The organism is Clostridium psychrophilum, from assembly GCF_018861705.1.
GTDB classification, from domain to species: Bacteria; Bacillota; Clostridia; order Clostridiales; family Clostridiaceae; genus Clostridium_AD; species Clostridium_AD psychrophilum.
Genome location: NZ_JAHLEC010000018.1, coordinates 1 through 54595, shown reverse-complemented (window position 1 = coordinate 54595; position 54595 = coordinate 1). Strand labels below are relative to the sequence as shown.

Annotated in this window: 40 protein-coding genes and 1 riboswitch; of the genes, 31 read left to right on the top strand and 9 right to left on the bottom strand. The window is 29.2% G+C overall.

Features of this window, described 5'->3' with window-relative positions:
* Positions 1 to 189: 189 nt before the first annotated feature.
* The 4 genes from KPL38_RS06295 to KPL38_RS06280 all read left to right on the top strand — a co-directional run bounded on the left by KPL38_RS06295 (position 190) and on the right by KPL38_RS06280 (position 13505).
* Positions 190 to 1122, top strand: coding sequence for a VgrG-related protein (locus KPL38_RS06295; protein WP_216288297.1), 933 nt, complete (start codon positions 190 to 192; stop codon positions 1120 to 1122).
* 240 nt (positions 1123 to 1362) lie between these two features.
* Positions 1363 to 4479: an insulinase family protein gene (locus KPL38_RS06290; RefSeq protein WP_216288296.1), complete on the top strand. Its 3117-nt coding sequence runs from the start codon at positions 1363 to 1365 to the stop codon at positions 4477 to 4479.
* A gap of 213 nt (positions 4480 to 4692) precedes the next feature.
* Entirely contained in the window at positions 4693 to 10158 is a 5466-nt protein-coding gene (locus KPL38_RS06285; protein WP_216288295.1) for a diguanylate cyclase, read from the top strand.
* 98 nt (positions 10159 to 10256) lie between these two features.
* Positions 10257 to 13505, top strand: coding sequence for a DEAD/DEAH box helicase (locus KPL38_RS06280; RefSeq protein ID WP_216288294.1), 3249 nt, complete (start codon positions 10257 to 10259; stop codon positions 13503 to 13505).
* Positions 13506 to 13572: 67 nt separating this feature from the next.
* Here the strand turns inward: KPL38_RS06280 and KPL38_RS06275 are convergent, their stop codons facing one another.
* Positions 13573 to 14277 (bottom strand): tetratricopeptide repeat protein, encoded by a 705-nt coding sequence (locus tag KPL38_RS06275; RefSeq protein ID WP_216288293.1) that lies wholly within the window; start codon positions 14275 to 14277, stop codon positions 13573 to 13575.
* 316 nt (positions 14278 to 14593) lie between these two features.
* Between KPL38_RS06275 and KPL38_RS06270 the strand changes: the two genes are divergently transcribed.
* Both KPL38_RS06270 and KPL38_RS06265 read left to right on the top strand, forming a co-directional pair.
* A complete protein-coding gene (locus tag KPL38_RS06270) occupies positions 14594 to 15805 on the top strand; it encodes an O-antigen ligase family protein (RefSeq protein WP_216288292.1) in 1212 nt (403 codons plus the stop codon).
* Positions 15806 to 15908: 103 nt separating this feature from the next.
* Positions 15909 to 17018 (top strand): DEAD/DEAH box helicase, encoded by a 1110-nt coding sequence (locus KPL38_RS06265; RefSeq protein WP_216288299.1) that lies wholly within the window; start codon positions 15909 to 15911, stop codon positions 17016 to 17018.
* Between the two features lie 102 nt (positions 17019 to 17120).
* Here the strand turns inward: KPL38_RS06265 and KPL38_RS06260 are convergent, their stop codons facing one another.
* Positions 17121 to 18365, bottom strand: a complete 1245-nt coding sequence (locus tag KPL38_RS06260) for an HlyC/CorC family transporter (protein ID WP_216288291.1) — start codon at positions 18363 to 18365, stop codon at positions 17121 to 17123.
* Positions 18366 to 18793: 428 nt separating this feature from the next.
* On the opposite strand from KPL38_RS06260, the gene KPL38_RS06255 reads away from it, so the two are divergent.
* The 4 genes from KPL38_RS06255 (at position 18794) to KPL38_RS06240 (ending at position 23922) form a co-directional block, all read left to right on the top strand.
* The gene (locus KPL38_RS06255) at positions 18794 to 19699 is read left to right on the top strand and encodes a DUF2156 domain-containing protein (RefSeq protein ID WP_216288298.1); all 906 of its coding nucleotides are present in this window, start codon (positions 18794 to 18796) and stop codon (positions 19697 to 19699) included.
* A 113-nt stretch (positions 19700 to 19812) separates the two neighbouring features.
* Positions 19813 to 20367 (top strand): GNAT family N-acetyltransferase, encoded by a 555-nt coding sequence (locus KPL38_RS06250; protein ID WP_216288290.1) that lies wholly within the window; start codon positions 19813 to 19815, stop codon positions 20365 to 20367.
* 476 nt (positions 20368 to 20843) lie between these two features.
* The gene (locus KPL38_RS06245) at positions 20844 to 22235 is read left to right on the top strand and encodes an amino acid permease (protein ID WP_216288289.1); all 1392 of its coding nucleotides are present in this window, start codon (positions 20844 to 20846) and stop codon (positions 22233 to 22235) included.
* A 244-nt stretch (positions 22236 to 22479) separates the two neighbouring features.
* Entirely contained in the window at positions 22480 to 23922 is a 1443-nt protein-coding gene (locus KPL38_RS06240) for an MDR family MFS transporter (RefSeq protein ID WP_216288288.1), read from the top strand.
* 58 nt (positions 23923 to 23980) lie between these two features.
* On the opposite strand, the gene KPL38_RS06235 is transcribed toward KPL38_RS06240, so the two are convergent.
* On the bottom strand, positions 23981 to 25084 hold the full coding sequence (locus KPL38_RS06235) for an AI-2E family transporter (RefSeq protein WP_216288287.1): 1104 nt from the start codon (positions 25082 to 25084) through the stop codon (positions 23981 to 23983).
* Positions 25085 to 25970: 886 nt separating this feature from the next.
* Between KPL38_RS06235 and KPL38_RS06230 the strand changes: the two genes are divergently transcribed.
* Positions 25971 to 26588, top strand: a complete 618-nt coding sequence (locus KPL38_RS06230; protein ID WP_216288286.1) for a 50S ribosomal protein L25 — start codon at positions 25971 to 25973, stop codon at positions 26586 to 26588.
* A 146-nt stretch (positions 26589 to 26734) separates the two neighbouring features.
* On the top strand, positions 26735 to 27022 hold the full coding sequence (locus tag KPL38_RS06225) for a hypothetical protein (RefSeq protein WP_216288285.1): 288 nt from the start codon (positions 26735 to 26737) through the stop codon (positions 27020 to 27022).
* Positions 27023 to 27182: 160 nt separating this feature from the next.
* Here KPL38_RS06225 and KPL38_RS06220 read toward each other — a convergent pair whose 3' ends face one another.
* The 4 genes from KPL38_RS06220 to KPL38_RS19975 form a co-directional block, all read right to left on the bottom strand.
* Entirely contained in the window at positions 27183 to 27611 is a 429-nt protein-coding gene (locus KPL38_RS06220) for a hypothetical protein (protein ID WP_216288284.1), read from the bottom strand.
* A gap of 237 nt (positions 27612 to 27848) precedes the next feature.
* Entirely contained in the window at positions 27849 to 28160 is a 312-nt protein-coding gene (locus tag KPL38_RS20500) for an alpha/beta hydrolase fold domain-containing protein (protein WP_512699144.1), read from the bottom strand.
* Positions 28161 to 28219: 59 nt separating this feature from the next.
* Complete coding sequence (locus KPL38_RS19560; RefSeq protein WP_246577837.1) at positions 28220 to 28534, bottom strand: alpha/beta hydrolase fold domain-containing protein; 315 nt, start codon at positions 28532 to 28534, stop codon at positions 28220 to 28222.
* Positions 28535 to 28786: 252 nt separating this feature from the next.
* Positions 28787 to 28909 carry a hypothetical protein gene (locus KPL38_RS19975; protein WP_281419328.1) on the bottom strand — a complete coding sequence of 41 codons (123 nt, stop codon included), beginning with the start codon at positions 28907 to 28909 and terminating at the stop codon, positions 28787 to 28789.
* Between the two features lie 466 nt (positions 28910 to 29375).
* On the opposite strand from KPL38_RS19975, the gene glpK reads away from it, so the two are divergent.
* From glpK to KPL38_RS06175, 8 genes are all read left to right on the top strand, one after another.
* Positions 29376 to 30866 carry a glycerol kinase GlpK gene (gene glpK / locus KPL38_RS06210; RefSeq protein WP_216288283.1) on the top strand — a complete coding sequence of 497 codons (1491 nt, stop codon included), beginning with the start codon at positions 29376 to 29378 and terminating at the stop codon, positions 30864 to 30866.
* A 67-nt stretch (positions 30867 to 30933) separates the two neighbouring features.
* A riboswitch (TPP riboswitch) is annotated at positions 30934 to 31043 on the top strand.
* A gap of 141 nt (positions 31044 to 31184) precedes the next feature.
* Positions 31185 to 31679, top strand: coding sequence for an energy coupling factor transporter S component ThiW (gene thiW, locus KPL38_RS06205; protein ID WP_216288282.1), 495 nt, complete (start codon positions 31185 to 31187; stop codon positions 31677 to 31679).
* A gap of 23 nt (positions 31680 to 31702) precedes the next feature.
* The gene (gene thiD, locus KPL38_RS06200) at positions 31703 to 32527 is read left to right on the top strand and encodes a bifunctional hydroxymethylpyrimidine kinase/phosphomethylpyrimidine kinase (RefSeq protein ID WP_216288281.1); all 825 of its coding nucleotides are present in this window, start codon (positions 31703 to 31705) and stop codon (positions 32525 to 32527) included.
* On the top strand, positions 32520 to 33734 hold the full coding sequence (gene cytX, locus KPL38_RS06195) for a putative hydroxymethylpyrimidine transporter CytX (RefSeq protein ID WP_216288280.1): 1215 nt from the start codon (positions 32520 to 32522) through the stop codon (positions 33732 to 33734). The genes thiD and cytX overlap by 8 nt, the downstream gene beginning before the upstream one ends.
* Entirely contained in the window at positions 33713 to 34549 is an 837-nt protein-coding gene (gene thiM, locus KPL38_RS06190) for a hydroxyethylthiazole kinase (protein ID WP_216288279.1), read from the top strand. Before cytX ends, thiM begins: the two co-directional genes overlap by 22 nt.
* Positions 34539 to 35162, top strand: a complete 624-nt coding sequence (gene thiE, locus KPL38_RS06185) for a thiamine phosphate synthase (RefSeq protein ID WP_216288277.1) — start codon at positions 34539 to 34541, stop codon at positions 35160 to 35162. Before thiM ends, thiE begins: the two co-directional genes overlap by 11 nt.
* Positions 35163 to 35391: 229 nt before the next feature.
* Positions 35392 to 36615 carry a 6-phosphofructokinase gene (locus KPL38_RS06180; protein ID WP_216288276.1) on the top strand — a complete coding sequence of 408 codons (1224 nt, stop codon included), beginning with the start codon at positions 35392 to 35394 and terminating at the stop codon, positions 36613 to 36615.
* Entirely contained in the window at positions 36608 to 37942 is a 1335-nt protein-coding gene (locus KPL38_RS06175) for an SH3 domain-containing protein (RefSeq protein ID WP_216288273.1), read from the top strand. The genes KPL38_RS06180 and KPL38_RS06175 overlap by 8 nt, the downstream gene beginning before the upstream one ends.
* A 34-nt stretch (positions 37943 to 37976) precedes the next feature.
* On the opposite strand, the gene KPL38_RS06170 is transcribed toward KPL38_RS06175, so the two are convergent.
* Positions 37977 to 39194, bottom strand: coding sequence for an alanyl-tRNA editing protein (locus KPL38_RS06170; protein ID WP_216288271.1), 1218 nt, complete (start codon positions 39192 to 39194; stop codon positions 37977 to 37979).
* Between the two features lie 289 nt (positions 39195 to 39483).
* Here KPL38_RS06170 and KPL38_RS06165 point away from each other — a divergent pair, with 289 nt between their 5' ends.
* The 11 genes from KPL38_RS06165 to KPL38_RS06115 all read left to right on the top strand — a co-directional run bounded on the left by KPL38_RS06165 (position 39484) and on the right by KPL38_RS06115 (position 53493).
* Positions 39484 to 40701 (top strand): NAD(P)/FAD-dependent oxidoreductase, encoded by a 1218-nt coding sequence (locus tag KPL38_RS06165; RefSeq protein ID WP_216288269.1) that lies wholly within the window; start codon positions 39484 to 39486, stop codon positions 40699 to 40701.
* 219 nt (positions 40702 to 40920) lie between these two features.
* Complete coding sequence (locus KPL38_RS06160) at positions 40921 to 41334, top strand: bis(5'-nucleosyl)-tetraphosphatase (RefSeq protein WP_216288267.1); 414 nt, start codon at positions 40921 to 40923, stop codon at positions 41332 to 41334.
* A gap of 195 nt (positions 41335 to 41529) precedes the next feature.
* Positions 41530 to 43452, top strand: a complete 1923-nt coding sequence (locus tag KPL38_RS06155; RefSeq protein WP_216288264.1) for a PrkA family serine protein kinase — start codon at positions 41530 to 41532, stop codon at positions 43450 to 43452.
* Positions 43453 to 43456: 4 nt separating this feature from the next.
* Positions 43457 to 44647 (top strand): sporulation protein YhbH, encoded by a 1191-nt coding sequence (gene yhbH, locus KPL38_RS06150; RefSeq protein ID WP_216288262.1) that lies wholly within the window; start codon positions 43457 to 43459, stop codon positions 44645 to 44647.
* Between the two features lie 7 nt (positions 44648 to 44654).
* Complete coding sequence (locus tag KPL38_RS06145) at positions 44655 to 46025, top strand: SpoVR family protein (protein WP_216288260.1); 1371 nt, start codon at positions 44655 to 44657, stop codon at positions 46023 to 46025.
* 250 nt (positions 46026 to 46275) lie between these two features.
* Positions 46276 to 47253: a CPBP family intramembrane glutamic endopeptidase gene (locus KPL38_RS06140; RefSeq protein WP_216288258.1), complete on the top strand. Its 978-nt coding sequence runs from the start codon at positions 46276 to 46278 to the stop codon at positions 47251 to 47253.
* A gap of 80 nt (positions 47254 to 47333) precedes the next feature.
* Positions 47334 to 48326: an adenosine deaminase gene (gene add / locus KPL38_RS06135; RefSeq protein WP_216288256.1), complete on the top strand. Its 993-nt coding sequence runs from the start codon at positions 47334 to 47336 to the stop codon at positions 48324 to 48326.
* A 91-nt stretch (positions 48327 to 48417) separates the two neighbouring features.
* Entirely contained in the window at positions 48418 to 49410 is a 993-nt protein-coding gene (locus tag KPL38_RS06130) for an NADH:flavin oxidoreductase (RefSeq protein WP_216288254.1), read from the top strand.
* Positions 49411 to 49555: 145 nt separating this feature from the next.
* Positions 49556 to 49930 carry a hypothetical protein gene (locus KPL38_RS06125; protein ID WP_216288248.1) on the top strand — a complete coding sequence of 125 codons (375 nt, stop codon included), beginning with the start codon at positions 49556 to 49558 and terminating at the stop codon, positions 49928 to 49930.
* A gap of 157 nt (positions 49931 to 50087) precedes the next feature.
* Positions 50088 to 52685, top strand: a complete 2598-nt coding sequence (gene clpB, locus KPL38_RS06120; RefSeq protein WP_216288246.1) for an ATP-dependent chaperone ClpB — start codon at positions 50088 to 50090, stop codon at positions 52683 to 52685.
* A 79-nt stretch (positions 52686 to 52764) separates the two neighbouring features.
* Positions 52765 to 53493, top strand: a complete 729-nt coding sequence (locus KPL38_RS06115) for a flavodoxin family protein (RefSeq protein ID WP_216288244.1) — start codon at positions 52765 to 52767, stop codon at positions 53491 to 53493.
* 46 nt (positions 53494 to 53539) lie between these two features.
* Here the strand turns inward: KPL38_RS06115 and KPL38_RS06110 are convergent, their stop codons facing one another.
* A complete protein-coding gene (locus KPL38_RS06110; RefSeq protein ID WP_216288242.1) occupies positions 53540 to 54064 on the bottom strand; it encodes a hypothetical protein in 525 nt (174 codons plus the stop codon).
* Positions 54065 to 54595: the final 531 nt, after the last annotated feature.

Here is a 54595-nt window from a genome sequence, read left to right as displayed (position 1 = left end):
TATTTTTGCAAAACATAGTAATCCTCCTCTACGTACTGATTTTGATATTATTATATCATAATTACTACGTTTGGAAGTAATTACAAGCTTTTTGTGGGATAATCATATAATAAGATTTTTTTTATAGTATATGATAATATAATATTAAATAATAAAAATACAAAAATTTATATAAAACGGGTGATAGTAATGGCATTATCTACAGATATAACTAATAATGCATTGTTAAAACAATATGCATTATTAATAAAAAATAATAATAGCATTTCTGACAAAAACACAATTGATGCTGATAATGAAAAATCAATGCAGGAATCGGCATTTCAAACAATGCTTATTCAAATGATAGATAGTTCAAGTAATACAATGATGTCAGAGTTTATGTCTAATGCTATATCAAATCAGGATACTTCGAGTTTAAATGATTCATTGGGAACCATAAATAATTTTAATACAAATGTGCGAGGAGTCGCTAAGTCATTAGTAAGTGAATCTAGTAATGATAGCAGCGCATTAGGTTATGCATCTGCTAAATATGAATCAAGTTCTAATCCAGGGGCAATAAGTAATACAACAGGGGATATAGGCGGAAAGTCATATGGGGCGTGGCAGTTTTCTTCTAAAACAGGTTCTTTAGATTCCTTTATAAGTTCTCTTAAAACAAAAGACAAGAATATTTATTCAAAACTTGTAGGGGCCAAAGCTAAAGATGGTAACAAATTCGGTGAAAATTTTGATAAAGCATGGACTAGTATTGCTGTTTCTAGTAAAGATAAATTTTTAACACTGCAACAAAATTCTATAAAGAATAATTATTACGATACTGCAGCATTAGCATTAAAATCAAAATATGGGTTTGATATAAACAAAAAAAGTGAAGCCTTAAAAGAAAGTTTGTTATCTACTGTAGTTCAACATGGTGTGGGAGGTACTCTATCTGTATTTTCTAAAGTTAATTTGAAAAATACAGATGACAATATAATTAATGATTTGTATAATGAACGTCAAAAGGTTAATATTTATTTTAAAGATAGTTCAGCGCAGGTAAAGCAAAGTGTTTATAATAGATTTACGAGAGAAAAGCAAGATATGCTTAACATATACAAGAAAGAGTTTGCTTAAATAGTAAAAAATAAATAAACAAAGAAATCCGATGGAACGTTTGTTCTGTTGTTTTTTTTTGTTTTATAAAAGATAAAATTAAATTTTCAAACAAATTAATCAGAGTTAAGAATTGCATTATCTATAAAATAGTATATATGCTAATTAATGCCTTGAATATAAAAAATAGAAACAAAACATACTATTTATAACATAAAAAACAATAGCAACATGAAAAATTTTATATTGAGGTGGAATAAAATGAAGAAGATCACAAAAATGACATCTATATTATTATTAGTTGGAGTATTATATGCTTTTAGTAGTAGTGCATTTTGTGTACAGATTGCATCTGGTGCACAGGTCTCAACAATTAGTAATCAAATTACATCATATCCAAAAGTAAAGCAGGTATTATCGAGTAAGAGTTTCTCTAAAAATGGTGTAGAAGCTTTAAAAATAGGTAATAGTATATCAGGATTTAAATTGGAATCAAAGGAATGGATTGATGATATACATTCAACTGCGATGATATTTAAACATGTTAAAAGTGGAGCAAGATTAATATATCTACAAAATCAGGATCCAAACAAAGTTTTTTCAATTAGTTTTCGTACTCCGGTAAATGATAACACTGGTGTAAACCACATTATTGAACATTCAGTGCTATGTGGTTCGAAAAAATATCCTGTTAAAGACCCATTTTTAATTATGACAAAGCAATCTTTAAGTACTTTTATAAATGCTTTTACAGGTTCAGATTTTACAATGTATCCTGTTGCAAGCAAAAATCAGAAAGATTTTAATAATTTAATGAGCGTATATTTGGATGCAGTGTTTTATCCCAATATATCTAAAAATTCTAAAATACTTAAACAAGAAGGTTGGCATTATGAAGTCAATAGTAAAACAGGTGAATTAAATTATAATGGAATAGTATACAATGAAATGAAGGGAAATAATTCTTCGCCACAATCAATATTAGCGAATACTATTAATGGATCACTTTTTAGTGACAATTCATATAACTATGAATCTGGTGGTAACCCAGATAATATACCAGACTTAACATATGATAAATTTATTAGTACTTATAAGAAGTATTATGTCCCATCAAATAGCTCCATATATCTATATGGTAAATTGGATATTAAGCAAACACTAAAATTTATTAATGATAAATATTTAAGTAATATTAAAAAAACAAGTGTGGACAGCGAGATTAAATTTCAAAAAACATATAAAAAGGATGTTGTAAAAACAGCATTGTATCCAGTTTCTCTTAAGGCAGACACTGTAAATAAGACATATCTATCATCGAATTATGTAATAGATAAAGCAACTGATATTGAAAATGTCTTAGGTTTTCAAATTTTGCAGGAGATTCTTTTGAATACAAAATCCTCACCTTTGAGAAAATCGTTATTAGATAAAGGGATTGGAACGAATATTTATGCAAGCTTTGATCAGTCGACAAGGCAACCAATTTTTAGTATAATTGCAACAAATGCAAATGAATCAGAAAAGTTAGAATTTAAAAAGCTTGTGGATAATTCTATGAAGCAAGTAGTAAAAAAAGGTTTTGATAAGGAATTAGTAAATTCAGTAGTAACTGCTGTAGAATTAAATTTGCGAACTCAAAATTCCGATTCTAATAGAGGCATGAACTATATGTCTTCAGCTTTAAATTGTTGGAATTATGATATAAGTCCCACAGAGTATTTAAAAGTTACTCCTGCATTAAATAAAATAAAATCTCAATTATCTAACAAATATTTTGAAAAATTAGTACAAAAATTTTTAGTTCAAAATCAACATAATTCATTAGTAGTACTAAAGCCATCTAGTGGTTTAAATGAAGTCAAAGAAAAAAAGTTAAAAGAAAAACTTGCAACTTATAAAAACACACTATCACAATATGAATTAGATAAAATTAAAATAGATGATATTGAACTGAAAAAGTGGCAAGAAACAAAGGATTCAAAAGAATCTTTATCAAAGATACCAACATTGTCAAGAAAAGACTTAAATATAAAAGCAGAAAATATCACAACAATAGTAAAGCAGGATGGAAATACAAAAATATTAATTCATCCTATATTTACGAATGGAATTACTTATTCTAATTTGTATTTTGACAGTTCAAAGGTTCCTCAAAATAAGTTGTTGTATTTAAAATTACTTGATAACGTTTTAGGAAATGTAAATACAAAGAAATACGATGTTTCACAATTATCCAATATAATCATGAGAAATACTGGAGGAATTAATTTTAATTCAACAATATTTAAAAATAATAATAATAGCAATGAATATATTCCCAAAATGAGTGTTTCAATAAATTCTTTAAATGGTTCATTAGCTAAGTCATTTGAAATATTAAACGAAGTAACAAATAATAGTAGGTTTGATGATAAAAAACGTATTAAAAGTTTAGTAAAAGGAATAAGAGCCAATTGTGAATCGATGTTTGTGAATAAAGGTAATACTCTTGCAATAAATCGCACACTATCTTATTTATCCAATAGTGGCAAGTATACGGATTTGGAGTATTTGCCATACTATAATTTTATATGTGATTTAGATGATAACTTTGATGTAAAGTTTAATGAAATGGTAAAAAATTTAAACGATGTTCGTGAAATAGTATTTAATAAAAATGGATTAGTTGTAAGTTACACTGGTGATGAAAAGGAATATGAAAAATTTAAAGTTATTTTTAATAATTTTGAAAAGCAAATTAAAAATAAAAGATTCCCTAATCAAAAATATAAGTTTGATTTTTCAAATAAAAATGAAGCTTTTATAATTCCATCATTGGTGCAATATGTGGTTAAGGCCGGTAATTTCAAAAATGCAGGATATAATTATAATGGTCATATGAAGGTTCTTGAAAATATTTTAAACAGTGATTATCTTTGGCAGGAACTTAGAGTAAAAGGTGGAGCATATGGCGGTGGTGTAACTTTTACAAGAAATGAGGTTTTATTTTATTCATATCGTGATCCCAATTTAAAAGAAACCTTAAATACATTTAATGAAGTTGTTAATTATTTAAAAAAATTTAAAGCAAGTGATAAAGAAATGACTAACTATATAATTGGGACAATAGGAAATATGGATCATTTAACTGATCCATATGATATTGGCGTATTAGGAGACGATATGTATTTTTCAGGAACTACTCAAAAAGACATTCAAAAGTTACGTAATGAGGTATTGTCTACTACTGATGTAGATATAAAGAATTTTGCTGATTTACTAGAAAATGTAATAAAGCAGAATTTACATTGTGTTGTTGGTGGTGAGACTAAAATAAATGAAAATAAAACTTCATTTGATAAAATTATAGTGCCAATTAAAAAGAATAAACAATAATCTGTAAAACTTGGTAAAAAATTTGCAACTATTTTTTATAAAAATATAAAAAAACCAGTGAATTCTCACTGGTTTTTTATGGTTATATACTAAAAATATTATATTCATACAAATGCAACAAGAAATCATTAATAAATAAATTTTGACATCATTATATAAAAAAATGATATAATGTAAATAATAGTATATTTGTATTTAAGGAAGTGTTCAAAGATGAATTTAATTAACAACAGATATAGAGTTATAACCGAATTGAATAAAGATATGATTAAGTCTTCATATCTTGTTTCTGATGTGATAAAAAACAATGAGAAAATACAGTTAAATATTATTAATTCAGAATTTGTATCAAAAAAATTAATAAATTATTATATATCTGAATTCATAACACTTGGAACTATAAATCATAAAAATATAAGTAGGGTTTATGACTTTGGTTTGGTTAGTATTATTGATAATAAAAAAGCTAATAAAAGTGAATACTTTTATACAAATAAATATGTAGAAACATCATTTAAAATACAAAAAATTATAATTAATATAAATGAAAGTCAAATATTAGATATATTTATAAAACTATGTATGGTGATGAATTATTTACATATGAGAGGCTTTATTTATGGCGAACTAAGCACTAAAAATATAATGGCTTATTATGAAAACAATAAATATAATATAATGCTTAAGGACTTGCCAACTATAGAGATTGAAAAACAAAGTGGTAGGTATAACAAGGGGGAAGCAGTTGATTTTAAGCGCCTTGAACAGAGCAAAGATAAAAAAACAACTATAGCAATGGATATATATTCATTGGGCATTGTAATTTTTGATTTATGTAAAAGTCACGTTAATAACAGTTTAGATATTAATGACAAGTTAAATATTATTGAATCTATTGTAGAACTTGAGAAGAAAATTAAAAGTAAATACAGCCAGGATATTTTGACTTTATCTTTTTATAATAATTTAATAAAAATCATTAAAAGAATGATTCAGCAAAAAATAAGTGAGCGGTATAACAATATAAATGAAATAATTGAAGATGTTAATAGATTATTCAATAAAAAATATAAGTCTTATATAATTGAGGAAATTGAGAAACTTAATTTTAGTACAAAGATTGTAGGAAGGAATGAAGAAATTACTAAAATAATGAGTGCTTACGAGAGTTTAGATAAAAATAATTCATCAAATAAAATTATTTTTGTTAATGGCGAGCAAGGAATAGGAAAAACAAGATTATTAAAAGAAATACAGCATTTGCTTTATATGAATAAGGCTAATGTATATGCTGATTTCACTGTAAAGAATTATAATAGCAAAGCTAAAAGCAAGAAAGTGCTTTTAGGTATATTAAAGCAAATAATATCTACATGTGATGATGAGATAGTAAAAAGATATAAGAGTGAATTAATAAAAATCATACCTAAAATTAATGCAGAAAATAGTAATAAAACTTCAGAAAGGATAGAAGGAAGTAAAGAAAAATATAGGTTAATTAGTAAAATATATAGTTTTATTCAAGAATGTTTTAATAATAAACCAGTTATATTTATTATTGATAATGCTAATTGGTTAGACGAATTTTCAATAGAACTCTTAGAGTATATTAATGTACAAAATTATAATAAGCAAAATATAATGATCATTTTATCGTATGGTACAGTAGATTATTCCACAAATCATAAATTTAAGCAGTTGTTAAATGAAAATTCCTATAATATGAATTTCCATTTAAAAAACTTAAATAATGAAGAAACTATTATTATGATTCAAGAAATTCTTAGTATGCCAGAAGCACCAACAGAACTTGGACAAAAAGTTTATCAGAAAACATATGGCAATCCTCTATTTGTTGAGGAAACCTTAAAAGAGTTTGTAGCTAAAAAAATTATCTATGTAAATGAGAATAATGGTAAGTGGTATACTCCTTATGAAACCATTGATGAGATGCCAATTGCTTCAACAATGCAGCAGGCATTACTTAATCAAATAAAGGAAATTAACAAAATTAGTTATGAAATCTTAAGTATAATATCAATTTTTAATACAGCCATCCCAATTTATGTTATCAACAAATTTTTCAATGATCCTGAAATATCGTTAGTGGGTCATATTAATGAATTATGTTCTAAAGGAATATTAATAAAAAAAATTGAGGATATGGGTTTTGTGTTTGATTTTTATAATAATGTTTTGAAAAATTTAATATACAATAGACTAAGTGATAAAGAACGAAAGGCTAAACATGAGCTTGCAGCTTCTGTTCTAGAGCAACTATTTGAAAAAAATGGTAGAGAGAATAAAGAAGAACTTATTTATCATTTAGAAAAAGCTAAAGATAAATATAGAATTGTAAAATATTGTATAGAAATTGCAGAAAAAATGAAATCTTTTAGGATAATGGATGAAGCTATCGTTAAATACAAAAAGGCTTTTTCTATGTTATCTGATGAAGAGGACCAAAATAAAAAGGTTGAACTTCTTCTTGAAATAGGAGATGTTTATTTAAGTTTAGGAAATTTGCAAAGTGCATTGGAAAGTTACAAAAAAACAAAAATATATTCAGCTAGTGCAGTTGAAGAAAAATTGCAAGTAGATACAGCAAATAAAATATCATATATACACCTACGGAGAAATGAAGTGGAAAAATCACTTAAGTATATAAAAAAATGCGAGTTAATATTGTTAAACATTAATTATATAGATGGTTATCTTGAAAATAAAACAAATCTTGCATATGCATATACTGCGAAACAGGAATATAAGAAGGTTTTTGATTTATGCGTTAGATGTATAAAAAAATGTGGAAATAATTATCTGTCTCACAAAGGATTTATGTACAATATCCTTGGTATTTTATACTCTGAGACTTCTAGAATAATTGAAGCATTAGAGTGTTATAAAAAAGGTCTCATTTATTTTGAAAAAACAAATAATTCAGAAGGTATGTGTCGTTGTTTAAATAATATAGGGGTAATTTATGCAGACTATTATCAGGATGAAATAACAGCTATTAGTTATTATAATAGGACTTTATCAATTTGTGAGGAAAATAATATAATAGATTTAGAGTTAACTGCTTTGGTAAATATAGCAACTTGTTATGCAGATAAGTTTGATTATAATAATGCATTGAAATACTTTAAAGATGTACTTAAAAAGTCAGTAGATATAGGATTTGAAAGTAATATATTCTATATATACAATTATATTTCTTATGTTGAATTAAAAATGGGAAATAATAGGGATGCATATAAATATTATGTATTAGCACAAAAGGAGGTAGAAAAATATCCTATTCAAGGCAAAGATATTTCTATTTATTATCAAATGCGAGCAGAATTTAATTATGGAATGGGAAATATAGATGCTGCTAGTCTTTTAATTAATAATTCTTTAAAAATATATAATAATAATGGTACAATTCAAGATAATAATAGTAAATTGTTGTTACTCTTTGTAAATTTACAACGCTTAGATAAAGTTGATAATATTCATAAATATATTAAACAAATAGAAACAGTAATCAATGGTTATAAAAATAATATAAATAAAACAAATGCATTATATGAAATATGCATAGTGTTATATGAAAAAGGATTTGTAAGTGAGGTTTTAAATTTATTTAAAAATCACCTTATTACTAAAGCAAATAACCATATTGATATGGTTAATATTAAGAGAATGTATCTAGAAGGACTTTTAAAAAGTGGCAAAGAAAAGATAGAAATTTTAATGCAAGTATTAGAATTATCTAAAAGAGAAAAAAACAAGTATTTCCAATGGAGAATATGTAGTGCTATTGGGGAGTATTATTTTATGCAAGAAAATTATTTTTATGCTGTAAACTATTATTTTGAAGCTTGTGAGATAATTAAAGAAGGTACTATGCAATTACCGGAATTTTTAAGAGTTAATTATATTAATGCATACAATATGATGAAACCATTTAACATGATTAAAGGAATGAGCAAACCCTACGCATATAGAAATATATGTGAGTCAAGAGAAGGTGACATAAATATTTCTAGCAATCATGATTTAACAATTTTGTTTGACTACAAAATGTTTAGTGAAATTTTAAATAACAAAAATTTTGTTGAATTAGCTAAAAAAATATACAGCTCTATTTTGCCTAAAGGGATTCATAACATTAATGATATAATCAAAAACATGGGTGATGATTCACTACAGATTTTGAATGTAATTACAAAACTTATTTCAAGTATTGTGTTATCTACTAGGAGTTTAATCATTTCTGAAGGAATTGATGGTGAATTGACAATTATTGCTTCAAGTGATGGAAATTTTGATATCACAGACTTAAAAAAGATTTTGCTAAGAACGAAAGAATCTAAAAACTCTATATTAGTAAGCGAACCATTTAATAGTCCGAAGAATGCAGATTTTAAATATATGCCTAAAAATATGAAGTCTATAATGTGTATACCAATTATAAGAAAGAAGCATATTTATATAGAAAAAAAACCAGGAGAAGCAAGAAAATCTAATGAACAACTAAAGCTCGATAATATAAAAGGCTATGTATATATGGAATCTGAGAGAGTATTAAACAATTTTAATGAAGATAGTTTAGCTGAATGTTTAGATTTAACTTCATTTATAAGTTTTGTTATGGAAAATTATTTACTTAAAATTAGTTCATCTGTTGATAAATTAACAGGGACTCTCACGAGGCGCTTTTTAGAGGATGAGCTATCTCAAAATATAGAAAAAGCGAATGCATCGAGTGGAGTATTCTCAATAATAATGTTCGATTTGGATGATTTCAAAGGTGTCAACGATAAATTTGGGCATATAACTGGAGACAAGGTACTCAGAGAGGTAAGCAAAATTGTTATGCATTCAATTAGAAAAATTGATTTATGTGGACGTTATGGTGGCGAGGAGTTTATTGTAATTTTACCTGAAACTGATACCAGAGTGGCGAGTGACATAGCAGAAAGAATAAGGGGAAATATAGATAATAAGAGAATATTAAAATCTAAAAGAGATCTAACCGTTAGCATGGGTATTGCTACTTATCCAAAACATGGAAAGTGGAGACAGGAATTAGTAGAGAGTGCTGACAAGGCTTTGTATGTGGCTAAGGCTAATGGTAAAAACAGGTGTCAAATTTTCGAAAATGAGTTTTTTGGTAAGTTGCAAGGTACTAATAAATTGTCAGGAATAGTGTCAGGAAATATGGTTCAGGATTCAAGAAATGTACTGGCTATGGTAGAATTAATTGAAACTGTTAAGTCAGATTGTGATTTAGAAACTAAAATATATAATGCACTTGGAAGAATAATTGAAACCACCGAAGCAAAAAATGGTATGTTGTTTATAATCAATGAAAACAAGATTACGCAAAAATTTGGGAGAAGAAACTTAAAGGAGGATTGGGCTAAAGTTGTAGGATTTAGTGAAGGTATAATAGAAAATGTAATTACAGATAAGCAAGGTATTTGTACAATAGATTGGGATAGTATAATAGATTATGATTTAGTAACAGGAATGCCAAATTGGAACTCTGCTTTAGTAGTTCCTATAATTAAATCTGGAGTTGTTAAAGGGGTACTTTATCTAACGGTTCCAATTAAAGTTAAAGAATTTAAATTTGAAGATTTAAATTTTGTTAAGACTTTAGGTCAATTATTAGTAGGCATAATTTAATACACCTTAAGAAAAGAACATAAGCCTTAAGCTTTATGTTCTTTTTGAGTTTATGTTATAATTAGAGGATTATAAAACTTAAAGACTAGGGAGAAAATATGTTTAAAGAAGATATGTTGTTACAAATATTAAATGAAGGAACAAGTGGTAAAAATCATGTGAGAGGACAAAGGGTTCTTAATAATGATTTGGTTTCTTCCATAGATATTACAAATGAAGATAAATTAATCTGTATAGATGGTAATGTTATTTCTGAGAAGCTTTTTAATGAATATCATACGAAAATTGAGATGGATGCGGAACAAAAGAGTATCTTTTCTACATTCTGTAGTTGTCCTGATTTTGAAAATAATGAATTTAAAAAAGAAAATTATTGCTGTAAGCATTTAGTTGCAACATTTTATAAAGCATTAGGAGATTTAGCCAAGAACCCTCTTTTAAATGAAGATAATGATGAAATAGGGGTAGTTCAAAATAATAGCAATATATTATCTCTGCTTTTAGGCGATGAAAAAGATAAGAATGAAACTAAAATAGATGTTTATATAAATAAAAATCAATGGACTAATAACCTTACAGCTGAGTTTAAAATAGGTCTGAGTTCCATGACTTCAAGTAATCTTTACATTTTAAAGGATATAAACCATTTTTTATTAGCATATTATAATAAATTTCCTATAAATTATAGCAAAAACTTTACTTTTAATTCTGAAAATCAAAGATTAGATATAAAGGATAAAAGACTTATTGATTTTATTGAAATGTTAAAGACAATGGAGGGAAATCAAGGAAACTTTAATAAAAGTAAGGACCGTTATGTTGATGGCAAGTATGTTAATATTCCTAAATATTTGACTAGAGAATTTTTTGATATCATAACTAAGCATAGGGTATTTTTGAATGAAGGTTTTTTTTACAGACCTGTGGATACAGAAATTTTATATGAGGCTCCAGTAATAGATTTTGATTTGAAAATTATAAAGGATAATTATATTCTCAAAGCGATTAACGGAATGCCGATTTCTTTAGGTGAGAAGAATGATGTTTTATTATATGGAAGCACTATTTATCTTCCAAATTATGAGTTTTGTTATAAAATAAGCCCATATCTTCAAATTTTTAATGAAGCAAAGGTAGTAACTATGGCAAGTCTTGATGAGGAGACTATATTGAGAAGGCTTATCCCAGAGCTTAACATCCTATCGCCTAGTGTTGTTTTGTCTAAGGCTATAAAAGGTAAAGTTATAATGGTTAAAAGCCAATTCAATTTTTACTTTAATCAACAAGGTAAAATTATAGATTTAACATTAAAGGTAAAATATGGTACTTATGAATTTAATATATTTGAGGATTGTACTGAAAAAATTATATATAGAGATTCTAAAAAAGAAGATTCTGTTATTACAAGCCTAAAGACTTTAGGATTTCAGGAAATCAAGAATAAGTTTTATTTTACACGAGGCGAAGACTATATATTTAAATTTTTTAAAAATGATATAGGAAAACTTCAAAAAATTGGAGAAGTATATTATTCAGAGAACTTTAAAGGAATAAAATCGCTAGGTACTAAGGGTATTAGTGGGGATATTAAAAGTGGAAAATATAATTACTTTGAAATGAATTTTAAAGTAGGAGACATTGATCCTAGTGAAACAACAAATATATTAAGGGCATTTAGAAACAATCTTAAATACTATAAACTTCAAAATGGCGAATATCTTGATTTGGAGGAGCTAGAGCTTAATAAATTTTTAAAGTTAATTGATATTATGGCCCCCAATGGTAGTGATAATAATCATATTGAAATATCTAGAAGTAAAGGCATTTTCTTAGATAGTTATCTAGATGAAAATAAGATAAGATATATAAAAGGCAAAAAAGAGCTTAATCAAGTAAGAGATAAGCTTAAAAACATTGAAAAACTAAATTTTAAAGTTCCAGTAGGTCTAAATGGTAAGTTAAGAGAGTATCAAAAGGTTGGATATAATTGGTTTAAAACATTGGACTATTTGGGTTTTGGAGGAATTTTAGGAGATGAAATGGGCCTTGGTAAAACAATACAAGCTATTGCTTTTATATTGGATGGAATTGGAAGTAAAACTTTGATTGTAGCACCTACTTCTCTAATTTATAACTGGATAAGTGAATTTGAAAAGTTCGCACCTAGTTTAAGTGTAGTTGCAGGGAATGGACCTAAGAATTCAAGAAAAGAAATTATTAGCAACATAAAAAATTATGATGTTATTATAACTACATATAACTTGTTAAAGAGGGACAGTGAAAGTTATAACAAATTAGAGTTTGATTATTGTATATTGGATGAAGCTCAAAACATTAAAAATCCAAAATCTCAAAATGCAATAGCTGTTAAGGAGATAAAGTCAAAGACAAGATTTGCACTATCGGGTACACCGATAGAAAATTCTCTTATGGATTTGTGGTCTATTTTTGATTTTATAATGCCGGGGTACTTATATGATGAAAAAATATTTAGTGTAAGATATTATAAAAAACTTAAGGAGACTCCTGAAATATTAGAAGACTTAAATAGGCTTATAAAACCGTTTATATTACGAAGAAGAAAAAAGGATGTTCTAAAAGAATTACCTGATAAAATAGAAAAAACACTTTTGGTAAGTTTAGATCATGAGCAAAAGAAAGTTTACAAAATTTATGCAAACCATGCTATGGAGCTTATTGAAAATAAGGTGAAAAATGATGAATTTAAGAATAGTAAGATAGAGATACTCTCATATATTACAAAGTTAAGGCAATTATGTTTGGATCCAACAGTGCTAATGAGTGGATATAGTGGTGGTAGTGCAAAAATAGAAGCTTTAGTTGAACATCTTCATAAGAGTATAGATGAGGGACACAGAGTATTAGTTTTCTCTCAATTTACATCTGTTCTTAAAAATATACAAAAGAGATTTAAAGTTGAGGGGATATCTTTTAGTTATCTAGATGGATGTGTAGCCTCAGAAAAGAGAATGGATTTAGTAAAAGATTTTAATAAGGGCGATAATTCTGTATTTTTAATAAGTTTAAAGGCTGGAGGGACAGGATTAAATTTAACGTCTGCAGATGTAGTAATTCACTTTGATCCTTGGTGGAACCCGGCAGTAGAGGAACAAGCAACAGATAGAGCACATAGGATAGGTCAAAAGAATGTGGTTAGTGTTATAAAAATAATAGCTAAGGGTACAATAGAAGAAAAAATATTGTCACTTCAGGAAGAGAAAAAAAAGCTTGTATCAGAGCTTATGGGTGATGAGCTATCAGGGGGGAAAGGTTTTGCATCTTTAAGTGAGGAAGACATATTTGGGTTGTTTGAAATTAAGGAGTAAAAATGGTAAAAGGTTAGAAATTAAATAATAAAAAACTTTCACTTTTTATGTGAAAGTTTTTTATTATTTACATATCCGTATTCATATCTTTTAGTATTTTATAGTGACATTTATACCATTCATTTGAAGGCTCTATTTCGTATGCTTTTTTTGCAAACTCTAAGGCAATTAAGTTATTGCCTAGAGATAAATGTACTTCAGACATCCCCAAATAAGCAATACTTTTAGTATTATCTAATTCAATTGCATCACTGTATACATCAATAGCTGTGTTTCTATTATGTAATGAGAAAAGAACTTTAGCTTTACCACATAAAGCATCATAAAAACAAGGACTTAATGTTAAACAAATATTAAAGCATTCTAATGCTTCTTTAAAATTGTTGATGATAGCCAAGAATTGTGCTTTTTTAAAATACATGTTTGCATTTTTGTCATCTGTTTGAATAAGCTTTTCACAATAGTAAATGCATTTATCAAAATCTCCAGTTAAATCGTTTATATCAATGAGTTTCCAGTAACCTAATGGATCATCCGGAACTAGTTTTAAATATTTCATTATACATTCTTCTGCTTCAAAAGCTTCATATATTTCAATATGAGCTTGAGCTTTTACGAAATAAGCATCCGCATATTTGTTATTAAGGAAAATTGCTTTGTTAAAATTTTTGAATGCCTTATCAATTTCACCATTATTAAAAAGCCCCTTACCTCTTTCTATATATCCTTTAACTAGAGTTTCATCACTAATTAAGTTAATATTATTTTTCATTAATATGCCCCTTTCACTAGAATCACACATTAAAATTATTGACACATTATAAAACAGTATACATATGGCATATAATATTTTTAGTGAAAGGTAGTATTAATTATAATAGGATTAGTACACTGCGTGCATATTTATCAACATAAAGTTGTTAATATTGCAGCGACCCAGGGGATAATTTAATAAATAATAACTCAAGTGTTAGTTGATATAAATTGTAAAAAATAAAGACAAACTGTTAACAATTGAATTTTTAATTGAAGTTTGACCTAGACTTATCTATTATTATTTATGTGACTATAGTCACAGGAGGTTTATTATGGGGATTATAGTTTTATTAACAGTTATTTCGCCCTATACGGCGGTTATACCAGTAATATATATGACATATATGGTATTATTTAAAAATATAAATATATATAAAAATCATTGGAATATAGGACTTGGGTTGCTTTTTATATGGTCATTAGTTGTTGGAGTTATAAATTATAGTTTTATATCAACTATTACATCTTTTGTTATATTTATGTATCTATGTGTTGGAATTTTTATACAAAACTATTGTGAAAATGAAAATAAGGTAGAAAAAATGTATAGGTATTTGATTTATTTTTCATTGTTCTCAGCAGTTTTTGGAATAATGGAGAAGGTTATGCAGGTATATTTTAATTATAACATTTGGGCTACGTTTCTGAAATTTACAGGTCAGCCAGTATTTAATGATAGAATTTATAGCACATTTGACAATCCTAATGTAGCAGGTAATTGGTTTGCTATAATGATTTTAGTAGGTTTTTATTTTTGTAGTACTACATCCAAAACTACAAAAGTATTTTATCAAATATCAACGCTTTTGTTTGTCATTGCATTGTTTTTAACGGGGTCGCGTGGTGCTTTTATAGGACTATTATTTGGACTTTTTATCTTTTATTTGTTTAAAGGTAGTAAAAAAGATATGTGGCTATTTATAACAATATTTATACTTACAGCTGCGATTACTTTTATGCCAGCGCAGATTTTAAAAAATATAACTGGTCATAATTTTGATGACTCATTTAATAGTCGTGTTGGAATATGGAATGGATGTTTAAAAATGATAAAAATAAAGCCTATTGTCGGGTGGGGACTTATGGGAATACCTGAGCATGGGGCCAAGTTTATGAAGGGATATTATTATACAACTATGTATCATGGTCATAATATATGGATTACTTTTATGACTACACTTGGTGCAGTAGGGATTTCAATATATTTTTATTTGAAAATTAATTTGTTCCGAAATCTAAAAGTGCTTTATATACAAAAGTGTAAATTGGCTCCAATGCTGGCAGGCATCCAAGCCGTAATTATTGGACATGGACTTGTCGACTTTACAATGATAGCACCACAAGCTGGTTTATTATTTATCAGTTGTTCAGCTATAATAAATGCTCTGGCAATGCAACACAATAGTTCATTACTTAATGGTTCTATAAATGTTATTATACATAAAGAAAGGGAAAATAAGGTGATTAAAAAAGAAAAACTTTAAATGAAATGAACACTATAAAACTATCTTATTATAACAAATGTCTAAACATTAAATGTGATGTATAAAAAAATAAAAATATATTTAAATAGAAGGGTAAATGAAAATGATGAAATTTAAAGAACTAGGGCTTAATGAAGATATTTTAAGTATTATTAAAATTGAAGGAATAACTGAACCAACTCCGATTCAAGAGCAAAGTATTCAACTAATAAAGGATGGTAGTGATGTTATAGCGGAGGCACAAACAGGGACTGGAAAAACACTCGCATTTTTGCTACCAATGTTTGATAACATGTCATCTGACATAGATACAATTCAGGGTTTAGTAGTTACACCTACAAGAGAACTTGCTATACAAATAACTGATGAAGCTAAGAAAATTGCAGGAGTTAAAAATCTAAATATACTGGCAGCTTATGGTGGCAAGGATATAGGAGCACAACTTAAAAAACTAAAGGGTAACATCCACCTTGTTATAGCAACCCCAGGAAGATTATTAGACCATCTTAGACGTGGCACAGTGAAACTTGATAAGCTTAAGACATTGGTATTAGATGAGGCAGATCAGATGCTTTTAATGGGATTTAAAAATGATATTGAGGATATTTTAGAAACAACACCTAAAAACAGGCAAACGTTATGTTTCTCCGCAACGATGAGTCCAGACGTAAAAAAAATGGCATACAAGTATATGAATAATCCTACAGAAGTAATTATAAAAAAAGAAGAGACAACACTTAAAAACATAAAACAGTTTTTAATAGAAACCACAGATAGAAAAAAGCAGGAAGCACTATGTAAGGTAATGGATGAAGACAATCCGTTTATGGCCATAATTTTTTGTAGAACAAAAAGAAGATGTGATGATCTTGAGGTAGCTCTTTATAAAAAAGGCTATAATTGTAAAAAGCTACATTCTGATATATCCCAATCCAAAAGAGAAAGAATAATGAAGGAGTTTAAACACTGTGATATTCAGTATTTGATTGCCACAGATGTAGCATCCAGAGGGCTTGACATAAATGGAGTTAGTCATGTTTATAACTATGATATGCCTGAAAGTGCTGATTCATATATACATCGAATTGGAAGAACTGGAAGAGCTGGAGAAGAAGGGTATACATACTTATTTTCAGCTCCAAAAGATAAATATCTTTTAGATGCGATAGAAAAGAGAATTAAATGTAAAATTCCTAGAAAAATTTTGTCGTAAATTACAGCGACCCAAGAGATGATTTAACTCAAGATATTACAATAATAAAAAAAACTCGAAATTGGTTATAATAATCAATTTCGAGTTTTTTTATTGTTCATGTTAAGTTATGATTTTTAATTTTATTATACGGTTTTTAATGGTGCTTAGTATAATAAACTTTGTATTATTATAATTTATTGTTTCACCTGTTTTGGGAAGTCGTCCAAGAATCCCTGTAACGAATCCACCTATAGAATCAAAATCCTCTGATTCAATATGTAGGCCTATCATTTCATTAACCATATTTATTTTTGTATCACCATCAACAATATATTCATCCTCTTTAATAACTTGAATTTTATCTGTATCATCATCATATTCGTCATCGATATCCCCGACAATTTCTTCAACTAAGTCTTCGATTGTAACAATTCCAGAAGTCCCGCCATATTCATCAAGCAGAATAGCTATAGGTACTCGTTTTAAACGCATATCAGCAAATAAATCAACAGTGCTTTTAAATTCGTAGGTAAAGTAAGGGACACGCATATGTTTTACTATATTAAATTCATCTTTTGTACCTTCAAAGAAAATTAAGTCTTTAATATATAAAATTCCAATAATGTTATCAACAGTATCTTTATATATAGGAAGTCTTGAGAATTGCTCTTCCCTGAAAATTTTTATAAGTTCATCATAGGTTGAGTTTGAGTTAGCTACAATCATATCAGTTCTTGGAGTCATAACGTCTTTTGCTTGCGAATCGCCAAAATCGAATACATTATAAATCATTTTTTTTTCTTCAACTTCGAGTACTCCTTCTTCGTGACTTACATTAACCATAGTTTTCAACTCTTCTTCAGTAATAAATGGTTTTACTTTATCTACTTCTCCACCAAGTATTTTTATAATTGAGTTTGTTATATATATTAATACTGTAATAAGAGGATTTAAAATAAAAGTAATTAGATTTAATGGCCGAGCAACTTTTAAGGCGATTTTTTCAGAATTTTGTGCAGCTAGAGACTTAGGTGTTACCTCTGCAAAAATCAATACAAGAATTGTCATTAAAGCTGTGGCAATAGCTACACCAGAATCTCCTAAATATTTTATAGCCAAGGAAGTTGCTAGTGCAGAAGCACCAATATTTGCAACATTATTGCCTACTAAAATACCACCTAAGAGTTTACTTGGATTTTTAAGCAATTTATCAATAAGTGCAGCCCCTTTAATTTCAGCTTCTACCATGTGCCTTAATCTAATTTTACTTAAAGTCATCAAAGCGGTTTCAGAAGCAGAGAAAAAAGCCGAAAAAAATAATAAAATCACTAAACATATAATTTGCCATGTACCTTCGGGGTCCATAATATTTTCACACTCCTTAAGATATAACCTAAATAATTATATCATAAAACGAAAAATATTTAAATAACGTGTATTTTGTGCTTTTAATAACTATATAATATCTTACATTAAGGCATTATTAAAACTAGGTCCAATAATAAAATCAATTAAAATGTCAATCATGAATAATAAAATTTAAAATACATAAAATATTAAAAGTATGTATAAGTTTAAATCTAATGCTATTTTTATAACAATATAATTGAAATTATGATGGTTATATTACTAAATAATGTAATATTAGAGGTATCGCTTTGGTAACTATAGTTCAAAAAAGTATCTACTTGCAAAAAATGAGTTAACAGACTAAAATAAAGAATGAGTTAACAGACTAAAGTAAAGAATGAGTATAAAAAGATAATGATATATCTTTAAAGAGAAAGGTTGAGATTATGGTTTTTAAAAGACTTGCTATTGAGGATAAGAATATATTCGAGAAATTTATATATCCATATAATTTTTTAAGTTGTGAATATTCATTTACTACTTTGTATATATGGAGAGAAGCTTGTGATGTTTGTTTTACAATTTATAAAGATGCGTTAATAATTAAGAAAAAAGACTTTGAAGGAAGATACTATTTCATGCAACCATTGGGATACAGTAGTGAAAATCTTAAAGAAATAATAGATACGCTTATGGTTTACAAAACTGAAAACGAGATGGAATACTTGTTTAAAGATCTTGAGGAAGAATTCATGGAAGAAATAAGGAATATCTATGATGACATAAAAGATATTTGTATAGAAGAAGATAGAGATAATTTTGATTATTTATATGAAGCAGAAAAACTTATAAAGTTATCGGGTAAAAAACTTCATGGGAAAAAGAATCATTATAATTCATTCGTAAAGAATTATGATTATGAAGTTAAAGATATTGAAGATGCAGAGGTAATAAAGGACGTAATAGTAGCTGCAGAAAAATGGTATGAGGCAAATAATGATGATTATATGCTTAAATGTGAATTGCAGGGAATAAAAGATATCCTTAATAATATGAAGATTATAAATACTAAAGGAGTAGCAGTTTATGTAGACGATAAAATAGTAGCATTTAGCTTAGGAGAAAAACTAAATGATGACTTGGCGGTAATTCATATAGAAAAAGCAGATGTGAATTATAGTGGAGTATATAGCTTTATTAATAAAGCTTTTGTTGATAGGAACTTTAATGATGTTAAAATAATTAATAGGGAACAAGACCTTGGAATTGCTGGTCTCAGAAAATCAAAATTATCTTATCATCCTTTTAAATTAGAAAAAAAGTATACTTTTAGTTTTTGCAATGCCTAGAAATGATGATTTAATTATCGAATAACAAGTAAACAGACTAGCTTTTAGCTAGTCTGTTTACTTGAATGTATCTTATTTTCAAATTATAATTAAAACTGAGGAAGGGTGATATAATGAAAAATCTTTTGATAGGTAAGGAAATAAAACTTACATCTATTAATGAAGAAGATGTTTTGTCGATTCAAGAATGGCACAATGATGTCTCTTTTATGCGTAATTATGATACGGTAAGTGCGATTCCTAAAACTTTTGAGGAAGTTCTGGAAACAATTAGTGATGTTCGAAAATGCAATACAGATTACATCTTTGGTGTGAGAAAGATTGGACAGCAAGAAATTATTGGTGTTACAGGATTTGAAAATATATCTTGGAATAATGGAACATCATTAATATATATAGGAATTGGAGAAGAAAAGCATAGGGGATGTGGATATGGAAAGGAGGCTCTTAAATTAACTATGGAGTTTGGATTTGAAGAACTAAATTTACATAGAATATATTTAACTGTGCTTGAATATAATGAACCTGCAATAAAGTTATATGAAAAATTAGGATTTAAAAGAGAAGGTACTTATAGAGAATTTATCCATAGAGATGGTAAAAGATACGACATGTATTTATATGGAATATTAAGGCTTGAGTGGGAAGATACTACAAAAAAAATATAAACATAAAGGCACAGTAGTGTATTTTCTACTGTGTCTTTATGTTTATTGGAATGTTAATAAATATTATTAAGTATTCTGTTTTTATTAATAGGGTTACATTTATATATATTGTACATAGTTTAGCCAATTTAGTATAAAATATAAATGAATATGATGTTTGAATCCACATGTATTTATCTTTAAGGAACTAAGGTGTAGGCATGTAATCATTTTGTAAGAAAAACATATATTCGAATAATAGTATCCTTTTTACAGTGATTATATGATATATTTATAACTATATTCATGGTTGAATTATATTTAATCACTTAATTTAATAATTTGTTAATAATAATTTGTTAATAATAATGTGATTATCATATAGTGTTAAATCAAAGAGTAAATTTGACTGATTACAGTTTGAAAATATTTTAGGTGACAATCTATTTTAACGACAGAATAAAATAATTTATTTGAAGCAAGAAAGGAGGGTACTTATGAGTAAAGTCGATAAAACTAATGATTTTGGTAGTGTTAAGCTTAAGAGAGAGCTTGGACTTGCCGCAGCGACTGCTATAGTAGTAGGCAACTGTATTGGCTCAGGAATTTTCACTTCTGCTGCATCATTAGCTTCAGCATCAAACCCTAAAACAGCTATAATTGCCTGGGTAATCACGGCTATTGGGTCACTTTTAATCGCGTTAAGCTTTGCAAGTCTTGGTACAGCGATGCCAAGAACAGGTGGACCTATCGTGTATACTAGAGCTGCTTTTGGTGATTTTGCAGGATTTTTGATTGCATGGACTTATTGGGTAGGCGCTTGGGTTGGAAATGCAGCTATTATAACTGCATTTATGCTCTATTTCACATATTTCTTTCCTGGCACAGCTACTCCAATGTTAGCATTTTTAATTACTTCGGGAGTATTGTGGCTTTTTACCATTATAAATATTCTTGGTGTAAAAGGAGCAGGCATAATTACAATTATAACAACGGTGTTAAAAGTAGGCGCTTTAGTGGTATTTGTAGTAATTGCAGCTATGCATTTTAATCCTGCGATGCTTAATACAGTATCTAGCACAAAGGTTTCAGGGATGAATACGCTACCCGCAGCAATTGCTATTGCTCTTTGGGCTTTTGTAGGAATTGAGAGTGCAACAGTGCCTGCTGGAGAAATTAAAAACCCTAGAGTAAATATTAGAAAAAGTACAATATATGGTACTTTAATTTCAGCTGTTATATATCTAGTTGTTTCAATAGTTGCTATGGGTGTTCTAGATCAGGCTACATTAGCTAATTCAAAAGCTCCACTTGCTGACATAATTAATGCGGCAACTGGTGGAACCTGGGGTGGAAATTTCATAGCAATTGGTGCTATAATATCAACACTTGGAGCTACAGCAGGATGGATATTAACAACTGCTAGAAGCTCATATGGAGCGGCTCAAGATAAGTTATTTCCACAAATATTTGGGAAAATACATCCCAGATATAAGACTCCAGTTGCATCACTTGTAATAAGTGGTGTTGCAGCTAATATTCTTCTTATATTAAATTATGTAAGTTCATTAAATGCAGCATTTAACTTTATGCTATTACTTGCTACATTAGCTTTTTTACCTGCTTATGCTTTTTCAGCAGCTGCAGATATAGTGCTTTTAAAGAAACATTCTTTAGATTTTAATATATGGAATTTCTTAAAAAATTCATTCGTAGCATTGCTTGCTTTTGGATATACAATATATGCAATTTATGGAACGGGTGCAGAGGTTGTAATGTATGGTTTTATACTTATGTTATTAGGTATTCCAATTTATCTGTTCATGATGCTTCAAAATAATAAGGATGACAAAAAAGTTGATATTTTAAGAAAGAAAATGCTTAAATAAAAAGAACATTTAAATAATATAAAATAAGAATATTTATAAATAGGAATCAGAATTCAGTCTGGTTCCTATTTTTATATTCATTGTTAAAGGAAGAATAATATGAGCATTTCACATTTTAAAAATAAAAGTATTCAATTTGTGTACAAATGATTGAGTATTGATGGTAAAATGGTATTTGTCCTTTATTCGTAGCTAAGGTCGAATATTTAGGACAATTATCATATTAAGGGAAGTGACACAAAGGATGAAATCAAAAAAGAAAGGTATAGTAATTGCATTAATGGTGGCAATGTTCCTTGCAGCGGTAGAGGGAACGGTTGTAACTACTGCAATACCAACCATTGTTAAAGAATTAAATGGATTTGAACTTATAAGTTGGGTTTTCTCGGCATATTTATTAACATCAGCCATTTCGACACCAATATATGGAAAATTATCTGATTTATATGGAAGAAAAAACATCCTTACTATAGGAATAATAATTTTTTTAGTTGGAAGCTGTCTTTGCGGATTATCACAAAGCATGTATCAACTGATAGGCTTTCGAGCACTTCAGGGAATGGGGGCAGGAGCAATATTTACGCTTACGTATACTGTAGTAGGTGATGTTTTTACAGTAGGCGAAAGACCTAAAATCCAAGGATATTTAAGTACAGTATGGGGAATAGCAAGTTTAGCTGGACCATTCCTAGGTGGATTTCTAATTGAAAATATTTCATGGAATTGGATATTTTTTATAAATCTTCCTTTCGGAATAATATCTATAATACTTATACAAATGAATCTAATTGAAACTTTCGATAGAAAAACACATAAGATTGATTATTTAGGAACATTATTATTCTCAGCAGCAATTATAACATTTTTGTTAGGTTGTTTACCTATTGGAAAAAATGTAATTGCGATAACGCTTCCAGTTACAATAATCATATTACTTTTATTTTATTATGTAGAAAAAAAAGCAGAAGAACCCATTATACCTTTTGACATTTTTACGAAAACTAGCAATATTGTGAATGGTATAAGCTTTTTAGCATCTGGAATTTTAATAGGTATAGATGTTTATATACCATTATACATACAAAACATTTTAGGATTTGGGGCAACAGTTTCTGGATTAGTTATGGCACCTATGTCTATTTCATGGTTATTATCTTCAATAGCGTTGTCTAAAGCTATTCCTAAATTTGGTGAAAAAAGAGTGATTGCTACGTCTACCTTGATTTTGCTAATAAGCTGTATGTTTTTATTTACTTTAGGTATTAGATCTCCATTAGCATTAGTTGTAGGGTATGGCTTTATCATGGGATTTGGATTTGGTGGAGCGTTTACTACATTGACAATAGTGGTACAAGAGTCTGTTGGATATAATAAAAGAGGGGCAGCTACAGCAACTAATTCTTTAGTAAGAACACTTGGACAAACTATAGCAGTAAGTATTTTTGGAAGTATATTGAATACAAATATAGTTAAATATTTTAATAATATTGGAGTGAAAGGCATAAAGCCAAATAATTTGTATTCTACGCAGACATTAAGTAGTGGTGTAAGTTTGGTCCAAATAAAGCTATCTTTGATTTCAGGGCTTCATCAAGTATTTACAGTGTTTATTATAATTGCATTAGCATCGTTTGCACTTTGTTTTATGTTTAAATCAAAAACCAGAAAGAATTCATGTAAACAATAAACTATTAAATAAATTAGGTGGGAGCACTCGCAAAATGTGGTAAAGTATTTTGCGAGGATCATTCAATTTGCTTGTTTTTAATCTGTTTATCGATAAATTCTTCAAGCAAGGTATTTATTAAAGCAATAGCAGGAACCCCAAGTAGCATTCCCACGATACCGAAAAGTCCACCTCCGAGAACAATTCCGAGAATTATGAGCAGGGGACTGAGACCTACTTTATCTCCAATAATTTTTGGGGATATGAACCATCCATCAATATTGCTTAAGGTTACAATAAATAACACTAATTCTACAGATTTCATGGGATTAAAGAATAGGGTTATTATGACTGCAGGAACCATTCCCATAATATTTCCAAAGTATGGAATCATGTTTGTTACACCTATAAATAAACTAAAAGGTAAGGCATAAGGTATTTTTAATATTATAAACCCTATTAAAGTAATAACTCCAAAAATAATAGAGTCAATTATTTTTCCAACAAAATATTTTTTAAAAGTAATATTGACTGTTTTTAAAAAATTTATTATTTTAAGAGTAATGTTTTCGCTCAAAACAGAATAAATAAGTCTCTCAAGGTTATGAATAATTGACTCTTTGTCAAGTAAAAAGTAAAATGAAATTACAATACCGGACATTAACTTCATAAAGAAAGAACTTAAACCCATTAAGTTATTAATGATAATTTGTAGTCCTGGGGTAAGATATATAGATATATCTTTATTGAAAGTATTAAGGTAGTTATCCAAGTAGGATGAAAGGTCATATTTATTTAGTAAATCATTTTTAGATAAAAAATCTGTAGACCAGTTATATGACTTTTGTGCGAACTGAGGAAGATTGCTAAATAAATCAGCAACACTTTTTATAACATTAGGAGTGACTAAAGTAATTATTAAGATTATTATACCTACAAATAATGTGTAAATAATGCTTATACTATAAATTCTTTTCAGCTTTGTTTTCTTTTCAATGTATACCATAAGTGGATTAAGCAAATAGGCTATAACAAATCCCCAAATAAAATAACTAAGTAAAGAAAATATTTTATGAAACATTGAGCCTATATTTTCAATATTATTTACTATTCTAAAAAGAAAAAAAGTTATTATGATGATAGGTATAAGTTCTATAAATGGTATTTTTTTATAATGAATCAATCTGATCCCTCCAATTAATGTTTATCTATACAATTATATCAGTAATCAATAAACATATAGTTATTGATAAACAAATAACTAAAATAACAATAATATTATTGTTGTTATTTTAGTAAACTTTTATCCTATTATTAGGTAGTTTAACTTTCAAATAGATAACTTATATGATTATAGCATTCTTAAAACACTTTATTAATAACTATATCTAATAGTTTAACGACATTTCAGAAGGAAAATCTCCTACTTATACAAGTGTGAGGATAACAATTGAGAATTATTATCTATTCCAGAGAATTACAAAGGGATAAATTCCCTGCTGAAGTCGTTGCAGCGACCTAGAGGAGGTGATTCATCTCTTTCAGAGCTGTTGCATCTCCACAGGAGAGGATTCAATGTATAAATAAAAATAGTAATATTATAATGCATGCTAAGTCATTATGAATTAGTGTATTCATTATATGTAGAATTTATCTGTAATCATAAAAATAATTTTGAAAAGATACGTAGATTATCACTACTTATATCTGCAAAAAGATGACAACTTCAGTTTGCTTATATGTTCTACAATGTGTTATAATATAGATATGTTTTAATTACTAATGTTATCTTTTAGGTAATGATGCTGTTTTTTTTATTTATTTGTATAAATGATAGATATAATGTGGAAATTCAACAAATGCATTTACGAAGACAAGAAAGACAGCAGAGTATTCTATGTTGTCTTTTAATATGTTTATAATATATGTATTAAATTTCCAGGTACTAATAGTTAGAAATTACATCATTTTAAAGTTCAGCACAATTTTCACTGGAGATTATTATTAGTAACATATGTATATAAAATAATAAACACAAAGGCTTAATAAGCCAAGAGGAGCGAGTTATTATGGAAGAAATAATTTTGAATGCATTAGAAAGAACTGCAACAAAAAAGAGATTTAGAGAAGATGGTTTTATTGCAGGTGTAATTTATGGAGATAACGCTAAGGAAGCAACTTCTGTGAAGTTTGAATTAGTTCCCTTAAAAAAGATACTTATGAAACATGGTTCTAATGCAAAAGTATGGCTACAATATAAAGATGATAAAAAATTTGGATTTATAAAAGAAATTCAAAGACATCCCGTAACAGCTAAAATCAATCATATAGATGTACAGCTTGTTGCTAAGGATCATGAAATTAAATTGCAATTACATATCGCTTTCAGGGGTGAAGAAGGTTTAATTTCTAAAGGACTTCAGTTACAAATTCAAAAGGCTGAAATAGATGTTTTTGGTAAGATGATTATAATGCCTGATTCATTAAGCATTGATGTATCAAACAAATCATTCGGAGATACAATTACAGCAAAAGATTTTAATTTAGATAAGGATATAAAAGTTACTGATGAAGATGATCAAGTTTATGCATCTATATCACTAATTAAAGAACAAGAAGTAGAGGCAGCACCAGCTGCACAAGTTGTTAATGAAGAAGTTGCTGCTGAACCTGAAGTTACAGAATAATAAAATATAAGTTAATAAAACATAAGTTAATAAATACATAGAAGGATGAAAATAAAAATTCATCCTTCTATGTATTTATTTTCATATAATTTATTGGATAGTTACTTTAAGTTTTAGAAATAAAGTTAGAAAAAGGAGTAATAAGAATGGGTAATGTATTGAGATATTCAAGAAAACAATTAGATAGAGCATTTAAAGATTTTGCCAAGAAAGAAACTTTAGGATCTAATGATATATCTGAATGGGTAAGGTTAATAAATGATTTTATATATGAATTTGGGTTAAAGTCTGAAGTTAACGAAATAGATAAACTATCTATAACTACTAACAAGGAAGAGCAGATTGTAATTGAAAAAATGATGTATGCATTAGAAGGCACAAAAACCTCTTTAGCTTATATTTTTGATGGTAATATAACTTATATAGAAGAATAATCACTAAATAAGAAATACATTCTATTTTTGTTATATCATCCTAAATTAAATAATTAATTAAATTAGGTTAATATAATCTGCATTATTGAAGGCATTTATATAGACGAAATAAGGGGAGTCATTTTATGAATGACTTCCCTTAAAGCTTTTATAATTTATATTATTTGAAAGTACCTTTATTTGCAACTGATTGAGCATTTAATTTTTTTGTTTCTTCTATGCTTTGAGCGCTATCACTACTAGACATGTTTGTCATATCTAAGTTTGAAGAATCATTTTGACTTTTATTTTGAACTGATTGAGCATTTAATTTTTTCGTTTCTTCTAAAACTGAAGCGTTATCGCTGCTTGCCATATTTGATAAATTTGACATGCCAGACATACCGTAATTTGAAGAACCATTTGTTCCTTTGTTTGATGAAGATTGACTATTTAATTGTTTTGTTTCTTCAGGAGTAGCACCACTGGACATATTTGACATGCTAGAAGCACTATTGCCAGAAATTCCGCTTTGACCTTTATTTGCTGCAGATTGACTATTTAACTGTACAGTCTCTTGTAAATTAGAATCGTTTGTGCTGTTAGACATACTAGAATTCGAAGATTTTTCTGATCCCTCATTTGATGCTGACTGAGAATTAGCTTTTTTCGTTTCTTGTAAATTATTGTTTTTCATAAAAAATCTCCTCTCTATATATATGATTACACTGGAAAATCCAATGCATTATGTAGTTTACCCACTTTTTTATAAATTATAGCTCAAGATATAGGGTAAATTTTATGAATTTAGAATTCATAGATATTACAAGGCTTGAGAGCTTAAATCTTATTTTAAAGTTGAAATTTTATTTCTATTTTCATTAAACTGTCCTCGTAGATATGTGGAAATTTCATTAATAGCCATATCTGATTTTTTCGTAATTCTATCCATAGAAACGAAGCCATCTGTAACACCATTGTATCTAGTACATCTTACATTTGCACCAGCTTGTTTTAATTTATACCCATAAGATTCACCTTCATCTCTTAATGGATCAAATTGTGCTGTAATTATTAACGTATTAGGTAGATTCTTAAAATCTTTTGTTAAAAGTGGAGATGCATATTCATTTTTTCTATCTTCTAATTTTAGATATATAAAGATATAAACATGTTAGAATTTTCCTTTGTTAGATTATATTCCATACCAAAATAAGCCTAAGAGTTAGTATTTAACTCATATATGCTTGTAGATGGATAGATTAATACTTGAGAAATTATATGAGGACTAACTTTATCACGTGTCATTTGTGAAATTACAGCAGATAAGTTAGCACCAGCACTATCTCCGGCAACACATATTTGAGCGGAGTTACCATGGATACTTTTAGCATTTTTATAAACCCATAAAAGTACGCTATACACATCATTAAGACCAGCTGGAAAAGGATTTTCTGGTGCAAGACAATAATTAACAGATACAATTATAGCCTTTGTTTTTTGAAAGTTTCCTACAGATATTGTCATATTCATCAATATAACCGCTTATCCAACTACCGCCATGTGAGTAAATTATTAAAGGTAAATTAATGCTATTGTTAGGAGTGTATATTCTAATCGGTACTTGATTTGTAGCAGTTTTTACATTCACATTTTTATATTAGAAAAGGATATAGGTTTAGAGCTATATATTGTAGTTAACCGATGTAAGGCTACACGTATTTCATAGACTGTTTTATTCTTAAACGAGGTTGGATTAAATAGAATTTCTATTTTTGACATAATTCAAAATATTGTATCAACATTGCCATATCGTGTTGCATTTAAATTTCTAATCATAATAAAACTGTATATTATAACAATCAAGACAATTACTGAAAAAATCTCAAACCATCTTTTCTTTTTCATTCAATAAAACCTCCATTACTATATGAAACTCAATAGTTGTCAAAATTAAAAGTAATTATTTACAAAGATAATTACTTTTATTATTATGCCCATATAAATTATAATAATTAGTACATAAAATTAATGCATCAATAATTACTTAACGAGAAGTTGAAATGCAATGAAAATTTTGAAATGGTTTAAGAAGAGCACAAATAAAAGAAAATTAAGCTTAAGAACAAATCTAAATTGTGAATTTTATAAGTTTTGTTGCAAAAGGTCGAAATATAAGATATACTCTAAACAATAGTATAAAATAAATGGCAGAGAATATGAGCCGCGTTATTATAAAGTGTTATACTTTATTTTTTACGTGGTTTTTTGTATGTCAAGTTGTAAACGGTTTAACCGTTTAATGACACACATAAATATAGGTTTTGTTGGTGATAATTAAAAAAGAATAATTATAAAAAGGAGTTTTGCTAAAATGGCTAAATATATAATGGCACTTGATCAAGGCACTACAAGTTCGAGATGTATACTTTTCAATGAAGAGGGACTTATTGTAACATCTGCTCAAAAAGAATTTACACAAATATTTCCAAAAGCTGCGTGGGTAGAGCATGATCCAATGGAAATATGGTCAAGCCAAATAAGTGTTGCAAGCGAAGCAATGGCTAAAGTTAATGCCACGGCGTCTGATATAGCAGCAATAGGTATCACAAATCAAAGAGAAACAACTGTAGTTTGGGATAAAAGAACAGGTGTACCTGTATATAATGCAATTGTATGGCAATGTAGAAGAACAGCTGAGTATTGTGATGAATTAACAGAAAAAGGTTTTGATAAGGTTGTTAGGGCTAAAACAGGATTGATTCTAGATGCTTATTTTTCCGGAACAAAAATAAAATGGATATTAGACAATGTAGATGGTGCTAGAGCAGAAGCTGAAGCAGGCAATTTATTATTTGGTAACATAGATACTTGGTTAATTTGGAATTTAACAAAAGGAAAAACTTATGTAACAGATTATTCTAATGCATCAAGAACAATGCTTTTTAACATTCACGAATTAAAGTGGGATGATGAATTACTTGAAACATTAAACATACCAAAATCAATGCTTCCTGAAGTTAAACCATCAAGTTATATATATGGACATACGGACATTTCTTTGTTTGGTGGGGAAATTCCTATAGCCGGAGCGGCTGGAGACCAGCAAGCAGCGTTATTTGGACAAACTTGTTATAAGTCAGGAATGGCTAAAAACACATATGGTACTGGATGTTTTATGTTAATGAATACAGGGGATAAAGCAATTGAATCTAAACAGGGATTACTTACGACTATTGCTTGGGGAATAGATGGAAAAGTTGAATATGCACTTGAAGGCAGTGTATTTATAGCAGGAGCCGCAATACAGTGGTTAAGAGATGAATTACGTATGATTGATAATGCTGCTGATTGTGAACAATATGCAATGGCTGTGGACGATACAAATGGAGTATATGTAGTTCCAGCCTTTGTTGGACTTGGAGCACCATATTGGGATCCTTATGCAAGAGGAACAATTGTGGGACTTACAAGAGGATCAAAAAAGGAACATTTGATAAGAGCAACTTTAGAAGCGTTAGCATACCAAACACATGATGTTCTAAAAGCAATGCAACAAGATTCTGGAATTAAACTAACTGAGCTCAAAGTAGATGGTGGAGCTTGTAATAATAATTTCTTAATGCAGTTTCAATCAGATATCTTAAATGTTCAAGTAGACAGACCAGAAGTTACTGAAACAACAGCACTTGGCGCAGCTTATCTTGCTGGACTTGCAGTGGGATATTGGAAGAGTAAGGAAGAAGTATCTAAACATTGGGCAATATCAAGAAGTTTCAAACCTAGTATGACAGAGGAATATAGGAAAAAATTACTTCATGGGTGGCATATAGCTGTAAAAAGATCAGGGATAAGACTAGAATAATAATATAAATATTATTGTGTAGAATATTATATTATGTTATTATTAAATATATTAAATAAAAAAGAATAACCGAGCACAGGGGAGTTGGATAGCCAACTGAGAACAAGAATTGTAATTCTTTGACCCTATGACCTGAACTGGATAATGCCAGCGTAGGAAGTTGTTTATTGGTGATTATATATGAATTATTATATATGGCGTTAATTTAACACAAATCCTTGGATTTGTGTTTTTTTAATTTATCCTGAACACTATTTACGCTAGTTTTTTAGAGTTTGTTCCTTTTTAATTATGCAAGAGAGAGAGGAGCGTTAACATATGAAGACAAAAAAATTAACTATTTCATCACTTCTAATAGCTATGGGAGTAATTACGGGCAATATTATATTTATACCAGTAGGGGTATCAAAATGTTTCCCGGTGCAGGCTACAATTAATGTTGTAGCAGCTGTAATGTTAGGTCCCGGATACGGCATAGCTATAGCATTTTGTATATCTTTACTTAGAAATATATTAGGAACAGGTTCACTTTTAGCATTCCCTGGAAGTATGATCGGAGTATTTTTAGCTGGAATATTATATAGGAGAACTAAAAGCAATCTAATTGCAGTAGTGGGAGAAATATTTGGAACAGGAATCTTAGGTGGGCTATTAGCATTTCCGATAGCTAATTTAATAATGGGTAAAAAAGTGGGGGCATTGTTTTTTGTAGCACCATTTTTAACAAGTACAATTGGAGGAAGTCTAATTGGATTTTTTATACTTAGAGGTATAGACTTGAAAAAACTTTCGAACTTAAATAAAGAAGTTTAGACAGATTAATAGGAGGAAATTATATGAAAAAGGTTTTAACTATAGCAGGGTCTGATAGCTGTGGAGGTGCAGGAATACAAGCAGATTTAAAAAGTCTAAGTGCTAATGGTGTATATGCAATGAGTGTTATTACAGCAATAACAGCACAAAACACTATGGGAGTTTTTGAAGTTCGGGATTTAGATGCAGAAATTATTAAGGCACAAATTGATGCTATTTTTACTGATATAATTGTGGATGCAGTTAAAATTGGTATGGTATCACAAATTTCAACAATAGATGCTATATGTGAGAAATTAGAGCAATACAAGCCTAAAAACATAGTACTTGATCCTGTAATGATATCTAAAAGTGGTTATTCATTGTTAAAGCCAGAGTCAAAGTCAGCTTTAATTAAGAAACTAATACCACTAGCGTCACTTATTACTCCTAATGTACCAGAGGCTGAAGAAATTCTTCGCGAAGGAAATTTGGATGCTCCAGACATAGAGACTGTGGAACAAATGGACAAAGCGGCTAAGGAAATGTATAAGCTTGGTTGTAAAAATGTACTATTAAAAGGGGGACATATAAAGGGAGAGGCAGTAGATGTATTTTATGATGGATTTGAAATCATACATTTTACATCAGAGAGAATAAATACAAAAAATACTCATGGAACGGGATGTACTTTGTCTTCGGCCATAGCTGCAAATTTGGCACTTGGTAAAAGCATGAAGGAGTCAATAAAAAAATCAAAGAAATATATAACAATCGCAATTAAACATTCATTAGACATTGGACATGGGGTAGGGCCTACAAATCATTTCTATGAATTATATGAAAAAGCGGGGATGTATAATGACTAAAGATAAAGAAAAACTAGGCTTTTGGACATTTGTGTTTTTATGGTTTGGAGCTGCAGTTTCTATTGCTGAAATAATGACAGGAGGGTTAATTGCACCTTTAGGATTTAAAATTGGATTAGTAGTAATACTTCTAGGACATTTAATAGGCACTGGGATACTTATACTTGGGGGTATAATTGGTACTCGTGAAAAAGTACCAGCAATGACTTCCACAAATATTTCTTTTGGAAGATATAGCACTTATTTATTTTCAATTTTAAATATACTTCAGTTAATTGGTTGGACTGCAATTATGCTAAAGGTAGCTGCTAATTCTATAAACTTAATATCTCAAAATTTATGGGGTTTTAATAATGTATTAGTATTTATAATATTTATAGGCATACTAACTATTTTGTGGCTTTGTTTTGGAAACAGTGGGATGAAAAAATTAAATATTACAGCCGTATCTCTTCTTTTTATACTTACATTGATATTGGGTTCAATAATATTTAAAGATAAGACATTACTCCTAAAAGCAGGAACCGGAGGAATTTCCTTTGGAAGTGCATTAGAATTAAGTATAGTTATGCCTCTGTCATGGTTACCTTTAATTGCAGATTATACTAGGTTCGCAAAGAGTGAAAAAGGCGGAGCTTATGGAAGTTTTATAGGATATTTTTTTGGTAGTTCATGGATGTTTATTATAGGACTTGGAGCTGCTATAGTTTCAAAAAATTCAGATCCATCAGTTATGATGCTTGCAGCTAATTTAGGGATAGCAGCTCTTGGAATAGTAGTATTATCAACAGTAACTACTACATTTTTAGATGTGTACTCAGCAGGAGTTTCATTTTTAAACATTATTCCCAAATACAGTGACAAGAAAATTGGTATTATTATGACCATTATTGGAACACTTGTAGCAATCATAATTCCTATGGAAAACTATGAAAGCTTTTTATATGCTATAGGGTCAGTTTTTGCACCATTATTTGCAATCCTTATCACAGATTATTTTATAATCAAGAAAAATATAAAAACACAATCGAATATACTTGTAAATTGGGGAGCAATAATAATATGGATTATAGGGATATTACTTTATTATTGGTTTTTAAAACATGATCTTGTATTTGGAGCTACAGTACCTGATATGGTTATAACAGGATTTATATATTTAATAAGTTGGAGGATGATGTCAAAATGGAAGTTAACAACAAAATAATTACATTGCTAAATAATTTAAGAGAAAAAACACCCTTAGTTCACCAGATAACCAATAATGTTACTATCAATGATTGTGCAAATATAACACTAGCTATAGGTGGTTCACCAGTTATGGCAGAGGATATTCATGAAGTACGCGAGATGGTATCGCTTGCATCGTCGCTTGTTTTAAATATTGGAATACTAAATACTGGTTCAATAGAGGCTATGATAGCGGCAGGGAAAAAAGCAAATGAATTAAATATACCAGTTATATTAGACCCTGTGGGAGTAGGAGCTACATCGTATAGAAACGAAAGTTGTAAAAAAATTATGGGTGAAGTTAAATTAGCAGTAATAAGAGGAAATTTGTCTGAAATAAAATTAATATATGGTATTGATACTGTAACAAGAGGAGTAGATGCCTCTGAGAGTTTTGATGTAAGTAGCAATGAATTTGCAAAGGCAAAAGAAATGGCAAGAAATTTTGCTGAAAAATTTAATACAGTTGTAGCCATAACAGGAGAGGTAGACATTATAACGGATGGAAAAAATCTTTATACCGTATCAAACGGTCATAAAATGATGTCTAGAGTTACAGGTACTGGGTGTATGTGTACTGCAGTTATTGGTTGTTATTTAGGGGCAGGAAAAAACAATTTAATAGCTGCTCTCGCAGGAGTCGTTTCAATGGGAATATCCGGTGAAACAGCATACGAAAGGTTAGATAAGGAAATTGAAGGCTCGGGAACATTTAGAGTAAAAATGATAGATGCTATGTATAATTTATGTGAAAATGAAATAAATAAAAGGAGCAAAATAAATGAAGAATAAAATCAATTATAGTCTTTATCTTGTTACAGATAGAGAAATGCTTTTGGATACAGATATATATACTGCAGTAGAGGATTCAATAAAAGGTGGAGCTACATTAGTTCAACTTAGAGAAAAGGATATAGGTACTTTAGAATTTTATAATGTCGCATCAAGAATAAAAATTATTACAGATAAACATAATGTTCCATTAATAATAAATGATAGAATTGACATTGCTTTGGCGGTAGATGCTGCAGGAGTTCATTTGGGCCAGAGTGATATGCCTGCTAGTGTTGCACGAAGCATAATTGGAAATAATAAAATAATGGGGATTTCTACTTCAACACTAGAGCAGGCACAAGAGGCAGAAAGACAAGGAGCTGATTATGTAGGAGTGGGAGCAATGTTCCCTACAACTACTAAAGACGATGCTAGTGCGGTTTCTGTGCATAACTTAAAAGAAATCAAAGATAATATTACTATTCCTGTTGTTGCTATTGGTGGTATTACGCAGAAAAATGTGAATTTATTAAAAATAGCAAATATTGATGGAGTAGCTGTGATCTCTGATATTCTTGCAAAAAAATGTGTTAAAGAAGCAACAGAAAAATTAGTAGTAGCAATGAAATAAAGATAGTGAAAATTAAATAATAAACAAAAATGTATGGAGCCTAATATGATTAATAATCTGTTAGGCTCCATACATTTTTAAAATTTGTACAATTAATGTAATAAAATACAAATATGCTATAATATATATATTATAGCAAGCAAAGTTCACTAATAATTTTTAAATTAAACACCAATATTAAGTTAAATAAATTTAAAATGGTAGTAGCTAAATATGAGGGGGGAGAATTATGATAATCGAGGGTAAAGTTTTAATTGCACAAGGAGGAGGACCAACTGCTGTTATTAATCAATCACTAGTTGGTGCGGTACTCGAGGCAAGAAAATTTGCGCAGGTGACAAAAGTGTATGGTGCTATAAATGGAGTGAATGGTATAGTTAATGAAAATTTTCATGATCTTAGTCGCGAGACAACTCATAATTTAGAACAGGTTGCTATGACTCCGTCATCTGCACTTTTATCTACACGAGATAAGCCAGATGAACAATATTGTAAGGAAATATTTAGAGTCCTTAAAGCTCATGAAATAAGATATTTCTTTTATATTGGAGGAAATGACTCGTCAGATGCAGTTAGAATAGTAAACCAGCAAGCTATAATTTCAAATTATGAACTTCGTGCAATTCATATACCAAAAACTATAGATAATGATCTTATGATTAATGATCATACTCCTGGATATGGATCTGCAGCTAAATATATTACCAATGCATTTATTGGAGCTAATCTTGATAATAGAGCGTTACCAGGAATTTATATAGGAGTAGTAATGGGACGTCATGCAGGTTTTTTAACGGCTGCTGCGGCACTTGCAAAAAAATATGAAGATGATGGTCCGCATTTAATATATGTACCTGAAAGAGTTTTTAAGATAGAACAATTTCTAATTGATGTAAAAAACGTTTATGATAAATATGGACGATGTGTAATAGCTGTTTCAGAAGGGATTCAAGATGAAAAAGGGGTACCAATAATTGCAAGTCTTATGGATAGAGTAGAAAAAGATGCTCATGGAAATATACAGCTTTCAGGAACGGGAGCATTAGGTGATCTTTTAGGTAAGTACATTAAAAATCATCTGAATATTAAAAGAGTTAGATCTGATACATTCGGATATCCTCAAAGATGTTTTATGGGATGTGTCTCAGATGTAGATAGAAATGAAGCTCGCGAAGTAGGAGAAAAAGCTGCACAGTATGCACTTTGGGATAATGTTGGTGGTTCAATTACTATTCATAGAACTGGTCATTATTCAGTAGATTATAGACTTACACCACTTGAGCTTGTAGCAGGCAAGACAAAGGTAATGCCAGATGAGTTTATTAATAGTGCATGTAATAATGTAACTGAAGCATTTATAAATTATGCTAGGCCACTATTAGGATCAGAAATGCATTATGCACACAGACTTCGCGCATCTAAAGTACCAAAAATTCTAAATAAAAATGAGTAAGGTATATAATCTATTCTATTCGAATATTCCAGAATTAAAGGAAGAAATGCTTTATCCAAAATATTGGATGAAATCTGATAATATGACGTGTGCTATTATGAGCAAACAGGATATTGAAATATACAATAGTAGTAATGTAATAGCGAATGGACCAATAGTGGAATTAGAAAATCACAAAGAATGTTTTAGTAGACAAGAACTAATAAATAAGTTAAACACCGTTAGTGTTTTACCAAAATATGAAATGTTCAATGAGGATGAGTTGTTATTAGATCCTAAATATTATAAAGAGTTAGTGGATAATTGTAACATTTGCGGAATAAAAAATATTAACAGTATTACATATGGGATTACTGTTAGAAAGACTATGATGAGAACATTTCCGACCTATGATAGGGTATTTAAAAATGGTGATAATTATGAGTTTGACAGATTTCAAGAGACTGCTGTCTATCCAGTTGAAGCCCTTGTCATTTTGTTTGAAAGTAAGGATTCCAAATGGTATCTAGCTCAGATGTACAATTATTTAGCATGGATACCTAAAAAAGATGTAGCCATAGCTAAAAAAGAAGAACTTTTCAATTATCTTAATACAAAAAATTTCATAGTAACTATAGGGAAAAGAGTATTTACAGGTTATAATCCATTAAATAATCAATTATCTGAAGTCAAACTTGATATGGGTATTAGAATACCACTTGCTAATATTAATGAGGTAAAAGTAGATGTTTATGGTCAAAATGCTACAGGTAATTACGTAGTTAAACTTCCGACAAGAAGTAATAGTGGTAAAGTAAAATTTAAATTAGCATTAATTGCAAGAAACGAAGAGTTATCAGTAGGGTATTTACCATATACTAGAGAAAATATTCTAGTTAATGCTTTTAAATTTTTAGGTGAAAGATACGGATGGGGAGGTATGTTTAACTCAAGAGATTGTACAAGTTTTATAATGGATATATATAGAAGTATGAATATAAAACTACCTAGGAATGCAGAGCAACAAGGTAAACTCGCAGTGGGTAATTTTTATGAAATGAAGGAAAGTATGACAGTAGGGGAGCGAAAAAAGATACTTGATAAATTGAGACCCGGAGCCTCAGTATATATGGATGGACATGGAATGTTATATCTAGGTGCCGAAAATGGGAAGCATTATATTATTCATGATTTCTCAGGCTTTTATAAAGAGGGTAGTGGTGGAAGTCTAAAATATTATAAAGTGCGTGAGGTAATGGTTTCACCACTATGCATTGGATTATCAGTGGATGGTAAAACCTACATTGAAGGATTATATGGAGCTAGAGACTTTGTTATCAAAGACTAACTCTAAATAATCTACTTATAATACAAATTAATATCTAAAATTTTGGTCTTGGGAGTATACTTTCTTTAATTTTACTTAAGGCATAATCTAGCGCAGAATCTAAATTATTATTATTTTTTCCACCACCTTGCGCAGAAAATTCGCTTCCACCGCCATTGCCATCTATAAGAGTTATTGCATCTTTTAAAAGAGAATCCATTCCTATAATTTTTAAATCTTTTGAACACATAAACAGGAGGTTTGCTTTATCTTTAAGTTTTATTCCAAATAAAACTATAACCTTTGATGAGGATACTAATTTTGTTGCTAACATGGTAGCATATTTAGGGTCCATTTTATCATAAATGTATTTAAGTATCCTAACATCATCTATTTTTTCAGCTTCTTTTATCATGTTTTGAACTTCATATGTAGCAACCTCTGCCTTTAATGCACTCTTTTCTGTAAGAGCCTTATTAAGTTCACTAGAAAGCTGTTCTACTTTTGATATAAGTGTATTATTATTGCAGGATAAGAGCTTAGATATTTTTTCGATGGCTTCAAATTTTAAAACATAATCAGAAACCGCTCTTTGTCCACATATAAATTTAATTTTTATCCCACTTTTATATTTTTTAAAATTTATAACTTTAATTAGTTGAACTTCAATAGTGGAATCTGGATATAAATCTTGCGATAGAAAAACATCAATATCACCAATTTTGATAATCCTAATTTTTTCACCAGATCTTACTGAAATCTTTTTTATTGATAATTTTTTTAGTTCTGAGTTTGTTAAATACAGAGCTTCTACTTTAATGTTTTCATTAACTATATCGTTAGCCTTTTTCTCGCAATCTCTAATTTCCTCGGCACCAATGCCTTTAGCAAGATCAATAGTTGAAGAAGTTAAACCAAGGTGAAAACCAATAGTAGTTATATTAAATAAATCAGAAATACAGGAGGACAGTATATGTTGACCTAAATGTTGCTGCATATAATCATATCGAAAATCAAAGATTATAATACACTTGACCTTATGAATTTTCAAAGGCTTAACTTCTAATATATGATATATTCTATTGTTTTCTTCGTATACGCTTATAACTAAAGATCCATTTATATGTCCCGTATCGCTTGGCTGGTTAACACCCTTTGGATAAAAATACGTTCTATTTAATTCAACATGATATTTGTTTTCTTTTTCAATTACATCTATTATTTCAGCTGTGAATTCTGTTTTATATTGATCTTCATAGTACAACTTTTCCAAACTTAAACATCTCCTTTTATCATTTATATAACACAGCTATGATAATATAAAATACAAATAAGATTCACTTTGCATTTTATATTTTTAGGCACTTTAATCTATATTGTAACATAAAAAGATTATGGTATACAAAATAACAAACAGGATATTTAAATCTTAATATTTATTATATGTATATAGAAACATAAATTAAGAAATACTATATTTAAAGTTAATAAATGGATTGTATTATTAAACTAGAGTAAATTTTAATAACTTATAAAAAATATAATTGGTTAGGTGGTATACGATGAATTTGCAATATGTACAAGGGGAACCTATATTCACAAAAACAAACAAAGTACCAAAACAGTATGATTATTTAACAGAAAATATAAAAACTGATGTGATAATAGTAGGAGGTGGAGTTACAGGAAGTATTTTAGGATATTACTTTTCAAAAGCCAATATTAAAAGTGTTATACTCGAGAAAAATAGAATAGGATATTGTAGTACAGGACTGACAACATCATTACTTCAGTATGAATTAGATGATAAGTTGAATGATTTAATGGAAGCTACAACTAAAACAGATGTAATAAGGTCCTATAAAATGGGAATAAAAGCTTTAAATGAGATCGATAATATTATGAATGAATATGGAAATAAATGTGATTATTCCAAAAGAGATACATTATTATATACCTCTAAGAAATTAGAAATTAATGAGATTTATGAAGAATATAGAATTAGAAAAGAGAATGGATTTGATGTAGAATTTATTGATGATACTAATAATCCTTTTGGCTTTGATTTAAAAGCTGGAGTATACTCTAACAATGGTGGAGCACAATTTGATCCATATAAGTATACTCATGAGCTTATAGATATAAGCATCAAAAAAGGAGCTAGAGTTTATGAGAACACAGAGGTTACATCTGTGAATTACGAGAATAGTGGGGTTCTCGTTGATACTACTTTTGGTTATAAAGTAAGGGGGAAAATAGTTATAGTAGCTACTGGGTATAATACAGGATTATTTAGCAAAAGAAACTTTGGAACTAAAACTACTACTTTTAATTTGGCAACAAAACCTGTTAGTGACTTTTCAGGTTGGTACAAAAGGGCACTTATTCGTGATAATAATTTACCCTATAATTATTATAGAACTACTGAGGATAATAGAATAATTATAGGTGGGGAAGATATAAGTTTTGTACCAGATATATTTAATGAAAAGGCTGCAAAAGAAAAATATGATTTATTAGAGCAAAGGTTAAAATTTATGTTTAAGGACATTAAAAATATAGAAGTAGAATATAAATATTGTGGTGCGTTTGCATCCACAAAAGATAATTTGGGATTTTTAGGAGAAGATCCAGATAATAATAAGTTGTGGTATTGCTTAGGGTATGGAGCTAATGGAATCCTGTTTTCAATGCTAGGTGGAATGATGCTTAGCAAACTATATTTAGGAACACGTAGTGAAGATTTAAGACTATTTAAAGTTGATAGATTTGACAAATAAAGTTTGCAAGTTCACATTTTTGTGGGCTTGTTTTTTATTGTGCAAGTAAAATATTAGACACTTAATAATAAATAGTAGTTTTAATTAATTTTATTTAATAATATTTTAAATATAAAGTATAATTTTGGCTATAGAGCATAAATTTAAAGTAGTTTTTAATATTAATAATTTACAATTAAGTGTATCACAAAAATAGAAGTAAGGGGTGTGGGGGCTATTATGAATCTTGAAAAATCTTGTGGGGCTGTGATTTATAGAAGAATTGGTGAGAATTTAGAGTTTTTAAGCATTAGTGATAAAAATGATGGTCATTGGGGTTTCCCAAAGGGTCATGTTGAAATAAATGAAAGTGAAGAAGAAACAGCAATAAGAGAAATTTTTGAAGAAACCGGGTTAAAGGTTAATCTAATAAACGGATTTAGGGTATCGGTAGAATATTCAATAAAACAAGGAACTATGAAAGAGGTTATATTCTTTTTAGCTAATGTGGAAAATCAGGTTGTTCATATTCAATTAGAGGAATTAAATGATTTTAAGTGGGCAAGCTTCCAGTTTGCAAAACAATTATTAAGCTATAAAAGCAGCAAGGATGTTTTGGAACAAGCATGGAAATTTATTGCTAAGTCGAAATAAGTGTTCAATTATCAGTGGCTAATTTAAAAGAAATCACAGTGCGAAAATACCATTTTAAAGTATATAAATGAAAAACGTATACTTTATAATGGTATTTCTTAAATTTTCAAAGTTTTTTTTATTATTTATCATGTTAAGAGACTATAGTTGCATATAATTACTAATATAAAAAAATAGTAATTTAGGAGGTATTGAATGGATTTTAAAAATATAATACAAAAGGATAGAGAGGGAAAAGCAAAAAGTAAATTTAATGGAACTTTTTTAGAATATTTAGATATAATCAAAACAGATCCTGATAAGGCTAAGTTATCTCATAAGAGAATGTATGACATGATAATAAAAGGAGGCTTTGAAATTCTAAGGCCTGAAGAAAACCCTAGAATAAGAAAAATATATGGTAATGATATTATAAAGAGATATGAATTTTTCAAAAATGATTTTTTTGGAATAGATAAGGTACTTATGAAACTTGTAAGTTACTTTTATTCTGCATCGATGAAGGGAGAAGAATCAAGGCAGGTATTGTATTTAGCAGGACCTGTAGGAGCCGGTAAGTCATCAATTGTAGAAGCTCTAAAGAAAGCTTTTGAAAATACAGAACCTGTATATGTTTTAGATGGATGCCCTATGAATGAAGAACCATTGCATTTGGTACCAAAGCATCTACGGGACGACTTTGAGGAAATGCTTGGAGTAAAAATAGAAGGGGATCTTTGCCCATCATGTAAGCATAGGTTAATTCATGAATATGGTGGAAAATATGAAGATTTTCCAGTTACTACAACTTCATTTTCAATAAGATCAAGAAAAGGTATAGGTGTTGTTCCACCAGTAGATCCTAACAATCAAGATACTTCAATTTTAACAGGGTCCGTTGATATATCTAAAATGGATATGTATTCAGAAGATGACCCAAGGGTATTTTCTCTTAATGGTGCATTTAATGTTGGAAATCGTGGACTAGTAGAATTTATAGAAGTATTTAAAAATGATGTAGAGTATCTTCATACTATAATAACTGCAACTCAAGAAAAATCAATACCATCCCCAGGCAAGGGGTCTATGATTTATTTTGATGGTATAATTATTGCCCATTCTAATGAAGCAGAGTGGAATAGATTTAAGTCCGATCATACAAATGAAGCTATTTTAGATAGAATTGTAAAGGTTGAGGTTCCTTATTGCCTTGAGCTAAATGAAGAAATTAAGATTTATGATAAGATACTTAAAAAGAGTAATTTTAAGCCTCACATAGCACCACACACAATCGAAACGGCTGCGATGTTTGCATTGCTTTCAAGGTTTACACCATCAAATAAGGTAGATCCTATAACAAAGCTGAAAATTTATAATGGCGAAGAAATAGTAGAAAATGGAACTACTAAGAAAATAGATATTAGTGAATTAAGGGAAGAAGCAGGACTTGACGAAGGTATGCATGGAATTTCAACAAGATTTATAGTAAAAGCAATAGATAACGCTATCTCGGATTCAGAATCAGATTGTATTAATCCACTAAGTATTATGGAAAGTATAATTAAATCCGTTAGGGAAATGGACATAGCTGAAGATGAAAAGAAGAGGTATATGGGTTTTGTTCAAGATAATATTAGAAAGGAATACAACAAAATATTGGAGAAAGAAGTAACTAAGGCTTTTATACACAGTTATAAGGAACAAGCAGAAAGTTTATTTGACAACTATATAGATAATGCAGAAGCCTTTGTGAATAAAGCAAAATTAAAAGACAAAGCTACTGGTGAGGAACTTCAAGCAGATGAGCCATTTATGAGGTCTATTGAGGAACAAATCGGAATATCTGAAAGCTCTTCAAAGGGATTCAGAAGTGATGTAACTTCATACATGTTTTACGTGGTTAGAAATGGTGGAAAAATTAAATATGATTCTTATGAGCCATTAAAGGAAGCAATTGAAAAGAAATTAACAAGCTCAGTAAAAGAACTATCAAGAATTATAACTAGATCTAGGGTTCGCGATAAAGATCAAGATGAAAAATATAACGTGATGGTTGAGCAAATGAAGGCAAATGGATATTGTGATCATTGTTGTGATGTAATACTGAAATATGCAGCCAATAATTTATGGAAGGACTAGAGTCATGGCAATATTTAGGGACTATAACGTAACTCCCATAGAGCATGATAGAGCTTCAGAGGATAGGAGAAGGCATAACCAGCTTGTTGAGAAATCTATTAAAGAAAACCTGGGAGATATATTGTCAGAAGAAAGCATTATAGGTCAAAGTAAGGATAAAAAAATTAAGATACCAATAAAAGGGTTAAAAGAATATGAATTTATTTTCGGTAAGAATAAGGGCGGAGTAGGAAGCGGTGATGGCAGCGAAAAAAGAGATCAAGTTATAGGTAAAGAAAAGGCTGAAGGCGAAGGAAAAGGTGGAACTAAAGCAGGAGATAAGGAAGGGGAAGATATCTACGAAACTGAGATAACACTCGAGGATGCATTAAATTACCTATTAGAAGATTTAGAACTTCCCGATATGGATAAGAAGAAATTTTCTGAAGTTTTAACTGAGAATGGTATTAAAAGGGCCGGATATCAAAAACATGGCATTAATCCACGACTTGCAAAAAAAAGAACAGTTGCGGAGAAAATTAAAAGGCAACAAGCGAAAAACAAAGCTTTAATAGAACAAGCGGATCTTAATGAAATTAAGAAAATAGAAAAAAATGAAAAATTGCCATTTAAAAATGAAGATTTAAGATATCATAGAGTAAAGAAAGTATTAAAGAGAGAATCAAACGCAGTTATTTTATGTGTAATGGATGTATCGGGATCAATGGACACTACAAAAAAGTATTTAGCACGTTCCTTCTTCTTTGTACTATCTCAATTTATCCAATCAAAATATTCAAATGTAGAGGTTAGCTTTATTGCACATACAACCGTTGCCCAGGAGGTAAATGAAGTTGATTTTTTTCACAAAGTTGAATCAGGTGGTACGTATATATCTAGTGGATTAAATAAAGCTTTAGAAATCATTGATAAAAGATATAATCCTGACAATTGGAATGTGTATGTTTTTTACGTAAGTGATGGAGACAATTGGTCAGAAGACAATGACAAAGCCATAAAGGCTGCGAAAAACATATGCGAGGTAAGTAATTTATTTGGTTATGCTGAGCTTATGAAAAGTTACTATTCTTCTTCTATGAAAGATGTTTTTTCTAAGGGTGTACTTAATGAAAATTTTCTTTCAGTTGAGATAAAGCAAAAACAAGATTTGTGGAAAGCTCTTAAATATATGCTACAAAAAGATGGAGAGAGGTGATATTGTTTTGGGGTTTACCGTAAAAGAGTTGGAGAATTGGAATGAAAGAATAGAAGCTATAGTAAATGAAGTAGGACTTAATTACTACCCTCAAGAATTTGAGATAATTGGATATAAAGATATGCTTGCTTATGAATCGTATCTGGGGATGCCTTCAAGTTATCCCCACTGGAGCTTTGGTAAATCTTATGAAAAAAATAGCACAACATATAAATACAATCTAAGCGGGTTACCATATGAGATGGTTATAAATTCTGATCCTTGTTTAGCATATTTAATGAAGGAAAATACATTGCTATTGCAAATATTAACTATAGCTCATGTTTATGGACACAACGATTTTTTTAAAAACAATAGACTTTTTAAGGAAGGGACTAGAGCTGAGCATACTGTAGAAATGTTTAAATTCCATGCAGATACGGTAAGAGGTTTTATAAATGATCCAAGTATAGGATACGTTAAGGTAGAAAGAATATTAGATGCAGCCCATGCAATAAAACTTCAAACATCTAGGGTTGTTGGAGAAAAAAGAGTACCAGGTGAGGTTTTAAAACAAAGAATTTTAGAGCATTATAGAAACAATAATGAGGTCCATAGCAATTTGGAACCATACGTAAAACTTCATTTTCCAGAAATAAATAAAATACCTTTAGAGCCAGAAGATGATATTCTATATTTTATTATAAAATATGGAGATATTGAGGAATGGGAAAAAAGTCTACTAGAAATTGTAAGACAAGAAACCTCGTACTTTTTGCCTCAAATTGAAACTAAAATAATGAATGAAGGTTGGGCTAGCTTTTGGCATTATAATATATTAAAGAAATTGAATTTACCAGATGAATTATATTTGGAATTCATTAAACGTCATAATGATGTCATAGCTCCAGGGCAAGGATCTATAAACCCATATTTCATAGGTTTTAAGATATTTGAAGATATATTAAAAAGATATGGAAAAAATAAAATATTTGAAGTTAGAGAAATAGAGCGAGATGAATCATTTTTAAGAAAGTATTTAACACAGGATTTATGTGAGGAACTTAATTTATTTGAATATGCTGCAAAAGATGGAAACTATGTAGTCAAAGAAGTTGCAGATGATAATGGTTTTAAAAGTATTAGAAATACTTTAGCTAGTAATTGTGGGGTAGGTAGTATCCCACTTATACGGATAACAGAAATGTCGCAAAAGGACAAAACATTAAATTTAGAGCATGTTTATGATGGGAGAGAATTAAATACTGCTTATGCAGAAGCTACATTAAAGTATATACATGAGTTATGGGGTCATACTGTAACCTTAAAAACAACACGAATTGGAAATCAGATTAGACTTATATGTGATGATGACAAGGTAGTAGTAAAAATAGTATAGATAGAACTATAGACCGCACTGAAAGAATGCACCGTACTGAAGTACGAACCGTACTGTAAGAGGTACGGTTTTTTTGTTATACAATATATATTATACCCTAATAAGGTTACAGAAACTTTCATTATATATAATTGATTATTATTGGTGATTGGCTTATCATATATGTTAGAGTATTAAAATTACAGATATGTGTAAATTCAAAGGAAAGGTGTTAAGATTAAGAAAATTTTATAGTTTAAGGAGAAAGTTTATGAAAAATAAAAAAATCCTATTAGCTAATATATTATTATTAGTGGCTTTACTGTTATTTGTTTTAGCACCTTCTATAGCAAATATATTTTTTAAACTAAAGGGGTCAATTAGTGGAAATATATCGCTACTACTCTCAGGAGGAACTAGTGTTGTAGCACTTGGAGGAATGGCTTTATTATATTGCAAAATCATTAAAAAACCTTTTAATAAGGTAATGGTAATAAAGAAAATATCTGTAAGGCAGGTTTATTTAACTGTATCAGTGGCAGTTGGTACTTATATTTTTGCAGTGGGGGTTAATTCTGTAAGCATGAAGTTATTTCCTGTTGCAATTAAAGATAGCATGCAAATATCTAAATTGCTAAATACTAGCTCATTATTATTAGGAGTGCTGGTAGTAGTTTTACTCCCAGCATTTTTTGAAGAAATGTTCTTCCGGGGAGTTTTTTTAGACGCATATGAAGGTGTAAATAAAAAAATGAAATATTTCATAATAACTTGTATATTCGCTACGTTTCATGGTAATGTGATGCAAATTGTTTATGTAATGTTTTTGGGATTCGTTCTTTTAAAGGTAAGGGAATATACAGGTTCAATAGTTGGGAGTATGACGCTTCACGCAGCCAATAATGCAATCTCTTTTACAATAAGTAAGATTGCAATGAATTACGCAAATATTATAGGAAATGGGAGCCAAAATGCTGTGATGGACCAAGCACAAGTAGCGGCGACAAAAGCAGCACTTAATGCTAGTTTTCTTGTGGTTTTATTGAGAGCTTCAATATTCTTTTTAATTGGAGGAGCAATATTATATATAAACCTAAGAAGTCTAAAGGAATGTAAAGATGAAAATGCTTTAATAGAATCACTTAGTAAAGAAACTTTACCAAGAAATAATGGTAAAAAAATAATGCAGTATACCCCATTAGCTATGTACTTTATAGCTATCACCATACTAGTCATATCAAGATATTAAGATATACTATTTGTAGAGAGGAATAATACATTTTAATAATAACTAAAAATAAAGCTTAATGATATTATAAGGAGAGTTATATGAAATATATAGATTTACCTAAAATTGAATTGCATTGCCATTTGGATGGTAGCTTAAGACCGGAAACGATAATTGATATAGCAAAAGACGAGAAGATAAGTATTCCTTATTATGATATTAAAAATATTACAAAAGAAGTTACTGCTCCAGAGGAATGTAAATCACTTGATGAATACTTAAAGAGGTTTGAAATACCAAATTTAGTAATGCAATCAAAGGAGAGTTTAAGGAGAATTACATATGAACTTCTTGAGGATTCTGCAAAAGAAAATGTTAAATACATTGAGGTTAGATTTGCACCATTACTTCATATAACAAAGGGGTTAAGTATTTGTGAAGTAATAGAGAGTGTAATAACAGGAATTAAGGACGCAGAAGAAACGTTTGATATAAGAGGCAATATAGTACTCTGTTGCATGAGATTTATGTCTGCAAATAAAGCATTTGAGGTCGTAGAAGCCGGCAAAGAATATTTATCAAAAGGTGTAGTTGCAGTAGATTTATGTGGTGCTGAAGGAGAAGGATTTTGTAGTAAGTTTATAGAACCTATAGCACTTGCTAGAGAATATGGGTATAGAGTAACTATTCATGCAGGCGAAACAGGAATAGGCAAAAATGTGCTGGAAGCAGTAGAACTTTTGGGAGCAGAAAGAATTGGCCATGGAGTATTTATAAAAGATTGTGTTGAAGCATATGACATAGTAAAGGAGAAAAAAATCACTCTTGAAATGTGTTTAACAAGTAACATTCAGACAAAAGCAATAGATGCTTTTGAAAACCATCCATTTTACAATTTTTATAATGATGGAATAGAGGTAACAATTAATACTGACAATAGGACTGTATCAGATACAAATATGACTAAGGAATGTGAAATCTTATTTAAAATTTTTGGAATTACTTTTGAAGAATATAAACAAATATATTACAATAGTGTTGATGCAGCTTTTACTGATTTTGAAACAAAGCAATGGTTAAGAAAATATATTTAGTTGATGATTACAATATAAGTTAATAAGCACTGAAGTTTTATTGATATATTAATAAAATTATAAAAACAATTAACTATATGGGGGTAATAAAATGTCATATATGCTTAAATATTTAGAAAACAGCAAGTTGAAATTAAAAAATAGGCTCGTTATGCCACCGATGGCTACGTCGAAATCAGAAAAAGATGGAAAGGTTAGTAAAGAGATATTAGATTACTATGATGAAAAGTCTATGGGTGGATATATTTCACTTATTATTGTAGAACATAGTTTTATTACAGTTCAAGGAAAGGCTAATGAAAGGCAGCTTTCTGTTGCAGATGATAGTATGGTGGAAGGTTTAACAAAACTTGCAAAAACAATTCATAAAAATGGATCTAAAGCAATAATGCAAATGAATCATGCTGGAAGTGCAGCAAGTAAAGAAGTTACAGGGTTAGATATAGTAGGTCCATCATCTATTGCTAATCCGTGTTCAAGTGAGGTACCAGAGAAACTTACAATAAAGGAAATCAAAAATATAATATTAGAATTTAAAAATGCTGCAAGACGTGTTAAAGAAGGTGGATTTGATGGTGTAGAAATTCATTCTGCACATGGGTATCTTTTAAATCAATTTTTTTCTCCTTTAACTAACAAAAGAACAGATGAATATGGTGGGGATTTACTTTCCAGAATTAAAATACACTTAGATATTATTAAAGCTGTACGTGACGTTGTTGGAGATGATTTTCCAATACTTCTTAGGTTAGGTGCAACAGACAATATGGAGGGTGGAATCACAATTGAGGATAGCAAAATTGCATCAGTAGCTTTTGAGAAAGCTGGTGTAGATCTTCTTGATATTTCGGGCGGTTTTTGTAGATTTATTATTCCGGGGAACACTAGTCAAGGGTATTTTTCACCTCTATCTGAGGCTATTAAAAAAGTTGTGTCTATTCCAGTTTTGCTTACAGGTGGAATTACGAAGGTTTCTGCTGCTGAAAAACTTCTAAGTGATGGAAAAGCTGATCTTATTGGTGTTGCTAGGGCAATATATAAGGACTCAAAGTGGGCTGAAAAAGCTATTAAGAGTTTAGAATAAATTTGTAAATAAAAAAACATAAGGGTAATAAACCACCAACTTTTTATAAATTGGTGGTTTATTTAGAATAATTTATCAAATGATAGATAAATTGCGTTTATTTTATCTAAATTATGGTATACTGTAAGGTGAATAGAAATCGTATATGGACAAAAAAATAAAAAGGAACTTCTATTTTGTATGTTTCCTGGCTACCTACGAAGGAAGGAAAAGAAAGATGATAATGCTTCAAAAAATATATAAACTTTGCGAATGCTTTGAAAAGCAAGATAGAAAAGCAGGTATAATGAAACTAATAAACAAAGGCTACAGTGAAAGTACCGCAACAAAATATTATAACATTTGGCGAAGGCATTATATGGATTCGAATAGTAAAGATTTAATGCTTTCGGGTATTTATGTAGAAACTCGTAAAGCACGAAAACTTTTGGAAGAGTGTTCATTTTTGGAACGGCAAAAGTATTTAGAGGCTTTAAGTAAAGAGCAACTTGTTAAAATAGCACAAGCAGTACTAAAGTAGCACAATAAATGATACTTTAATGCATGGCAGAAAGTTTACTTATAATAAATTTGTAAACATTACTGAAAACTGAGAACACTAAAAAATATGATCACTTTGGTGACTTGAATCTAAGTTGCTATGGTGATTAATTTATATATTAAAGGAGGGTTATTATATGAATGTAGAAAAATTAACAGTAAAGGTTCAACAATCACTAAACGAGGCACAATTATTGGCTGTAAAAAATAATCATCAACAGGTAGATACAATACATTTGTTTGCAGCGCTAATAGCTCAGGAGGAAGGGCTTATTCCCAACATATTTAGTAAAATGGGGGTTAATATAACTCAGCTAAACACAGAAATTAAAAAAGTAATTGATAATATGCCAAAAGTATCAGGAAGTGGTGTAGACAATGGATCTGTTTATGCAACAAGAAGGCTTGATGAGGTTTTTGTTAAAGCAGAAAATGAAGCTAAAAAATTTAAAGATTCATTTATAAGTGTTGAACATGTTATGCTTGGGCTTATGGATGTAAAAACTAATGAGATAGTAGATATATTAAAAAAATTCAATATAACTAAAGATGCATTTTTAAGTGTGCTTTCTACTGTTCGTGGGAATCAGAGAGTAGATAATGCCGATCCAGAAGGTACTTACGAGGCACTGGTAAAATATGGCTCAAATCTTGTTGAACAAGCTAAAAAGCATAAATTAGATCCAGTAATTGGACGAGATGAAGAGATTAGAAGAGTTATAAGAATACTATCTAGAAGAACTAAAAACAATCCAGTACTTATAGGAGAACCTGGGGTAGGTAAAACCGCTATAGTTGAAGGACTTGCACAAAGAATTGTAAAGGGAGATGTACCAGAAGGACTTAAGAATAAGATAATATTTTCTTTAGATATGGGAGCTCTTATTGCTGGTGCTAAATTTAAGGGTGAGTTTGAAGAAAGACTTAAAGCAGTTCTTAAAGAAGTAGAAAATAGTGAAGGAAAAATAATTTTATTTATAGATGAAATCCATAATATTGTTGGGGCAGGTAAATCAGAGGGTTCTATGGATGCTGGTAACATGATAAAACCACTTCTTGCAAGAGGAAGTTTACATTGTATTGGCGCAACTACTTTTGATGAATATAGAAAATATTTAGAAAAAGATAAAGCTCTAGAGAGAAGATTTCAGCCAGTAACAATTGATGAACCTACAGTGGAAGATACTGTGTCAATACTTAGAGGACTTAAAGAAAAATTTGAGGTTTACCATGGCATAAGAATCCATGACTCAGCAATTGTTGCAGCAGCAAAACTTTCTGATAGATATATAACATCAAGATTTCTTCCAGATAAAGCAATAGACCTTATAGATGAGGCATGTGCAATGATAAGGACTGATATAGATAGCATGCCAACTGAGATGGACATGCTTAAACGAAAGGTGTTTCAATTAGAAATTGAGAAGAAGGCATTATCTAAAGAAAATGATGATGCATCAAAGAAAAGGCTTATTACGCTTGAGAAAGAGTTAAGCAATTTAAAAGATAAAGATAATGAAATGACATCAAAATACGAGAAGGAAAAATCTAAAATAGTTGAAATTAGAGACTTAAAAGCAAAATTAGATATTTCAAGGGGCGACATTGAAAAATCTGAGAGAGAGTATGATTTAAACAAAGTAGCAGAGCTTAAATATGGAGTAATTCCAAAATTAGAAGCAAAAATAAAAGAAAAAGAAGGAGAAATCCATAAAAATAATGAAACATCTATGCTTAAGGAAGAGGTAACTGAAAAGGAAATAGCAGAGATAGTATCAAAGTGGACGGGTATACCTGTAACAAACCTTGAAGAGGGTGAAAGGAAAAAACTTCTAAGATTAGAAGATGAGTTATCTAAGCGAGTAATTGGCCAAAAAGAAGCAGTAACTGCTGTTTCAAATGCGGTAATAAGAGCAAGAGCTGGCCTTAAAGATCCTAAGAGACCTATTGGTTCATTCATATTTCTTGGACCTACTGGGGTTGGTAAAACAGAACTTGCTAAAACTTTGGCTATGGTATTATTTGAAAGTAAAGATAATATAATAAGGATAGATATGTCAGAATACATGGAAAAATATTCTGTATCAAGACTTATAGGAGCTCCACCAGGTTATGTAGGTTATGAAGAGGGTGGACAACTTACTGAAGCTGTTAGGAGAAAACCTTATAGTGTAATATTATTTGATGAAATAGAAAAAGCACATGAGGATGTATTTAATATATTCCTTCAAATATTAGATGATGGACGTTTAACTGATAATCAGGGCAAGGTAGTCGATTTTAAAAACTGTATAATAATCATGACTTCAAATATTGGGAGCGATTATCTCTTAGAAAATAAAGAAAGTGGTGGCATTGAGAAGGGTATTCGTGATAAGGTTATGAGTGAGCTCAAGGCTAAATTTAAACCAGAATTTCTAAATAGGTTGGATGATATCATATTATTTAAACCTTTAGAAACAAAGGAAATAGAAGGAATAGTTGATATATTCCTTGCAGATATTCAAAATAGGCTTAAGGATAAGAATATAACTATTAAAGTATCAGATAGTGCAAAGCAACTTATGGCAAAGGAAGGTTATGATCCAGTTTATGGAGCAAGACCACTTAAGAGATATATTGAAAATGCGTTAGAAACATCTATATCAAAGATGATAATAAAAGGAGATATAAATGATGGCTCAATCGTAAATGTATCTGTTAAAGATAACCAAATTGTAATAGAATCAAACTAATATTAAAATTTATAACATTAAAGAGAAGGATGCCTATTGGCATCCTTTTTTGATATAATAAAAGTAAGGGGTGGGTGCTATGTTAAAGGTAATAGCTATAAATTCAAGCAATAGAAAAATGAATACTTATGATCTTATAACTCAAGTTAAAAAAATATTAAAAGGTAACAATATTGATGTAGAGATAATAAATCTATTTGATTATAATATAAAACCTTGTATTGGTTGTGAGCATTGTTTGGTTAAAGGGGGGTGTGTACTTACGGATCAAGTTTTTGATATTATGGAGAAAATAAAATTAAGTGATGGAATAATCTTAACTTCACCAGTTTATATGGAAAATATATCTGGGAAGTTAAAGACATTTGTGGATAGAACATGTAGATGGTTTCATCGACCAGAAATCTATGGCAAACCAGTTTTAGTTATATCTACAACAAAGGGATCTGGACTAAAATATACTCTAAACTATTTAGAAAAAGTAGTTATTCAATGGGGCGGTTTTAATGCAGGGAAAATAGGAAGAAGCATTAGAAACATCGATAATAAAATCTCGAAAAGTGATTGTGACAATTTTATTAACCATCTCAGTATGAAAAAAGAGAGCTATAAACCATCATTAAAAGCACTTATAAACTTTCAAGTCCAAAAAGTACTTGCATATAAATTGATAGGACTTGACAGTGAGTATTGGAAAGAAAAAGATTGGAATTCTAATGCATATTATTTTAAATGCAAAATAAATATTTTTAAAAGTTTAATAGCAACAGGCTTTGGTAAATTTCTAAATAAAATTATAAATAAATGATAAAAAGTTTATGGGACATTGTGTTTGTAGAAATAACTGTATATTATCAAATAATAGAATATCGTTTTATAATATCTTCTATTAAGTTAACATGTTTTTGTTCTTCTTTAACAATTTCAGACACAATCATATAATTTTTTGAGTTAATGTCTTCATGTGATTTAACAAATAGGCCTAAAATAATAAGAACTAATGCTAAATTTTCTTTTTCAAATATTAGTGCAAATTTGAAAAGTTCTCTTACATTTTTTATGCTATTTCTTGTTTTGATTTTTGAAAATTCATAAATTAATCCAACTGCCCTATCATAAGTGGCAAGTTCAACTTCAATGTTATCATATGTAGTAGAATTTTTTTTGAATTCTTCATATATGATAATATGTTTTTTTTCCTCATCTGAAAGAATTTTAGCCATAATTTGTAGCTTTTTTTCAATGTTAACACTCTCAGATATTATTAAGTATAAATTAGATCCTTCTTCCTCAATTTTAATCAATTTATCAATTAAGTTATCAATAGTATACATTACAATTCTCCTTTCATTCCAAGCAAACATAATTTTTCCTTTCAAATTATACAACTCAAATAATTTTTAACTTATAGATTTACTAACTTGAATTTTTTTGCCATACCGAATTATTCTACAATTGTTTATTAAATTATAGTTTGTATTATATATATCACAAATTATATTATATATAACTACTTAATGTATATTATAGACACAGAAATAACATAATTCAAGAAGTTTTACTGAAAATTTACAATTGCTATAACCTCACATTGTAAACTAAAAATATATTACGGTTTACAACTCTGGATTATTGCTTTATTATGTAGTATATACAATCATGTGATAGTGTTAACTAACTTATGAAAAAACAATAATGGAAATATTAGGATTTAGAATGTGGGTTGAAAAGTGAAAATGTATCCTGAAGAAATTTAATGTTGCTTTATTTGTTGTTGAATTTCTAAAAGTTAAGAACTATTTTTTTCTATGAATAAAAAAAAGCAACACAAATACACCTGTTTAAACAGTTTCCTTTTTACAGAAAATTGACAGGTAAAACTAATTTTATTATATTAAATGTAGATTCTT

Coding starts and splice junctions, on each gene's coding strand:
- KPL38_RS06295 (WP_216288297.1), top strand. CDS start 190: ATGGCATTATCTACAGATATAACTAATAATGCATTGTTAAAACAATAT.
- KPL38_RS06290 (WP_216288296.1), top strand. CDS start 1,363: ATGAAGAAGATCACAAAAATGACATCTATATTATTATTAGTTGGAGTA.
- KPL38_RS06285 (WP_216288295.1), top strand. CDS start 4,693: ATGAATTTAATTAACAACAGATATAGAGTTATAACCGAATTGAATAAA.
- KPL38_RS06280 (WP_216288294.1), top strand. CDS start 10,257: ATGTTTAAAGAAGATATGTTGTTACAAATATTAAATGAAGGAACAAGT.
- KPL38_RS06275 (WP_216288293.1), bottom strand. CDS start 14,277: ATGAAAAATAATATTAACTTAATTAGTGATGAAACTCTAGTTAAAGGA.
- KPL38_RS06270 (WP_216288292.1), top strand. CDS start 14,594: ATGGGGATTATAGTTTTATTAACAGTTATTTCGCCCTATACGGCGGTT.
- KPL38_RS06265 (WP_216288299.1), top strand. CDS start 15,909: ATGATGAAATTTAAAGAACTAGGGCTTAATGAAGATATTTTAAGTATT.
- KPL38_RS06260 (WP_216288291.1), bottom strand. CDS start 18,365: ATGGACCCCGAAGGTACATGGCAAATTATATGTTTAGTGATTTTATTA.
- KPL38_RS06250 (WP_216288290.1), top strand. CDS start 19,813: ATGAAAAATCTTTTGATAGGTAAGGAAATAAAACTTACATCTATTAAT.
- KPL38_RS06245 (WP_216288289.1), top strand. CDS start 20,844: ATGAGTAAAGTCGATAAAACTAATGATTTTGGTAGTGTTAAGCTTAAG.
- KPL38_RS06240 (WP_216288288.1), top strand. CDS start 22,480: ATGAAATCAAAAAAGAAAGGTATAGTAATTGCATTAATGGTGGCAATG.
- KPL38_RS06230 (WP_216288286.1), top strand. CDS start 25,971: ATGGAAGAAATAATTTTGAATGCATTAGAAAGAACTGCAACAAAAAAG.
- KPL38_RS06225 (WP_216288285.1), top strand. CDS start 26,735: ATGGGTAATGTATTGAGATATTCAAGAAAACAATTAGATAGAGCATTT.
- KPL38_RS06220 (WP_216288284.1), bottom strand. CDS start 27,611: ATGTCTAACAGCACAAACGATTCTAATTTACAAGAGACTGTACAGTTA.
- KPL38_RS19560 (WP_246577837.1), bottom strand. CDS start 28,534: ATGAATATGACAATATCTGTAGGAAACTTTCAAAAAACAAAGGCTATA.
- KPL38_RS19975 (WP_281419328.1), bottom strand. CDS start 28,909: ATGAAAAAGAAAAGATGGTTTGAGATTTTTTCAGTAATTGTCTTGATT.
- glpK (WP_216288283.1), top strand. CDS start 29,376: ATGGCTAAATATATAATGGCACTTGATCAAGGCACTACAAGTTCGAGA.
- thiW (WP_216288282.1), top strand. CDS start 31,185: ATGAAGACAAAAAAATTAACTATTTCATCACTTCTAATAGCTATGGGA.
- thiD (WP_216288281.1), top strand. CDS start 31,703: ATGAAAAAGGTTTTAACTATAGCAGGGTCTGATAGCTGTGGAGGTGCA.
- cytX (WP_216288280.1), top strand. CDS start 32,520: ATGACTAAAGATAAAGAAAAACTAGGCTTTTGGACATTTGTGTTTTTA.
- thiM (WP_216288279.1), top strand. CDS start 33,713: ATGGAAGTTAACAACAAAATAATTACATTGCTAAATAATTTAAGAGAA.
- thiE (WP_216288277.1), top strand. CDS start 34,539: ATGAAGAATAAAATCAATTATAGTCTTTATCTTGTTACAGATAGAGAA.
- KPL38_RS06180 (WP_216288276.1), top strand. CDS start 35,392: ATGATAATCGAGGGTAAAGTTTTAATTGCACAAGGAGGAGGACCAACT.
- KPL38_RS06175 (WP_216288273.1), top strand. CDS start 36,608: ATGAGTAAGGTATATAATCTATTCTATTCGAATATTCCAGAATTAAAG.
- KPL38_RS06165 (WP_216288269.1), top strand. CDS start 39,484: ATGAATTTGCAATATGTACAAGGGGAACCTATATTCACAAAAACAAAC.
- KPL38_RS06160 (WP_216288267.1), top strand. CDS start 40,921: ATGAATCTTGAAAAATCTTGTGGGGCTGTGATTTATAGAAGAATTGGT.
- KPL38_RS06155 (WP_216288264.1), top strand. CDS start 41,530: ATGGATTTTAAAAATATAATACAAAAGGATAGAGAGGGAAAAGCAAAA.
- yhbH (WP_216288262.1), top strand. CDS start 43,457: ATGGCAATATTTAGGGACTATAACGTAACTCCCATAGAGCATGATAGA.
- KPL38_RS06140 (WP_216288258.1), top strand. CDS start 46,276: ATGAAAAATAAAAAAATCCTATTAGCTAATATATTATTATTAGTGGCT.
- add (WP_216288256.1), top strand. CDS start 47,334: ATGAAATATATAGATTTACCTAAAATTGAATTGCATTGCCATTTGGAT.
- KPL38_RS06130 (WP_216288254.1), top strand. CDS start 48,418: ATGTCATATATGCTTAAATATTTAGAAAACAGCAAGTTGAAATTAAAA.
- KPL38_RS06125 (WP_216288248.1), top strand. CDS start 49,556: ATGGACAAAAAAATAAAAAGGAACTTCTATTTTGTATGTTTCCTGGCT.
- clpB (WP_216288246.1), top strand. CDS start 50,088: ATGAATGTAGAAAAATTAACAGTAAAGGTTCAACAATCACTAAACGAG.
- KPL38_RS06115 (WP_216288244.1), top strand. CDS start 52,765: ATGTTAAAGGTAATAGCTATAAATTCAAGCAATAGAAAAATGAATACT.